The sequence below is a fragment of the Natronococcus jeotgali DSM 18795 genome, assembly GCF_000337695.1.
Lineage (GTDB): Archaea > Halobacteriota > Halobacteria > Halobacteriales > Natrialbaceae > Natronococcus > Natronococcus jeotgali.
Window position 1 is genome coordinate 1 of sequence record NZ_AOIA01000103.1, and the last position, 57,671, is coordinate 57,671.

General features: G+C 53.2%; 47 protein-coding genes and 8 pseudogenes. 26 read left to right on the forward strand and 29 right to left on the reverse strand.

The features are described from left to right. The 3 genes from C492_RS10590 to C492_RS10595 form a co-directional block, all read right to left on the reverse strand. A partial coding sequence (locus C492_RS10590) for a transposase (protein WP_008423315.1) occupies positions 1 to 661 on the reverse strand: 661 nt, incomplete at its 3' end. Positions 662 to 864: 203 nt separating this feature from the next. After that, on the reverse strand, positions 865 to 2,241 hold the full coding sequence (locus C492_RS22910; RefSeq protein ID WP_008423316.1) for an ATP-binding protein: 1,377 nt from the start codon (positions 2,239 to 2,241) through the stop codon (positions 865 to 867). 231 nt (positions 2,242 to 2,472) lie between these two features. Next, a complete protein-coding gene (locus C492_RS10595) occupies positions 2,473 to 4,437 on the reverse strand; it encodes an archaea-specific SMC-related protein (RefSeq protein WP_049892985.1) in 1,965 nt (654 codons plus the stop codon). 201 nt (positions 4,438 to 4,638) lie between these two features. On the opposite strand from C492_RS10595, the gene C492_RS10600 reads away from it, so the two are divergent. Continuing rightward, positions 4,639 to 4,935 (forward strand): hypothetical protein, encoded by a 297-nt coding sequence (locus tag C492_RS10600; protein ID WP_008423320.1) that lies wholly within the window; start codon positions 4,639 to 4,641, stop codon positions 4,933 to 4,935. Between the two features lie 242 nt (positions 4,936 to 5,177). Continuing rightward, positions 5,178 to 5,738: a TATA-box-binding protein gene (locus C492_RS10605; protein ID WP_008423322.1), complete on the forward strand. Its 561-nt coding sequence runs from the start codon at positions 5,178 to 5,180 to the stop codon at positions 5,736 to 5,738. An 862-nt stretch (positions 5,739 to 6,600) separates the two neighbouring features. Here the strand turns inward: C492_RS10605 and C492_RS10610 are convergent. Further along, complete coding sequence (locus tag C492_RS10610; protein ID WP_049892986.1) at positions 6,601 to 7,389, reverse strand: TrmB family transcriptional regulator; 789 nt, start codon at positions 7,387 to 7,389, stop codon at positions 6,601 to 6,603. 83 nt (positions 7,390 to 7,472) lie between these two features. Here C492_RS10610 and C492_RS10615 point away from each other — a divergent pair, with 83 nt between their 5' ends. Both C492_RS10615 and C492_RS10620 read left to right on the forward strand, forming a co-directional pair. Next, the gene (locus C492_RS10615) at positions 7,473 to 7,805 is read left to right on the forward strand and encodes an SMR family transporter (protein ID WP_008423326.1); all 333 of its coding nucleotides are present in this window, start codon (positions 7,473 to 7,475) and stop codon (positions 7,803 to 7,805) included. Between the two features lie 94 nt (positions 7,806 to 7,899). After that, a complete protein-coding gene (locus tag C492_RS10620; RefSeq protein WP_049892987.1) occupies positions 7,900 to 9,120 on the forward strand; it encodes a digeranylgeranylglycerophospholipid reductase in 1,221 nt (406 codons plus the stop codon). A gap of 141 nt (positions 9,121 to 9,261) precedes the next feature. Here C492_RS10620 and C492_RS10625 read toward each other — a convergent pair whose 3' ends face one another. From C492_RS10625 to C492_RS10635, 3 genes are all read right to left on the reverse strand, one after another. After that, positions 9,262 to 10,167 carry a hypothetical protein gene (locus C492_RS10625; protein WP_204365615.1) on the reverse strand — a complete coding sequence of 302 codons (906 nt, stop codon included), beginning with the start codon at positions 10,165 to 10,167 and terminating at the stop codon, positions 9,262 to 9,264. Then, on the reverse strand, positions 10,164 to 10,616 hold the full coding sequence (locus C492_RS10630; RefSeq protein WP_008423333.1) for an ArsR/SmtB family transcription factor: 453 nt from the start codon (positions 10,614 to 10,616) through the stop codon (positions 10,164 to 10,166). Before C492_RS10630 ends, C492_RS10625 begins: the two co-directional genes overlap by 4 nt. 91 nt (positions 10,617 to 10,707) lie before the next feature. Continuing rightward, positions 10,708 to 11,517 carry a DUF7847 domain-containing protein gene (locus C492_RS10635; protein ID WP_008423334.1) on the reverse strand — a complete coding sequence of 270 codons (810 nt, stop codon included), beginning with the start codon at positions 11,515 to 11,517 and terminating at the stop codon, positions 10,708 to 10,710. Between the two features lie 333 nt (positions 11,518 to 11,850). On the opposite strand from C492_RS10635, the gene C492_RS24590 reads away from it, so the two are divergent. The 3 genes and pseudogenes from C492_RS24590 to C492_RS10650 all read left to right on the forward strand — a co-directional run bounded on the left by C492_RS24590 (position 11,851) and on the right by C492_RS10650 (position 16,045). Then, the gene (locus C492_RS24590; protein WP_169333451.1) at positions 11,851 to 12,009 is read left to right on the forward strand and encodes a hypothetical protein; all 159 of its coding nucleotides are present in this window, start codon (positions 11,851 to 11,853) and stop codon (positions 12,007 to 12,009) included. 572 nt (positions 12,010 to 12,581) lie between these two features. Beyond that, positions 12,582 to 13,853: pseudogene (locus C492_RS22915) on the forward strand (IS4 family transposase). Positions 13,854 to 14,313: 460 nt separating this feature from the next. Next, positions 14,314 to 16,045 (forward strand): annotated as a pseudogene (locus tag C492_RS10650) (IS66 family transposase). Here C492_RS10650 and C492_RS10655 read toward each other — a convergent pair. Further along, positions 15,984 to 16,952 (reverse strand): annotated as a pseudogene (locus C492_RS10655) (hypothetical protein). The pseudogenes C492_RS10650 and C492_RS10655 sit on opposite strands and share 62 nt — an antisense overlap. A 519-nt stretch (positions 16,953 to 17,471) precedes the next feature. After that, a pseudogene (locus C492_RS25910) lies at positions 17,472 to 17,735 on the reverse strand (DUF7386 family protein). 1,023 nt (positions 17,736 to 18,758) lie between these two features. Between C492_RS25910 and C492_RS10665 the strand changes: the two are divergent. The 4 genes and pseudogenes from C492_RS10665 to C492_RS22925 form a co-directional block, all read left to right on the forward strand. Continuing rightward, positions 18,759 to 19,511: pseudogene (locus C492_RS10665) on the forward strand (ParA family protein); the annotation flags it as partial. Then, positions 19,508 to 19,918, forward strand: coding sequence for a hypothetical protein (locus C492_RS10670; protein ID WP_008423353.1), 411 nt, complete (start codon positions 19,508 to 19,510; stop codon positions 19,916 to 19,918). The pseudogene C492_RS10665 and the gene C492_RS10670, both read left to right, overlap by 4 nt. 814 nt (positions 19,919 to 20,732) lie before the next feature. Further along, a complete protein-coding gene (locus C492_RS10675) occupies positions 20,733 to 21,233 on the forward strand; it encodes a hypothetical protein (protein ID WP_152424884.1) in 501 nt (166 codons plus the stop codon). Positions 21,234 to 22,112: 879 nt separating this feature from the next. Then, positions 22,113 to 22,769, forward strand: a complete 657-nt coding sequence (locus tag C492_RS22925) for a HalOD1 output domain-containing protein (protein ID WP_152424885.1) — start codon at positions 22,113 to 22,115, stop codon at positions 22,767 to 22,769. Between the two features lie 147 nt (positions 22,770 to 22,916). On the opposite strand, the pseudogene C492_RS10680 reads toward C492_RS22925, so the two are convergent. Beyond that, positions 22,917 to 23,777 (reverse strand): annotated as a pseudogene (locus C492_RS10680) (IS5 family transposase). Positions 23,778 to 24,069: 292 nt separating this feature from the next. On the opposite strand from C492_RS10680, the gene C492_RS23700 reads away from it, so the two are divergent. Then, complete coding sequence (locus C492_RS23700; protein ID WP_152424886.1) at positions 24,070 to 25,134, forward strand: hypothetical protein; 1,065 nt, start codon at positions 24,070 to 24,072, stop codon at positions 25,132 to 25,134. Further along, on the forward strand, positions 25,135 to 25,665 hold the full coding sequence (locus tag C492_RS10685) for a hypothetical protein (RefSeq protein WP_008423358.1): 531 nt from the start codon (positions 25,135 to 25,137) through the stop codon (positions 25,663 to 25,665). It begins immediately after the preceding gene. 349 nt (positions 25,666 to 26,014) lie between these two features. On the opposite strand, the gene C492_RS10690 is transcribed toward C492_RS10685, so the two are convergent. After that, positions 26,015 to 26,218 carry a helix-turn-helix transcriptional regulator gene (locus tag C492_RS10690; RefSeq protein ID WP_008423360.1) on the reverse strand — a complete coding sequence of 68 codons (204 nt, stop codon included), beginning with the start codon at positions 26,216 to 26,218 and terminating at the stop codon, positions 26,015 to 26,017. Positions 26,219 to 26,224: 6 nt separating this feature from the next. Continuing rightward, entirely contained in the window at positions 26,225 to 26,644 is a 420-nt protein-coding gene (locus C492_RS10695) for a hypothetical protein (RefSeq protein ID WP_008423362.1), read from the reverse strand. A 643-nt stretch (positions 26,645 to 27,287) separates the two neighbouring features. Here C492_RS10695 and C492_RS10700 point away from each other — a divergent pair. The 6 genes from C492_RS10700 (at position 27,288) to C492_RS10710 (ending at position 32,290) form a co-directional block, all read left to right on the forward strand. Then, complete coding sequence (locus tag C492_RS10700; protein WP_008423364.1) at positions 27,288 to 29,231, forward strand: DUF2254 family protein; 1,944 nt, start codon at positions 27,288 to 27,290, stop codon at positions 29,229 to 29,231. 491 nt (positions 29,232 to 29,722) lie between these two features. Next, the gene (locus C492_RS25330) at positions 29,723 to 30,010 is read left to right on the forward strand and encodes a tyrosine-type recombinase/integrase (RefSeq protein WP_160166990.1); all 288 of its coding nucleotides are present in this window, start codon (positions 29,723 to 29,725) and stop codon (positions 30,008 to 30,010) included. Between the two features lie 302 nt (positions 30,011 to 30,312). Then, positions 30,313 to 30,504 carry a hypothetical protein gene (locus C492_RS23715; RefSeq protein WP_152424888.1) on the forward strand — a complete coding sequence of 64 codons (192 nt, stop codon included), beginning with the start codon at positions 30,313 to 30,315 and terminating at the stop codon, positions 30,502 to 30,504. Positions 30,505 to 30,554: 50 nt separating this feature from the next. After that, on the forward strand, positions 30,555 to 31,031 hold the full coding sequence (locus tag C492_RS23720) for a hypothetical protein (RefSeq protein ID WP_152424889.1): 477 nt from the start codon (positions 30,555 to 30,557) through the stop codon (positions 31,029 to 31,031). Between the two features lie 705 nt (positions 31,032 to 31,736). Further along, on the forward strand, positions 31,737 to 32,030 hold the full coding sequence (locus C492_RS10705) for a ribbon-helix-helix domain-containing protein (protein ID WP_049892988.1): 294 nt from the start codon (positions 31,737 to 31,739) through the stop codon (positions 32,028 to 32,030). Next, a complete protein-coding gene (locus C492_RS10710) occupies positions 32,027 to 32,290 on the forward strand; it encodes a type II toxin-antitoxin system RelE family toxin (RefSeq protein ID WP_008423368.1) in 264 nt (87 codons plus the stop codon). The genes C492_RS10705 and C492_RS10710 overlap by 4 nt, the downstream gene beginning before the upstream one ends. A 321-nt stretch (positions 32,291 to 32,611) precedes the next feature. On the opposite strand, the gene C492_RS25335 is transcribed toward C492_RS10710, so the two are convergent. From C492_RS25335 to C492_RS10740, 6 genes are all read right to left on the reverse strand, one after another. After that, on the reverse strand, positions 32,612 to 33,646 hold the full coding sequence (locus C492_RS25335) for an ABC transporter ATP-binding protein (RefSeq protein ID WP_008423369.1): 1,035 nt from the start codon (positions 33,644 to 33,646) through the stop codon (positions 32,612 to 32,614). Next, the gene (locus tag C492_RS25340; protein ID WP_008423371.1) at positions 33,633 to 34,724 is read right to left on the reverse strand and encodes an ABC transporter ATP-binding protein; all 1,092 of its coding nucleotides are present in this window, start codon (positions 34,722 to 34,724) and stop codon (positions 33,633 to 33,635) included. The genes C492_RS25335 and C492_RS25340 overlap by 14 nt, the downstream gene beginning before the upstream one ends. Then, entirely contained in the window at positions 34,721 to 35,593 is an 873-nt protein-coding gene (gene nikC, locus C492_RS10725) for a nickel transporter permease (RefSeq protein WP_394295473.1), read from the reverse strand. The genes C492_RS25340 and nikC overlap by 4 nt, the downstream gene beginning before the upstream one ends. A 17-nt stretch (positions 35,594 to 35,610) precedes the next feature. Then, a complete protein-coding gene (gene nikB, locus C492_RS10730; protein WP_008423374.1) occupies positions 35,611 to 36,561 on the reverse strand; it encodes a nickel ABC transporter permease in 951 nt (316 codons plus the stop codon). A gap of 130 nt (positions 36,562 to 36,691) precedes the next feature. After that, positions 36,692 to 38,002: an ABC transporter substrate-binding protein gene (locus tag C492_RS10735; protein ID WP_008423376.1), complete on the reverse strand. Its 1,311-nt coding sequence runs from the start codon at positions 38,000 to 38,002 to the stop codon at positions 36,692 to 36,694. A gap of 475 nt (positions 38,003 to 38,477) precedes the next feature. After that, positions 38,478 to 38,822 (reverse strand): DUF7471 family protein, encoded by a 345-nt coding sequence (locus tag C492_RS10740; protein WP_049893000.1) that lies wholly within the window; start codon positions 38,820 to 38,822, stop codon positions 38,478 to 38,480. Between the two features lie 195 nt (positions 38,823 to 39,017). Here C492_RS10740 and C492_RS25915 point away from each other — a divergent pair. After that, positions 39,018 to 39,451, forward strand: a pseudogene (locus C492_RS25915) (winged helix-turn-helix transcriptional regulator). A gap of 99 nt (positions 39,452 to 39,550) precedes the next feature. Further along, positions 39,551 to 40,237, forward strand: a complete 687-nt coding sequence (locus C492_RS10750) for an SCO family protein (RefSeq protein WP_049892991.1) — start codon at positions 39,551 to 39,553, stop codon at positions 40,235 to 40,237. Positions 40,238 to 40,335: 98 nt separating this feature from the next. Here C492_RS10750 and C492_RS10755 read toward each other — a convergent pair whose 3' ends face one another. Both C492_RS10755 and C492_RS22945 read right to left on the reverse strand, forming a co-directional pair. Beyond that, positions 40,336 to 41,136, reverse strand: a complete 801-nt coding sequence (locus C492_RS10755) for a sulfite exporter TauE/SafE family protein (RefSeq protein WP_049892992.1) — start codon at positions 41,134 to 41,136, stop codon at positions 40,336 to 40,338. A 287-nt stretch (positions 41,137 to 41,423) separates the two neighbouring features. Next, on the reverse strand, positions 41,424 to 42,710 hold the full coding sequence (locus C492_RS22945; RefSeq protein WP_083898834.1) for a twin-arginine translocation signal domain-containing protein: 1,287 nt from the start codon (positions 42,708 to 42,710) through the stop codon (positions 41,424 to 41,426). Positions 42,711 to 42,876: 166 nt separating this feature from the next. Between C492_RS22945 and C492_RS10770 the strand changes: the two genes are divergently transcribed. Continuing rightward, positions 42,877 to 43,932, forward strand: a complete 1,056-nt coding sequence (locus C492_RS10770; protein ID WP_008423392.1) for a DUF7350 domain-containing protein — start codon at positions 42,877 to 42,879, stop codon at positions 43,930 to 43,932. A 71-nt stretch (positions 43,933 to 44,003) separates the two neighbouring features. Here C492_RS10770 and C492_RS10775 read toward each other — a convergent pair whose 3' ends face one another. Then, positions 44,004 to 45,185, reverse strand: coding sequence for an IS4 family transposase (locus C492_RS10775; protein ID WP_008423393.1), 1,182 nt, complete (start codon positions 45,183 to 45,185; stop codon positions 44,004 to 44,006). A 454-nt stretch (positions 45,186 to 45,639) separates the two neighbouring features. Here C492_RS10775 and tsaA point away from each other — a divergent pair, with 454 nt between their 5' ends. The 3 genes from tsaA to C492_RS10790 all read left to right on the forward strand — a co-directional run bounded on the left by tsaA (position 45,640) and on the right by C492_RS10790 (position 47,261). Beyond that, positions 45,640 to 46,131: a tRNA (N6-threonylcarbamoyladenosine(37)-N6)-methyltransferase TrmO gene (gene tsaA / locus C492_RS10780; protein WP_008423395.1), complete on the forward strand. Its 492-nt coding sequence runs from the start codon at positions 45,640 to 45,642 to the stop codon at positions 46,129 to 46,131. 12 nt (positions 46,132 to 46,143) lie between these two features. Beyond that, positions 46,144 to 46,404: an ABC transporter permease gene (locus tag C492_RS10785; RefSeq protein ID WP_008423397.1), complete on the forward strand. Its 261-nt coding sequence runs from the start codon at positions 46,144 to 46,146 to the stop codon at positions 46,402 to 46,404. Between the two features lie 347 nt (positions 46,405 to 46,751). Next, positions 46,752 to 47,261 carry a nitrous oxide reductase accessory protein NosL gene (locus C492_RS10790; RefSeq protein ID WP_008423398.1) on the forward strand — a complete coding sequence of 170 codons (510 nt, stop codon included), beginning with the start codon at positions 46,752 to 46,754 and terminating at the stop codon, positions 47,259 to 47,261. A gap of 140 nt (positions 47,262 to 47,401) precedes the next feature. Here C492_RS10790 and C492_RS10795 read toward each other — a convergent pair whose 3' ends face one another. From C492_RS10795 to C492_RS10810, 4 genes are all read right to left on the reverse strand, one after another. Next, the gene (locus C492_RS10795) at positions 47,402 to 48,307 is read right to left on the reverse strand and encodes an ABC transporter permease (protein WP_008423400.1); all 906 of its coding nucleotides are present in this window, start codon (positions 48,305 to 48,307) and stop codon (positions 47,402 to 47,404) included. Next, entirely contained in the window at positions 48,304 to 49,233 is a 930-nt protein-coding gene (locus C492_RS10800; protein ID WP_008423402.1) for an ABC transporter ATP-binding protein, read from the reverse strand. The genes C492_RS10795 and C492_RS10800 overlap by 4 nt, the downstream gene beginning before the upstream one ends. Next, entirely contained in the window at positions 49,230 to 51,026 is a 1,797-nt protein-coding gene (locus C492_RS10805; protein ID WP_008423404.1) for a NosD domain-containing protein, read from the reverse strand. Before C492_RS10805 ends, C492_RS10800 begins: the two co-directional genes overlap by 4 nt. A gap of 306 nt (positions 51,027 to 51,332) precedes the next feature. Next, on the reverse strand, positions 51,333 to 51,863 hold the full coding sequence (locus tag C492_RS10810) for a winged helix-turn-helix transcriptional regulator (protein ID WP_049893002.1): 531 nt from the start codon (positions 51,861 to 51,863) through the stop codon (positions 51,333 to 51,335). 269 nt (positions 51,864 to 52,132) lie between these two features. On the opposite strand from C492_RS10810, the gene C492_RS26065 reads away from it, so the two are divergent. Continuing rightward, the gene (locus C492_RS26065) at positions 52,133 to 52,417 is read left to right on the forward strand and encodes a DUF7471 family protein (RefSeq protein ID WP_049892995.1); all 285 of its coding nucleotides are present in this window, start codon (positions 52,133 to 52,135) and stop codon (positions 52,415 to 52,417) included. Positions 52,418 to 52,910: 493 nt separating this feature from the next. Here C492_RS26065 and C492_RS10820 read toward each other — a convergent pair. The 4 genes and pseudogenes from C492_RS10820 to C492_RS10835 all read right to left on the reverse strand — a co-directional run bounded on the left by C492_RS10820 (position 52,911) and on the right by C492_RS10835 (position 57,565). Beyond that, positions 52,911 to 53,732, reverse strand: a pseudogene (locus tag C492_RS10820) (IS5 family transposase). Between the two features lie 138 nt (positions 53,733 to 53,870). Further along, a complete protein-coding gene (locus C492_RS10825) occupies positions 53,871 to 54,890 on the reverse strand; it encodes a cytochrome d ubiquinol oxidase subunit II (RefSeq protein WP_008423409.1) in 1,020 nt (339 codons plus the stop codon). After that, positions 54,883 to 56,313: a cytochrome ubiquinol oxidase subunit I gene (locus C492_RS10830; protein ID WP_008423411.1), complete on the reverse strand. Its 1,431-nt coding sequence runs from the start codon at positions 56,311 to 56,313 to the stop codon at positions 54,883 to 54,885. The genes C492_RS10825 and C492_RS10830 overlap by 8 nt, the downstream gene beginning before the upstream one ends. A gap of 676 nt (positions 56,314 to 56,989) precedes the next feature. Continuing rightward, positions 56,990 to 57,565, reverse strand: coding sequence for a twin-arginine translocation signal domain-containing protein (locus C492_RS10835; RefSeq protein ID WP_049892996.1), 576 nt, complete (start codon positions 57,563 to 57,565; stop codon positions 56,990 to 56,992). Positions 57,566 to 57,671: the final 106 nt, after the last annotated feature.

Genomic DNA, 57,671 nt, shown 5'->3' on the forward strand with positions numbered 1-57,671 from the left:
CGTGCCAATCGAGGATGTCGTAGGCGCTGTCTCCGAGCATCCAGACCGGTGTATCGACGGCGAGCGCGTCACGCGTGACGCGCATCGTCGTCTCCTGATCCGCTTGCTTGGTTTGTGTGAACTCCGCTGCTATCGGGATCTTTGCCCCAGTTGAGACGATCGTACAGCCGAATCCGTAGTAGTATTCCTCAGCTGTTGGATCGTAATTCCACGAGGCAGCGTCGTTGTGTTGGATCGCTTCAACGTGAGTCGAATCGATGGAGTACGTGGAGTCGAGCAGGCCGCGGGCGGCGGCCTGCTTGAAAAGCCTGTCGAAGATATCGTCGATAACGTGTTCGAGATCGGTGAGAAAACGATCAATCGTGTCTCTGGATGGCGGTTTATCGAGTCCACAGTAGTNCCAGACGAGGCCGTGCTGGAGTTCTCGTGTAACGGGACGTGTACCGTAGACATCCTCGTAGTAGCAGTGGAGGAAGCCGCGAAAGAGATCTGGTGGCTCGTGAACTCGTGTTCGCCCCCGGCGAGCGGGGGCGAACACGTCGTAATCCAGCAGAAACTCGAACTCAAGGTGATCGAACAGCGGTACTGTCTCGGTAGCCGCGACATTCAAGAAGTCGTCTACCGAATCCACATCTTGCAGGGTTGCGGTTGTGCTGGACACACTTTCCGCACTCTGCTGCTTCGTACGTGACGCTTTCTATGACAGGCTCNCGAATCCACATCTTGCAGGGTTGCGGTTGTGCTGGACACACTTTCCGCACTCTGCTGCTTCGTACGTGACGCTTTCTATGACAGGCTCTATGGAAAGCATCACGCTGATGGTTTCGACCAACGCTGATAGTCAGCAACCGAGCCGTCACCTGTTTATTTAGAAGCACCCACGATGTCAGCAAGGTCATAGAGTATAACATCATCCCGAGTCGTGGCCTGCTGACGAAGATCATCAGTGTATCCTGATCGGCTGAACAAGACATACTGTGTCGTCGCATCTGCAGGCTCGTCTGACCAACGGACATGTCCGGCAGTTCGCTCGAGGTCTGCAAGAACTCCCTCACTGATAGGCGATGAGGTAAACTTGCACTCACCAGCGACGAGTCCATCGTCAGTCAATCCGAGGACGTCCAATTCGTGCTCTTTGAACCACCATTGACCAATAGTATGGAAGCGGCGGTCAATGAGATGAGGGAGAGCTCGCTGGCAAAGGCGTTCGAAAAGTGGGCTAACATAATCCGATAGCTCAGGAGCAACGAGTTCATCGTATGCATCGTCGCCTAACAAGCGAAGCCGATCCTGATTCCCATAGACGAATCGAAACCAGAACCTGAATAGTGGTGCAGAGAGCCGATATCGACCTCGTTTTGACGATGTCGGTGATTCAGTTACCGGGATGTGACGTTCAACAAGCCGAAGTCGACGTAGTTTCTGAAGATACGTACTCAGTGACTGGGACTCGACGCCAGCCATTCCAGCGATTTCGTTAGGGGTCCGGCGACCATGCGCCAAGGCTCGGAGAATACTGAAGTAGGTATTCGGTTGTCGAAGCTCTGTTCGAAGAAGAAATTCCGGCTCAGAGTACAGGAGACCACGTTCTGAGAGAATAGACTGCTGAACATTTACTGCAAGTGCCTCAGTGGGATCAATGGTCTGAAGGTAGTATGGCGTACCTCCGTAGATCGCCCACGCTATAACAACTGCTTCATCGTCGTACTGTGGATAGAACTCCTTCGTGTTCCCGACAGAGAGTGGTTTGAGGTCAATGGTTGCTGTTCGACGGCCATACAATGGACTGTTGCCAGCAAGCACTTCATCCTCCATTACGCTAATCGAGGAACCGACAAGTACGAGCGTTATTCCCGTGTCCTGAAGTTGCGTGTCCCAGACTCGCTGAACCCGTGAAGGAAGTGAATCATCTTCCTCGAGGAGAAACGGAAATTCATCGATAACGACGACTGCATTCTGATCACCTAATGCACTGAGTAGTGCTTCCCAGTCTCGGCGGATATTTTTGAGGGAAGGAAATTGGTCTGTAACTACGTCAACGAACTGTTCGAGTTGGTTTTGTTCAGTCGACTCGATCGCCTGGTAGTAGACTGCATCATCACGGTCAGCAATCGACTGACGGACGAGTTCGCTTTTACCAAGTCGACGTCGCCCGTATAGGACAACGAATTCAGCGCGGTCCGAATTGTACCGGTTTGTTAACTCCTCAAGTTCCTGTTCTCGATCAACGAACGAGTCCATAGTATAGATTCATTCGTGTAGAGTATATAGTTCCCTAGTTTCGGAAAGGTAGGTTTCGGCAATCAGAGTTCCGGAAATCTAGATTTCGGAAATCTAGATTTCTATAATCGGCATACCGACTGACTCGATAATAAAAAAGATTGATAACTCTTCTCGTGAAGACAGAGACATCTCTATCGATTTGTTCTACGCTGAAAGTGGGTCTGAAGATGCCAACTTATCTACTTGACTTCAAATCGTCGTTATTGTCTCATGCTCTTCCTCGAGTGCTTGTGCGTCCTCCTCAAGTAGCGCAACAGTAAGATACGGTGCATACGATTCGAAGTACTCCACAACGGTTGCGATACGCTCGGAATCAATCGCCTCGAGCGAATCGAGCAGCATGAACGGAACCGTCTCGTAGACGTCGTGAACCAGATATCCAGCAAGCGCAAAGACAAGCCCAGTAACTTCACGCTCGCTCTCACTGAGGTGGTTGATCGAGTCTTCGTAGGCTGCTCCCTCCTCAGTACTACGAACGATCTTGAGATCGAACGATGATTTCGTCACCTTTCGTCGGCCTTCGCGAACGTCCCGTGTTGTCTGATCGATCCAGATTCGCTCGAGATTACTGTACTCGAGAATCTCCAACAGACTCTCCATGTGCTCGTTAAACTCCTCGACCGCGCTGTCTTCGATTTGATCGATACGGGTCCGAAGATCGGCTAACTCTTCGGTTGTCTTTTCACGGCGATCCTGAAGCCCTTCGCGGTCATCGAGCCGTTCCTCGATTGACGCAATTTTGTCTTCGACGTCATCGTGCTTGCTTTCCTTTCGTTCGATCTCGAACTCGCGCTGGTTGACTTCACGGTGTTGCTCGAGAATATCTTCAGAATCGTCGGTCTCGAGATCGTCAATCTCGCTTTCGAGCTCAGTAATCTCTTTTGTGAAGGCTTCCCGATCGTCCGTGAGATCCGCGATGCGGTCACGTCGGCGCTCGATTTCGTCGCCGATTGACTCGAGACGGCGATTGGCTCGCTGATACTCGGAGCGATTCTCTTCGATTTCGTTGCGCGTCGCTCGTTTCTCCTCGAGTTCGTCGTTGATCTCAGAACGCTCGTTGAGTCGATCCTCGTATACAGACTGGAGCTGTTCGATCGTGGATTCGATCTGGTCGGTGGCGACTGACGAGCCACAGGTCCAACACGTAACAGTCTCCGAATCGGCATCGGAGAGGAGCTGGTCGGTGACGGGACCATCATTGTTGTCCGCCTCGCCACCAAAGAACTCTCCAGGATCCTCTAGCAGCTGTTCGTTGAATTGGATCGTCCGCTGAAGCTGCGAAATTTCCTCGTTGAGTTCGTCCTTTTCGGCTTGGAGCGTATCGATTTCAGCTTCGAGACGACCGAGATTCGCTTCACCACCTGCCTGCAGCTCCTCGAGGTTGGCTTCGACGTCGTCGCGCTCGTCTTCGAGTGCTTCGATACTCTCGCGTTCGGTCTCGATCCGGTTGCGAACTCGTTCGAGTTCCGAACGCGTATCCCGAAGTTCATCGAATTTCTCCTCGAGTTCGGACTGTTCCTCACGCCGGGTTTCGACGTCAGTGTTCGCGGCCTCGAGTTCTTCCTCGGCAGTTTCGAGTTCGTCACGGAGTTCGTCGATCTCGTCGATTAGTCGCGTTCGCTTGGCCTCGAGATCGGGGAGCTGATTCTCGAGGTTATCAAGCTCGTCGAGTTCATTGTCGATCTGAGTTTTCCGCTGCTCGAGTTGTTGGATTTCAGCTTTGATCGCATCGGTATCGACCGGTCGCATGATCAGATCGCGTAGGTCGTCACCGCGAGCAACGGCCTGGCGAGCTTCGTTTGACTCGAGCAGGAACGCAAAGAGATCCGCGACCTCCGGATTATCGAGATACGGATCGCCCTCAGTAACGATCGTGCCGTTTCGTCGGTGAAGCGTCTGCTGGTAGGTTTCTTCACCGAACTCGAGAACAGCTTGTCCTTCTTTGCTATCCGCTTTGAGGCTCGCTTGATCGCTGCCGAGTGCTGCCATGATTCCCTGGAGCAGCGATGTTCGATTTGTTGCGTTGCGTCCAGAGAGAACAGTAACTCCCTGTTCGAACGACACCTCTGTTTCATCGATGCCACCGATATTCCTCACAGAGAGGGTTGCTTGCTCAGGCGGAGATTGTTCCTTAGCGTGTTGGCTCGTTCCCATAGGAGTAGACAGTTGATCTGGAGGTAGGTATTTATTGGTTAGCCAGCAATATGATACATACCGGCGTTCTCTGCGATTTAGAGGGCGTATTTTGGAGTATGCTTGAATCTGTTTTAGATGGTAATCCGCCGAACTTTCTCAAGAGTGTAGTGAATTAACCAACAGGGCTAAGGGAAGTCCCTCCGTTGGTTAATCAACACGATGTCCGATCCGCCGAAATACATCCTCGAGGGTCTCGAAAAGCAGTCACCAGAGACACTTCGAAAAATTGCGCAGATCGCTACCGAGATGGCGGACAACAAAGAGCGCCAGCTTGAGACAGAACTTGAGGAGCAGGAGATTGCCGATCGGCCAACGGATCTCGATCGTGACGACGCACCATCCAGTGCGACGTTGACTACGAAGGAGATCAACGGGAACCGGTACTACTACTGGCAGTGGCGAGAGGGCGAGCAAATCAAATCAGAATATATCCGGCCAGTTGATCCAAAGCGATGACCCAAGAATACGGTGCTGTAAGCTTCGTATTCGAAGCTACGTCTGCCTCTTCCGATCTATTTCCAGAAATTGACCGCCCTTGTATTGATGGGACCGACTGTCTCTCAACGATCGCCTCTGCGAACTATGAGGATAATCACTCAAGTGAGGATATCCTTGAACAGCCGCAAATTCGAGAACGCTCAACTCCCTCTCGTAGAACCATTGATCTTTATAATATCTTCACACGACTTTGGTGACAGATGGCAGACCCACAGGACACTATCACGACCGAAAACGTAGTTGCCTCCTCCGGGATTGGACAAGAACTTGCACTCGAGAGTCTCGCAATGGATCTTCCAGGGGCTGACTACGATCCGGAGCAGTTCCCGGGTCTCGTCTACCGTACGACGGATCCTAAAGCTGCTGCCCTGATCTTCCGTTCGGGAAAGATCGTCTGTACTGGTGCCAAAAGTATCGAGGGCGTCCAAGAGAGTCTAGAGATCGTTTTCGAAAAGCTTCGTGATCTCCAGATCGAGATCGAGGAGGATCCGGAAATCGTCATCCAGAATATTGTTAGTAGTGCGGATCTCGGCCGAAGTCTCAATCTCAATGCGATCGCCATTGGTCTTGGTCTCGAGAGTATCGAGTATGAACCAGAGCAGTTTCCAGGCTTGGTCTATCGACTCGATGAACCCGATGTTGTGACTCTCCTCTTTGGTTCCGGGAAACTGGTTGTCACTGGTGGAAAGGACGTCGATGATGCGAGACAGGCTATCGATGTAATCGTTGAACGCCTTGAAGATCTGGGTCTGCTCGAATAAGAGTACTTGTCATAGCTATACTTCCGTGTTAGCATACATAGACACCCTCTCGGAGCTTATGCCGCTCGTCCCTCCAACGAAGGGTATGTATCCTGCAACTGGAATCGACAAACCTGTTTGAACACTGGCTCAGTTGCCATTTTCTCCAAGAAAATATTAGATAACCATCATTAAGAGTCCCCAGTGCACTGGAATACGCAGGTCTCCTGTATTGAACACCAGCGTCCGTGGTGCCTCGCGTTGCGGATGTTTGTTTCACTACTATGCTGAGGGTGTCATACAATAGTTCTCAAGCAACATTATTCTCGGTCAGGTAGGATGGATAAAACACGAGAGCAGCTCAAACGCTGGTGGAAGCGTAGAATGAGACTGCTATAATCATCAAATAGCGGGTGTGAGACGTATTCTATGACACCCTGTACTATGCTTCTTATTCCCGTAGGTGTCTTGAGTACCGGTTTAGTTCTCTCATAGACTGTCCAAGTCGATAGAAGAGACCGCCCCATATTGATCAAGACGGCAAAGAGAACAATCGAAAACATCGTGAAGAGGTCACCAAGCGTTGTAGTCCCTCCTCGTGCGCTCACACTGGCAAGTGCCACACCAGCGTACGGAACCAGCAATCCAATAGCGATACCTCCTGCTACATGCCTTGCCGAACAATCGGAAGCGGTCCCTAGCGGAAGGCACACCAGCACTGGATCAATCGCGAACGCAATCACAACTGGCCTACATATACAGAAGCTGAGACTGATCTCCTCAATACACAGAGTAAGTACTCGGTTTTGAACCAATTACATCACGTCATGTCTGCCCCTATCTATGACCTTGAGCAGATACGTGCCTTCCTATCACCACCGTCTTACTCAAGGAGGGGAACGGCATCATCCCATAGTTGTCGAAACTGCTGCTCAAACTCAGAGACGACTTCCGAATCTTTGATTCCTACCACGCCAATACGATCTTTATCTGATACTGGATGAGGGATATCGATCGTCGTCTCCACGTTATCGACTATATCAAACGAAAGCACAACCTTGGGGATCATTCTGACAGTTATATCTGCTGACTGGTTTTCAATCAAATCCGGAAATTGGTCCGGGAGTACAGTAACTACCTTTTCACTGACTAGGAGGTCGACAGATAGACCGACATTAGCACCCTCGAAAAAGCCTTCCACTTCAGATTGGAGTGTCTCCCACGTCGCATCCTCGTAGGGAGGTCCAACGGCTGCTTGGACAACGTTCTCCGCGGTTCGCATATGTTGCTGTAGCGCTGTACTCATTTCGTTGCTCCCGAGCGATCCAAGCCAGAAACTACTCTCTGTTGGTGGTGTCGGCAAAAGATTCGAACGAACTGTTTCTGCTTTCTCGTGATAACGATCCCATTCTTGCTTCAGCTCATACGCTCGCTCAGCCAGAAGTCTGTCGACGACGATTTCTGGCTGTACGGCAACGTACCGATTTGGGTCGCTTGACTGTCTCCAAATCAGCTTGCGAGCTTCAAGGCCGTTTAGCACGTCGTAAATACGACCTTTTGGGACCCCACTAGTATCAGAGAGTTCGGCCGCCGTCACTGCTCCTGTCACGAGAAGCGTTCGATAGACCTTCTCCTCGTAACTTGAGAGTCCAAGCTCTCCCAATTCCGTCATCGATTGTCATTGTGCATCCAAACAAATTGTAAGTGCTGTTTTGTTTCAATAGTCGTATTTCGGTGACCTCGAGACCTACCGATATGCATCCGTACGTACTGCTCGCTGGTGCAATACTTTCCGAATTAATCGGGACAACTGCCCTCAAACTCTCGGAGGGATTTTCACAACTGATTCCCAGTATTGGTGTTATCCTCGGATACGGAGCGGCGTTCTATCTACTTTCTCTGACATTAGAGGAATTACCGATCGGTGTCGTCTATGGAACGTGGGCAGCATTGGGGATTGTCGGTGTGGCAGTTATCGGAGCCGTTGTTTTTGATGAACCAGTCGATCTAGCGGGTCTTCTCGGAATCATCCTCATTCTCGGGGGTGTCTACTGCGTTAACGTGGTTTCACAGATGTCTGCCCACTAAGATATTGGGCTCTGGTTTGTATAGAAAACAGCTGAAAAGTGGCACTGTATTCCAACATCTTGTTCGCCCCTGTTTGAGTAGTTATTCACCAACGATGTCCAACAGTTATGACGTGATCATCGCTGGCGCAGGTCCAGCGGGGGCGCAGTGTGCACGAGATCTGGCTGACCGTGGTTACGATGTTGTCGTCCTAGAAACCGAAGCAGAAGATGAGTTCCCAGCTCAAAGTAACAAATCTACCGGCGGAACGTTTGCATCGATGATGGCCTCCTTCGGCATCCCAGACGACGTCGTCATGCACGTGACTGAATCAGTAGTTCTTGAGTCACCAAATGAACACTTGATCCAAGACCAGCCGGGCTTTGTCTTGGACTTCGAGGCGTTCAAGAAGTTCCTTGTCGAGCATGGTTGTCACAAGAGTGCTGAGTATCGGTTTGATGCTCGTGTTCGTGACCCAATCGTCGAAGATGGCGATCTCGTCGGTGTCCGTTATAATAGTGATCAGGAGGTCTTTGGTGAAATCATCATCGATGCTACAGGTCCGGCTGCGCCACTAGCCAAAGATCTGGGGATAGCCAATCTTGAGCGGGAGAACCACGCGATTGGTATTGAATGCTTATTTGAGGGCGTCGATCTCAATCATCCCGATTTTGCTGATCTCACTGACGCGATGATGTTGCGGCTGGATCACAAGTACGCCCCTGGGGGTTACTCGTGGATCTTTCATACAGGTGACGACACAGCGAAAGTCGGTATCTGTTACATCCAGAATGAACGCTATCAAGAAAACGCCATTCATGGTCGGACCGTCGACGGTTATCTCGAACATTGGCTTGATAATGATCCGCGGTTCGAGAACGCCAGACAAATCGCAGAGAGTCCGGTTCGGGGATCAGCACATATACAGCCCCCCGGATCAATGAGTACTGATTCGTTTATGGCGATCGGTGATACTGTCCTATCGGTTGATCCTGTCTGGGGAGAGGGAATTTACAAGTGTATGAAATCAGCTCGAGCAGCTGCGATGACAGCCGATCGTTGTCTGACGAGGGCGAAAGACACCTCTGCTGAGGAGATGGAAGTCTATGACGATCTCTGGAAGGAGCAAGTTGCTCCCAGACAAGACCGTCGCTTGATGATAGCGAAGTTGCTATACCTTGCACCGAACGAACGGTACGACCGGCTCATGCGAGATCTAAACAAGCTCTCTCGAGATACTCTTTCGGCTATTAACGATGGGAGCAAGCGGGAGATTGCAAAACTGTTGTATCCCTGTGATCTATCCTACTTCTGGAAATATTGGCGAGGAACGTAATCTGGGACTGCCACTTATTTCAACCCTCAACCAATTGATCTTGGTCGTTTTAAGTCCTGTTAAAACCCTCAGAAGAGGACATATCTAGATGTGATTACGGTCGGTACTGGGAATTTAGTTACTGGATGAGATAGTCTTCGTTCACGACACGATCCCTTGAATGTAGATATGCGCGTAAGCGCTCGCCCACACGATGGAAAGCAGTTCACCGACACTTGATGAGATCACCTTCAAAACGGGATTCAACGAAGTCAAACTTGCCCCTATCTCGGGGAAAGATGTCGGGAAATAGAGGCTGAGTGCGCTTCCGGTACTAATCACTGCGATGAGCACGAACTTTCCTCGGTAGTTCGTCGTGATATGCCAGCTAACCCGTAGCGATTCAATGGGGCCGTACTGCCCGATAACACAGGCTTCTAGTGCGAACCAGAACTTGAACAACAAGAGGAGAAACGGTACGGCAAAGACGATCCCGCCGACTGCTGCTGCGACGGGAAAGCCAACCATCTCCATGGGATTACCTGGGATAGCGCCGACCAGAACGAGGAGTGGAAGCAAGACGAGAAATGGGACCGTCATTGCGAAAAAAACGACAAAAACGATCAAACCAACTAACGCTGGCGTTCGAGCAAGACTCCGATGCAGACCCTCGCGTATCGTGACGGGATCGTCAGTCAACTCTCCGGCGACGATCATTCCCACATAGGCTCGAATCAAGATGATAAATGCGAACGCTGTCGCTGTCTCAAGCACGCTGATTACGGGCAGCGGAAGCATATTGATGCTGCCCAGTTCGAGCAGCCGGTTGGCGAGGATTATAATGCCCGCGAAGGCGATAATTGACGGATAGGATCGAAACAGGCGAGCGGACCAGACTAGTGTATCGAGGACAGTTCGACGAGTTGCGGTCGTTTCGATATTGCGGCAGTCAAGACAGCCACAGCCATCGATATCATCTCGGTCCTTAATTACCGGCACCTTGTCATATGTGTTTGTGTTGTTGCTAGTAGGAGTGCTTCGGGTCGATGAGTCGGTGTGTTCGTTCATTCGGTAGTGACGAACTGAGCAATAGATTCGCCAGCGGCAAGCAGGATCGATGGTGGGCCCAGAAGCGATGCGAAGGATTTGAACGCGCGCTTGAGACCTGGCCGATCGTCCTCAGTGCCAAGAAAGAGGAGTGTCGGGTCTTCGGAAACGACAAAGACGCTCATCTCACGACCTTTCTCCGAATAGCAGGTATCTGTAACTTCGATCACACCAGCTGCTTCGAGATTTTCCAAGTGGTAGTGGACGTTCTGAACGCTCTGGTCGAGTTGCTCAGCGATCCGCGACGGGGTCGCCGGCGTCTCGTTGAGCAGCCGGAAAATCTCGTAGGCGGTATTGGACGCCAACGCTTCGATCACCTCTCGTGTCGCGTCGTCGTCAAGGCTCAGTACGGCCGGAGTACCACTTCGTTCGACGGCAGCGTCGGTTTGTGTCGGGAAGAGTCGTGCCATAGGTGCGATTAGCTTTTGTGGATGGTGGTCGCGAGGATCCGATCTGGTCAGTGACTGTTCGAAACCATCGTACGTAATTGTTGGTGGGTGGTCATACTGATTCCGGGGTACTAGCTGAGGCAGCGATTAATCGCATATAGTAGGCCGTATACACCGTATAGAAGTACGCGAAGCCGACTGCGGAAAGGACAATCCCAATTGTGATCAGGATAACAATCGGAATTCCAAGGTCAATCGGTAATACGTCAGCTGGCCCAGCGACTGTCATCATCAACTGGAGCAGGTATTCAGGGATGAAGAAGACGTTCAGTAGGACGAGCCACGCCAGCGAAAACCCTGTGACGCTTTTCAGGTTTGATCGGACGAGTTCAATACTTCTACGGAATGCGCCAGTAACACTCTCGTTCTCGATGACGATCGCGGTGTCGTAAAACTGCACGAACATAATGATAACGAGGATCGACACCAACCAGATAAGCAGGGAGAAGACGCCTGCTGCGAACGCAGCCATCTCGTTAATCGCGGCGAGCGCCATCGTTCCAATACCTAGGACGAACCCGATGAGTCCGAATCCGATAGCCGCTCCAAGAACGAGTAGCATGAACAACACAGTTGCAATGAGAAGCCGGGGGTAATTCTCCCGGGCTGCAGTGAAAAATTGGGTGAGAGACGCGTCTATTCCTTCGATCGCAGCTCGTGCAGTGCCGATAAACCCGCCGAGAACGAACGGGAAAACGATCAGCCAGGCGAGCGACAAGCCTGCCGAGAGGAGTGGTGATTCAATCAGGTGAGCAACGTATTGGAGCTGGCTGCCGGCCCCAAAGAGGAGCCCGGCGACGAGCAGGATTGGATTCGCTCGGAGGGCGGTCAATCCATCTTTGAATGCGGAGACTGTGACCATCGTATCTACGAAGTACTACTGTCGCGTATTAGGTCAAACGTTGTATCAAAACCATATTTAAGCATCTTGAACGGCTGAGGCTGCCGTTTCGATGGGAACAACGCAAGCGCACTTTCGATTTGGGATATCGAGGTATTGGGAATGGAATCAGGGAAATGAGAATGTGTAAATATTATAACTGCTACGGTAAATATCCTACCCCGATTCTGTTGAAACCCTCCTCTTTAGTGAGTCATTCGCGTGAATCTACTGTACACTACACATGCGAGCTGAACGATTGACTCTAGTCCAATGACCCGCCAAACTTTTCACATCTCTGAATGATATTCGATCATGGGATTTGGTGACTTGCTATCACAATTTAGTAAACTCCTCGAAGGAGAGGACCTGACTGGAAAACAGGCAGTACTAATAGTCGCTGTCTGGCTGGGAGCCACCGCTCTCTTTGGGATAATTGCGTATATTGTAGTATTCATGATTATAGGGTTTTGATGGCACTGTCTAGTTAAGCACTTCTGGTGTAGAACGGCGTTTCAGAGGTTGTCGAGGCATCCTTATTGAAAGATATGAGACTCACTCACCTTGGGAAGTATGCTGAAGTAGTCGACTCTTCGCTGCTCGTCGACCGAGTCTTACTTGTGTCAGAGACTAGATGGTGGTATCACGGGGTTTGTCACACGTTCACCGTTTCGATGTCTTGCGGTTTTCCTTATATAGACAGTGCCGTTTTGATTATTATTGATTGCTCTGTCTCTTACCTGTACGTGTCATTGGAAAGTCGTTCTACGACACCCATTCATCTGATTGACAGATTTTCGAGACGACGAGCTTTTTCTTCATTTGGAGTTCTGAGAGCGAGGGCGACACGAGAATCAGCAAAGGAAACAGCGGAGAATAGCGAGTACACAGTCGGACAGGACGAAGATGAACAGAAGAAAGACCTGAGCTCCATCCGTCTTTAGCTGAGCCGGAAACCGCGTGACAGCAGCGGCTTATCGAGGCGACTTTTTGAGAGGAGTGAAGAGGCATCCGCTGTGCACACAGAAGCCTCCTAATCTCGGATTATGCGTCGGCTCACTACACTGTTTCCCTCTGAGTATCTCGAAGAGCACGCCGAGGAACTCGGCGTGGTCGAGCGTGAGGGCAAGCTTCAGGTACCAGTCCTCGTGTGGGCGCTCGTGTTCGGCTTCGCCACAGGCGAGAGCCGAACACTCGCTGGGTTCAGACGCAGCTACAACTCGACGGCTGATGAGACGATCTCGCCCGGTGGCTTCTATCAGCGGCTGACGCCCTCTCTTGCAGAGTACCTCCGCGACCTCGTCAAGCGTGGCCTCGACGAGGTCGCTGTTCCAGAGGCGATTGATGCTGATATCGACCGGTTCAGAGATGTGATGATCGCTGATGGAACGGTGCTGCGGTTGCAGGAGTTCCTTTCCGACGAGTTCCAAGCCCGCCACGAGGAGCAGGCTGGAGCGAAGCTCCACCTGCTCCACAATGCTACCGACAAGACGATTGAACGGATAGACGTAACCGACGAGAAAACGCACGACAGCACGTTGTTCAAGACAGGCTCGTGGCTACAAGGGCGGCTCATTCTGTTCGATCTCGCGTACTTCAAGTACCGCCGCTTCGCGTTGATCGACGAGAACGGCGGCTACTACGTGAGTCGGCTGAAGACAAACGCGAATCCGGTGATAACGGCGGAGCTACGGAATGGCGCGGCCGCGCCATTCCCTTGGAAGGGGAGCAGATCCACGATGTGGTCGATAACCTCTCGTGGAAGTACATCGACGTAGAGGTCGAAGCAGAGTTCAAGCGAGGTCAGTACGAGGGGACTCGTTCACTGTATACGAAGCGGTTCCGTGTCGTCGGCATCCACAACAGGGACGCCGACGACTATCATCTGTACATCACGAATTTACCGAGAGAGGAATTCCTGCCGGCAGATCTAGCAACGCTGTATCGGTGACGGTGGGAGGTAGAGACGTTGTTTCGTGAGCTGAATACGCAGTACGAACTGGACGAATTCGACACAAGTAACCCTGTTGTCGTGGAAATTTTGCTGTACGGCGTTGCTGTCGCTGCTGGTGAGTTGTGATCTGTTGGATCTGGTCACCGAGCAGGCTGATGATGAGCTCGTGTTTCCGCCGGAACGCTGGTCGGCGACCTTCCGGTCGCACGCCCAGCTCATCCTCCACGAACTCGGTGAGTACCTTGGCTACTCGCCACCGCCACTGTTGGAACGGCTGATCGAAGAGGCACAGAAGATCCACAAGCAACGGCTGATCTTACAAGAGACGCTCGCTACTGCTGCGCAACCGAGGTGTGAGGTTTAGCTAAAGACAAATGGACCTGAGCTCCAGCACCTCTTTTGCTGTTTTGCTCTTCAGCAACAGCACTTACAGCTATTCTATTGGCTATTTGTCTCGAGTAGTCTTTCAGTGGCACTCGTTCGGGAAGACTCTCGAAGAAAAAAACGTCTTTCAGAAAACCTCAGAAAGGCAGCTATGACACGGTCACCAGTAGCACGGTTCAGCGGAGCCATCAACTCTCAGTCACTCAGCGTGGAAATCCTGGGCTGGGCTGAACTCAGTAAGTTCCTCGATTCTGGCCTCGAGATCGTCAATCTCCTCACGGTATGTGTTTAGCCCGAGCTGATTTCGGTACTGTCTCGTAGGAAGCGTTCAACGGACGCGATATGAACAGGCAGCAGAAGTCGGATACGATTCTCAGGGATGGGCTCCGCTACGGAGCCCATCCCGTTGCCTCTGCTGTCATAACTGGTTGGTGGAGTCTATGAACGCAGACGATTTCATCAAAGAAGAGCTCCTTTCTCGGTTGCTTCAGCTTGAGCAGCGGGTCGAAGGATTTGAGCAAGAAAGCAAGCGGAAAGACAAGAAGATCGATCAGTTGCAAGAGCAACTTGACCAGAAGGACGAGCGGATAGAAGAACTCGAAACACGTCTTCGCATATACGAAAATCCGCATACACCGCCCAGTAAGCGACGGTCGGGGACTCGTCAGTCCCCGACCTCGCAAGACGACGAAGACGAGAATGTTCGAACCGCCGGCGGCACTCTCGGACGAAAGGACGGTCATGATCCAGAGTGGCGTGTAACAGCTGATCCCGACAAAGCGATCGAAGTCACCTGTGACTGTTGTCCCGAGTGTGGCAAACACTTCGACGAGTCGGTGGGCGTCAGCCCCCGACTCGTCGAAGAAGTTCCTGATCCGCAGCCTCCTGAAGTCACCCAGTACATCCGCCACTGCTATCAGTGCGACTCTTGTGGAACAGAAACCGTTGCTACACACCCCGACTGCCCCGATGAGGGGCAGTTCGGGGTGAACGTCATCTCCCAAGCNCAGTGCGACTCTTGTGGAACAGAAACCGTTGCTACACACCCCGACTGCCCCGATGAGGGGCAGTTCGGGGTGAACGTCATCTCCCAAGCAGCACTTTCTCGGTACGATCACCGCTTTCCCTACCGGAAAATCGCTGATCGCTTCGAGCAACTGCACGGGTTAGAACTCTCAGGCGCGTCCGCGTGGCACGCGACCGAGCGCGCTGCGCGCGCCGGTCGCTGCGAATACGAACAGATTCGAAGACAGATTCAGCAAGCAGAGATCGTTCACGTCGANCACGCGACCGAGCGCGCTGCGCGCGCCGGTCGCTGCGAATACGAACAGATTCGAAGACAGATTCAGCAAGCAGAGATCGTTCACGTCGACGAAACTGGTATCAAACGCGAGGGTGAGCAAGCGTGGATCTGGACGTTTCGGACGAGCGAGCACACGCTGTACGCCGTAAGGGAGAGTCGTGAGAGTGATGTTCCCGCAGAAGTCCTCGACGAGGACTTCGCGGGAACGGTCATCTGCAATGGGTGGACGGCGTATCCAGCGTTCAGCAGTAATCTTCAGCGGTGCTGGGCACATCTTCTTCGGGAAGCTGAGGACGTTGCTAGTGACCACGAGGAGGCAGAGCCGGTTTACCGGTATCTCAAGCAGATGTTCGTCGGTCTCCAGTCGTAGCTGGAGACCGACCCGAGTCCTCGTGAGAGAGCACAGATGCACCGATCATGCCAGAACGGGCTTAGATCCCTCATTGAGCGGTCAGTAACCGACGAGACAGTGGCAACACTACTCGGGAAGATCGAAGGAGGGTTCGACCACTGGCTCACCTTCGTCGGTGAGCCAGCGGTCTCGCCGACGAACAATGCAGCTGAGAACGCACTTCGTGAACCNGATCGAAGGAGGGTTCGACCACTGGCTCACCTTCGTCGGTGAGCCAGCGGTCTCGCCGACGAACAATGCAGCTGAGAACGCACTTCGTGAACCCGTTGTTCTTCGGAAAATCACCGGGACGCTCCGGAACGATCGAGGCATGTTCGTTCACGAGACGATCTTGTCACTGCTGGCGACGTGGCGCCAGCAGGGACGCAATCCTTACGAGGAACTTCGCCGAGTCGTCAGCAACAATAAGATGATCTCACGGGCTCACGCTGTGCCAGTTGTCGAGACTTCGGGGTAAACTCATACTCCTCACGTAATTCGGCGGCCTCTGGCTCATCACTGGCCGCCAGTTGGTCTTTGAGACCTTGGAGTCGCGTTTCTTTGTGCTCTTCATCAACGTCGGCTTTTCGGACGTATTCTCGATCTTCAATTTCGTAGACATCACTTCGACTCAGTTCAGTGACCTCGAGGGCTTCATCGACCTTGCTGGAATCAACGCTGATGACACGTTCGCGTGAGATTCCTGCGTCCTCGAGGGTTGCTAGTACTTCCTCTTCGTTGCGCAATTATTTGTACGTGCGACTGGTTCGCTGGACAGACCCGAATTGGGCGTGAATGGGCTGATCATAGTGAACTCGCTCAAGCAAGACATCAGCAACATCTTGGCGGAGGTCATCGGCATTCCGCTGGACGTCAGATAACAGCGTATAGAGATTCACCAGTGTGGATGTCTCCTGGTCACTGAGATCGGTCACGTCGTGGCGCTCGAGCGCATCAATAAGGAGGAGTGCGTCAGCATAGATGGCAAGGTCGGGTTCTGTTCGTTCAGTCTCTGTCTCGGTTTCTGGAGCTTGGACGAGCTGGGATGGACCTGGGTTCTCACTCTCTCGGATCAGCCCTTCGCGCTCAGCGATCTCGAATCGGGGATGGAGACTCAAGACTGCCGCATAGGGTTCGGCGTCGGGGGGTAATCGCTCGAGGTCGAATGTATCGACTGTATCACCAATTCGGCATGCAAGTATCTCGAACTGGTTACGCTGGAGTGGCCGCTTCTCCTCAGAGTCTGGGAATTCGATGACGATCCGATGCTCTTGAACATTTACGATTTGAAACGGTTTCTTCGATAAGGGTGTCACCAGTGTAGCCTTCTCTCCTAACGCTTCACACTCCTCGAGCAGATTACTCCAGGTCGACTGAAACGTCACTCCTCGTAGATCGGGACCCAACACCGAAAACTCTGTCTTGAATGCTGTTTTTCACGGAATTCCGTCCCTTTATCTGAAGATGTCATAGAACTCAGGATTTTCATAGGTCTTCTCAAGAATTAGCTTCAGGCCATATGTCGGTGAATCAGCTAGTATGTAGGTTTGTGAACGTAACGATGAGAGTGAAAGGCCACCATCACAGTTAGGACTTCTAATCAGTACTATTATAACTACGACGTATCTACACTAAGGAAATGTCCATTAGATGTTATTTGTTGGGTCATGCAGAATCGAAATATTTTGAGAGCAAAAAAGGAAAAGGAAAAGTCCGAATTAGGGCCTGTTCTCGATGCGTGAAGACGTTCTCCAAAACAGTCATCGACGATTCTGGATCAATACATACTATTGAAATTTATAAAGATGTATTAGTAAATCCAGTGTGGTCTCCACAGGACACTTAATTTATTTATCTATATTTATTTTACAGGTATATGACAAGGGCTTTCTATAAGAGCCGATTCAGCGCCAACGACTCTCAACTTGAGTACGATAACGGAGTCCGATGACGCTGGTATTCGCGGTCGACTGGATCACATGTGGTGGGTGCTCCCCACGAGCGTCCTAGGTGTTCTGCTCCGATTCGATCAGATGCGTTAGCGCCGCATCGATTACGTCCGACCGCGGTGGATCATCTTCGGGACCGTCCACGACGATCCCCGCCGCATCTTCGAGGAGCTGCTTTCGTTCGTCACTCAGTCGCAGCGTTGTCCGGTCGGTTCCCATATCAATCGATGTGCATACAGGGGTCTCAAAACCGTTGGTCTCGGGTTAGAAAGGGTACCTCTGGGATAAGATGACGTTGTCGACAGCACTGTGGCCGCGTTTGTAACGGCTGTCATAGCCGGGATCTATGCACATCAGAGTTCCGTTGAATACGTGAGCCGCACATACATTGGAGCAGCTGTATACATTGACGTTAAACCCCTGGGATATACATCGCAGATCTACTTTGGAGGTCACATCATACTACAGATTTTCCTCTGAGAATAGAGTCTTGGGAGAATGTCATAGAACTATTCTCGTGGAGTTATTTTCATAATTTATTTTATCTAACCAAACACTACGTAGATGTGCGAACTGAGCGGTACTACTATATCACCCCTGGAGAAGTATTATGTAGATGTACTGTTAAAGTATAACAATATGACATCAACCCTCGTGAAAAGCCGCTACTCGCTGGCGATATCCAGTGCGGTATATTTCGGATCCGTCTTCTTAATCGGTCTACCTGTTATGTATGTCCTTTACNCTCACCCGTCTTCAGCTTGATTGGTTTGTTACCTCCGCTGCAGGACTCATAGTCGTTGCTGCAGCATTTGTAGTCAGTATGCTGATTGCTGGAAAAGTAGCAACCCTCCTTATGAATCGACTTTCTTGAGTGTGAAACGTATGTGGTTTCTCTGTATGTAACGCTCGCCGGGGTCAACACAATCGGTACGCACCATTCTATGACAGCCTCTCTTGCTCGCTTTGGGGAGTCCACTGTGCGGAGGGAGACATGTTGGCGTGGAGTAGGTCGCAGTGGCGATGTGTAGTGGTGGAGAGGTATCTATAGGGAGAGTAACGAGAGGCGGGCTCCACTCTCTGTTTTGCCGGGATTTAATCTTATTCCACTGCTTCCGCTATACTATTTTGACCTCCCATTACAGGTTTGATATTTATTCTATCACTTTTACATTTGGTAGATACAATACGATTTGTATAGACGAGACAGCCAAAATTGGTATGGCTTAGCAGAAAAGTGGCGACGGGAAGACGACGGCAGCGATCAACGTTGCTGACGCACTTAACCAGTGTGACCGGGATGTTCTCTTGGCCGATATCGACCCACAGGGGAATACAACGGAAAACCTGGGGATGCCAGAGGTCTACGATGACGAGCCCCAACGCTATTCGACTGCCTGACTGATGCGGAGATGCGCTCGCACGTGACGGAGGTCATCCGTGAACACGAGGAGATGGAACATCGATATGACCGCGGTTGAACCGGAGCTTACGCTTTCGCGTCGCAGCGGAGAGCAACTCAATGCCGTCCTCGAGTACGTCGCGGATGACTATGACTACGTCATCATTGACTGTCCGCCCAACCTCGGGAACCTCACGGACAACGCATTGTATGCAGCCCAGAATATCCTCGTACCAGCGCTGGCAGAGTCGACCAGTAAGCGTGCGTTCAAACTTCTGTACGATCATGTCGACCTCCTCGAGGCGGATTACGAGATCGAGATCACCGAGGTCGGTGTCGTTGTCAATCGAATTGACGTCCGGAAGAATCAGGCCCAGCAGATGGTCGAGTGGATCAACGAGTCCTATGACGACGTCCCGGTCTGGGAGGTTCGTGAACGGGCGGACATCCAGTGTGCCCTCGAGAGAGGTATTTCAATTTTCAAATACAATGATGAAGCCGACGTTTGTGAGGCCTTCTTGAACATCGCAGAGAGTCTCGATTCGCAGTTTGGATTTGCGTCACCGCCGGACTCCGAGGTGGTCCAAGCATGAGTGATCGTGCCAGTCGGCTCCGTGAACGACGGAACCGGTCCAAGGAGAAGGTCCAATCGCAGGCTGAGTCTGAATCGGGTTCAGAAGACCGAGAGTCTGAAGAATCCAAACCGTCCAAGACGTCCAAAACGGAAAAGACATCCAAGACGGGAGAGACGGATAGCTCGCACAAATCGACGTCGCTCAAAGATGAGCAGGTCGGCACCTATCTCTACCTCCCAGAGGAGCAGCGAGACGAGATGAACTTTCGCTACAAGATAATCTCTGCAGAGTATGAGCGAGAGTTCGGTGAGAGTCTCGAGAAGAACCGTCACCACTACCCGCTCGTGATTGAGTACGGCTTGGATCGCCTCGAAAGTGCCACTCCCGAGGAGGTCCAGGAGCTGCTCGAGAAACTCGAGTACTGAGATAGTACTGCCATCCCCGCCAGAGTACTAGAGAATGATTGCTGTCGAACCTTTCACACGTCTTAATAATACACAGTGGAAATCTCTATTTCGTTACTGTGCTGTGATTCTGTTCCCTCTTTAGTGCCTTTCTGAAGAACGATAGCTTGGCTAACAGTGAGGGTGTCATACAATAGTTCTCAAGCAACATTATTCTCGGTCAGGTAGGATGGATAAAACACGAGAGCAGCTCAAACGCTGGTGGAAGCGTAGAATGAGACTGCTATAATCATCAAATAGCGGGTGTGAGACGTATTCTATGACACCCTGTAACAGTAGCAATCCTCAAGTATGCCTGTAATATATTATCTAATAATGTCCGATATTGTAAAAATCAAATGTCCACATTGCCAGTATAAGAATAGCGTCCACAAAGGCAGATCTGTTGTTGTATGCCATAACTGTACTGAGTCTTTTGATCCAGACAAACTTCTTTGAATATAGTCTCCGTATTCAGCTGCGAGTTTTGACAGCTATTAGGAAATCACAGGAAACCACTCCATGGTACCTCTGCTACGTTCTCGAGAATCACAGAGTAAAGCCAGATATAAACAACCTCCTGGATGCAGTCTCTTCGCTGTCGTTCTCCTCAAGCCATATCCCTCGAGACGATATCGACTTCGGCGTCGCCACACCATTATCGAGTGACTGATAAGTCCTGGATTCTTGTTCCGCCCGGCCTATCCGCCCGGTGGTTGGCTCAATCCACCCTATGTATTCGGTAAGGCAGATAACCGACGCAATATTTATTGGCCTTGCGCCGGTTATTATTGCTATGAGCCAGCATAAGCAAAGCGAGAGGTCGGACGGATCCGAGGATATGATTGAGCGGCTCGGAGACATCCGCCGGTCGGCACTCAAGGGGCTCCGAGCAGTCGGCGGCGAAGGCAACACGACTGAGATCAGACAGGCAGTCGAGACCGAGACCGGGACCAAGATCCCGGTGGGGAGCACCCAGTACCATTTTCGGTGGCTCGAGAGCGAGGGGCTGATTGTTGAGGTTGACCGCGAGGAAGTGAACCACGGCGGTCAGAACGCAATCGTTTGGGGGCTCACTGAGGACGGGCAGCAGTTGCTCGAGGAGATCGACGCCTTGGAGGATCGAGGAGATCGGCCACAGACACTCGAGGGGCTGAACGATCGGATCGACGAGCTGGAGCAAGAAGTTGAGGACCTTCGGGAGAATATCCGTCTCACGTTCGAAAACGATCTCCCGGCCGTCGTTGAGGAGTTAGTTGAGAACGAGCTCCAGGATCGAGAAGAGGGGATGTCATAGAACTACGTTCGTAGAATTATTTTCACCTCGATTTCGGTAAACCAACCGTACATCCACACTTCAGGTCTCTATTTGTGGCATCGCCGTTCCGGATGCTGAATTGATGGTTGCTGTTCCGGTAGACGTGTTTGATAACGTTACAGAATTCTTCCCGGGAACGGAGATCGTATTCGTGCTGACCACCGAAATGGCCGTGAAGGCGAGATTATAGTAGTACCCAGAACAGCTATCGCTACGTACGGTACTGACTGGTGTCGGAACAATATGAAGTAGATGATTACATCGATCGCCTGAATATAATCAATTGGCTCTGGTGAATCGCTATAGAACGTCGGGTTGCGGTTGTTGAGCGTGCGTTGCAACTGCCTTTGATGAGGACCAATCGAGATTGCTGAGGAGATAGCTACTGCTGAGAACGATCACAAAAATTTTTCACACATAGTAGTCTGTAGTTTAACATCAAATCAGGATGCCGTCTAGTGATTCACAAGAGCCCAACAAATTTATAGAGTGGCTTGGCAACTAATAGCGCAGCCCAATGTACTTCGACAGCGAGTCGCAAAAGACTATCGAGTGCTGGAATCAGTTAGCAAATACGCTCGCCGCAGGACCGAGGCGGCAAATCATTCTTGCCCTCCTAAACTCCCCGGAAGGGCGAAGGTTACCATTGCCTGATGCTGCAACTGTACCGGCCATGTCCATAGACTCCAAGCAGTATGCACTCGTCCTCAAACATTCGCATCTCCCGAAATTAGCCGAGGGAGGATACGTTCAATGGTCGAACGACCCATTTTGTGTTCAACGGGGTCCGCGGTTTGAGGAACCAGAAGCCGTGTTTCGAATTCTGTTAGCTTCCCGTGATCAGTTGCCTTCGACGCTGTGGAACGAATCCATGGAACAGAGAATGGGGAAAAAATGACACAGTATATTGTTGCCAAACTGGTTTCGAGGTTAGCGACTCATGAGGGCGTGAAACTAGACGAGTTGGAGTATAATCTGTCAGACCATATCGATCCCCACGCTCTAGAGGCTGTAGTCTCGAATGGATCTGAGAGCTGTAAACTTACGTTCCAGGTCCCAGGGTGCGAGGTAACTGTTAATGGATTAGGCCAAATAACAATTGATGACCAACAGCTAAGCAATCAGAATAATCCCTCTGGTTCGCTCTTCTCTGACTTTGCAGACATGGTATTCCTTATTGATGAGAATAGAATTTATAAAGATATTCTAATGAAACCAGGAAATTCAGTGTTATTATACGAAAAACCTGATAAAATCATTGGCAGTTCTATCTCTAAAATACTTCCGCCCGAGGTAGCCACACAGGTCGAACCAATCATAACTAGCTGTCTGGAAAATGGCAAAGAGCAATCAGTCAGATTTGAACTCAAGGTCCCAGCAGGAACTCGCTACTTTGATGCGCGAATTCTTCCGGTTGAGTCAATTCATGGCCAACGCACAGTCCTAGTAGCCGTTACCGATATCACTGATGGACAACTGGCGCAGAATCTGCACACCCAAGTCAATGGTAGGTGAGTAAAGATAACAACTTGGGCATTCAGCTCGATTAATATGTGAAAGTTAGAATAATGTTATCAGGATGCCAACTACATCTAACTGAAGATAGTAATTTGTCGTTTTCATAGTGAATAGATCACCTCGACCTTGTTTGAACGCGTGATTTCATAGGTGTGAGTCCTCTATGGCGCGTTCGATGTTGCGGACGGCGGATTTCATGACAAGTTCACGGAATTGTCCGAACCAAGTTCTCGACCAGAGCGTATCGCCGTATCTGCGCCGGAGACCGAAAAACACCGATTCGGCGTTCGAACGCTGGTGATACGCTCGATCCCTGATGAGTAAGTTTCTCGCCTACCCTCGCATCCCAGGATCTCGTTGCGGAATCAGCGGTGTGATACTTTCTGCACGTAATCTCGTGCGAAGCTCCTCCCAGTCGTAGCCCTTATCGGCAGTGACAGTCCCCAACTCGCCGAGATTCCGCACTAACACCTGCCAGCCGACCTGTGTATCGTGCGGTTGTTTCATCGAACAGTATATATCAAGAATTGCACTGGCTTCACAATCAATGAGCAGCGTCGTCTTCACCGCCTCGAACGTGTAGTCCGTCCGTTTAGCGTAGTGCTGACTGGCCTGAACGCGATCGACACCGGTTGCGTCGATCGCCTGCACATCACCGAGATCATACAGTTCGATGGATTGATCGAGGACCGCTCGCCACCGCTTCATCGAGATCTCCTGCTTTCGTGTACACACTGTCGAGAAGTGAGGAACCGTTTCAGGCGTCAAACCGAGTGATTTCGTCACTCTCGGCATCTCGCGGAGGACGTCCATCAGCTTCCGGTACGGATGGCCGAGATACTCTTTCAACCCCTGAACGGCGAGAATCACCCAGTCAGCGTAGCCTTCTTCTCCCGGACAGTAGGCGGGAGCTGGCGGTCCAACGACGGCTTTTTGGGCGAGCGACACAACCTTCTCTGTGAAGCGGGAGGTCTTCGTGTACACAACGAACCCGTCCCGCTTCACTTCCTAGTAGGTTTGGTATTTCCTCCGAGCTACTAGCACAGCGATACGAGTTCGATTGACTCTACACTGCTAACGTTTGAGCGTCTAAACAAGGCCCAGAAAGAGTAGTCAACAAGCTAAGTGTAGTCAAAGTTAGTACACCAGTCAATTAGACAAATCATCTCGAGAAATCGAATAGCACTGAGCTGAGCACAAAGGTTGAAAACAAGATAACGCAGGCGAACAGATCGTTTTAGGGTATCGGAAAGTATGTATTCATTCATCGACCAACAACGATAATTCGCCTTCAACCATGGAAGCCGAAAAAGTCCTAGCAAAAGAAGATAGCGACTACAGCCTAATTACCGGAACCTCTGAGTCCGGCTCGCTGTATGCAATTAGCAAAGACCGTGGAGGAATCAACCTAATCACAGAGTCGGGGGAGACAGGAAGTGTGGACACACAGACACGCATGTCCGCATCACATATTCACATCACAGAGAATGGACCTGCAGGCGTTATTGGATTCATGGATGATGGAAAGATCTATAAGTTTCAGGGAACTGAATCTTGGGGAAAGTCATACGCAGGATTATGGGACATTGACTTATCAGATGATATGAGTCGAGTATGTGCGGTTTCTCAGCCTGTCGAGGGGCCTGGTAGTGCTGTGTGTTTTGAAGATGGAGAAAAAGTCTGGGATGAGCCTCTAAATGATTCAGTTGGTCTGAGTATTTCATGTGGGCCTAAAGGTGGTAAAATAGCTGTAGGCGCAGGACACTATCGTCGCAACGATCAACCGCTATCTCAGTTTGGATATTCAGGTGTTTATTTCTACGAATGGGGAGAAAAAGAATGGTTTGAACAAACCGAGGTAGATGTGATCGGAATCGCTCTCGATTCAAAGAACGATTGTGTTACCGCGGGGCTAGACGATGGGTCGATTATATCATATAGCACAAACGGTAGCAAACTTTTCAGAAAAGACGGCGTACTTACAGCATCAAACGTACAGTGGGAGGCCGAAGATGAAGGTGGATTCATCTCTGTCTCTGAGGATCGTACATCAATCGTCTCACACATCTTCGGAGCATTGAGATGCATCAACACGCAAGGAGACGTACGCTGGGAAGCAGAAATTGAAGGCATGGTATTAGACGAGAGGTCAATACAAGTCGACGAAACTGGCGACAGAGTCCTCATCACAACGATGAGTGGGAAGGCATATCTCGTCGAAAAAGGGGATATACTCTGGGAAGAATCGTATTCTGTTGGTCCAGTTCGTGGCTCTCTCTCAAATGATGGGACTGCGTGGTGTTTGTCTATTCAGAATAATAACACGGGTACTAATATATTCGAAGCATATCAAGAGGCATAAATGGAAGATCAGAACAGTAATAACGAAAATTATGACGGCTACGGAGAATTGTATCGCGGACAGCTAAAGTCTAATCCAGAACAGGAGGTTAAGGCTCTTCAAGAAAAGGCAATAGGGTGTATAGAGGACTTAGACGGAAAGCAGAGAACGGAAGAGGGAGACTATCTCCTTAACGCAGACGAAAGCATACAGCTTTTTACGTTCTTTACGATGACTGCAGCAGTCATAGAGGAACTATCGATCATTCTGCTATCAGAGGAATTAACAGATACTGAGGTGAGTTCAACGTCTTCGTCCGCCGAGTATTACGAGAGTAAGGTTAGTCAGAGCCAGCGGCAGAAGATTCTGATGCACAGTGGAATTGTGGGCCCTGGAACGCATGGTCAAATGAACCAAATTCGAAAACACCGAAATGAGATCGTTCATAGCTCTCTGCAAAGAAAATTGGTTAAGGATCCGGATGAGATCAAGGGTAAAATCAACGGCGGAGTGTCAGCAGTTGAGGATCTTTGGGAGAGAGTGACAGAATAGAAACTATACTACAGACAGAGAACAACACAGAGAGTCGAGCCTTCTCAATCATGCGGCAGAGAATTGTTGAGTCACCAATCTACCTGTGCTCGTCCGATTAGTTGTTGAATACATGCTCTGATGGAACTAATCGTGTTAGGTTCGCACACCTACGTAACGGATCAGTTGAGTACACGACTTATACTGGCAACAGTGAATCCTCCCCTCGGTTTTCGTGACCAGCGAAAGTCCTTGGAATCCGTAGGCGGCTCGAGCGGAACGACTCGATACGAGAGCCGACCTGTGGCCGTCGATTTCGAGGCAATCTACCTAACTCCGGAGTACTCGAGAATCGTGTCCAAGGTCGCCGTTACTCGTCGTTGAGCTTCGGATCGAACAGATCGTCGACGCGGCAGTCGAAGTACGTCGCCAGTTTGAAGGCCAACTCCAGCGACGGATCGTACCGTTCGCGCTCGATCGAGTTGATTGTCTGACGAGTTACGCCGACAGCCTCGGCGAGTTCACCCTGACTCAGCCCCCGTTCGCTCCGACGTTCCGTGACTTGATTTTCCATAGATCGTTAGTTGCGCCAGAGTACGACTCCGTAGCAAAATCCGTAGAGGAGTGCGAGAGCCGACATGGCGTAGATCCCGCCCCACATCGTCGACGTAATGGTGAAGTAGCCGCCGGCATCGAGAACGTAGAGCGCCGGAACGACGCTGATCGTTACGATCGCCGCGATCGAGAACATGAGGCCGCTAGCGCGGTTATGGTGTGCTTCGTCGCGTTCGTCGGATAGTTTGGTCTCGGTGACGCGCGGCAAGCCGAACGCGATTCCCATCGCGGCCCAGGCTGCCACGAGGTAGGTGATCGTGCCGGCAAGTTGTGCATCGAGGTAGATCCCCGACCAGAGGCCGAGACAGCCGAGACCCACCAGTATCCAGACGATCCGTTCGTACGCCCGTTTGTCGATACCGACCGAGTTGAGGGTAGCGTTCATCGTGTAAAGCACCTTTTACAGTAAAGTGTACTTTACACCCGATATTAAATCTATTGGCTGTTCGGAGATCGACCGTTTCGGAGAACCTGGGATGACAAATCGGTGGAGAACGGGCGAATCAGCCGTCCCTACACATCAGGACCAGCGAAAGCCCTCGGGATCGGCAGGCGACTCGAGCGGGCTTGCCGGCAACTCGTCGGTCACCTCGGGATCGTTGTACGCGCATCTCCATGTAACGGAATCCAGAGAAGCCCTGTTCCTTTCGTAAAACGGCGGCACCAACCGCCATTCTCTTGCAGTCTCTCTATGTTGCATGTCATACTGTCAGACGAACGTCTGAGTTTAACACAAACTCCGCCGTTCTCTATCTCCCAGCCGTGGTTTTGATGAAACGCCTGTTACATATAAGTACAGGGTGTCATAGAATACGTCTCACACCCGCTATTTGATGATTATAGCAGTCTCATTCTACGCTTCCACCAGCGTTTGAGCTGCTCTCGTGTTTTATCCATCCTACCTGACCGAGAATAATGTTGCTTGAGAACTATTGTATGACACCCTCTATAAGTATTCTATTGAACGTGCATCAGTCGTAGACAGCTAAGTTTTACCGTCCCGAGTTTGAATCGGTTCGCTAACAGGTATGTTTCCGCGGGTTTCATTGCATGGAAAATTAGCGATCTCTGCTGCGTCTTCAGTCCTGATTGGGTTTCTGCTCATAATCGAAGACCTCAGTCAATACGTGGAATTCACTGAGTTTCCGTGGGCCGCCGAAATCGGCGGCCTATTGATGCTTTCCGGATATTTCCTCGCGTTTCTCGCGAACAGCGTCGAGAACCAGGGATGGCTTGCTGACCAGGTGCTGGGGCGGTACTATTTTGTTCGATGGTATGTCCATCAATTCCGCATTGAATACCGTATTCTGGCATACGGCGGTATTGCTTTACTCCTAATATTGGGGGCAAGTATCTTCGTTCCCGGTGTTTTTGTCAGCGAACCAGAATCGCCGGAGAACGTGCTGCGGATGAACGCTCAGATCTTGGCCACAATCTTCGCAATCACCATCTCCCTCACACTGCTGGGTCTCGAATACTACTCGCGGCGGCTCACACCGCGAATCGCAAAATCGGTGCTCCAATCAACCTTCATCAAACTCCTCCTCACTTCATACGTTCTATCTATTGCCGCAAACGTCGCTGTACTCTCGTTCTTTGCTGACTGGGCCGGGTTTTTTCTCCTGTATTCGTTCCTCGCGCTGGTTTGGTGTCTGCTCTATCTCATTGCCTACCTATACAACCTGATTCGTTGGCTGCAGCCACGAAGCCAGCTGGAGATCATCGAACGGAGTATCCTAGACAGCTTTCCCAGGGAAATCGTGCAGAAGTATCGACAGGGACGGATTCGCGGGACAGATCAACGAGACCGGTTTGTGGACATTCAGAAAATCATCATTCGAACTGTCCGAGAAAACGATATCTACCTGTTCGGCGAATGGATGGATCTCCTGTTCGGCAAGGAAATTGAGTACTTAGAAGATGTCCAAGAGCGGAAGGAACAAGGAGATCCAACTCTCTCAAATGATGAAGCAGAAGCCATCAGCAACTATTTTCTCCATCTACAGCGGCAGATCTACCAAGAGATATTGAACACGGACAGCGTCGAGTTCCTGAACGCCTATATCGTCAACATCTCGCACGTCATTATACAATTGATTGAAATCCGAGAAGCAGGATGGATGAACGAAGTTATAGAGCATTTTAACAAAACCGGAATAGATATTGTCGAGAACGAGTATGAGTCTGTGTTCCAATCCTACGGCGATGCGCTACAAGAGGTTGCTGAGGCTGAAATCGCCAGTATGCCCCGGAAGAAGAAGCACATTGTGCTTAATGATGCGTACAAAGGGATGGATGAACTCTCCGATGAAGAACACGATGAGCGGATGTGGTTTATATCAAGCCGGGATATGTTCACAGACCGGCTTTCGTTCCTAGAGGACTACGCCGAGGCAGCGACGGAGCGTAATTTCAAACGACCAGTTCGGACAGCACTACAGATCTGTACAGAATACGTGCAAGAGGCACTGGATGAGGAGGTTGACCCTTTCAGTAACTTATTTATCAATAACACGCTCCGTAGGCAAAAACGAATTCACGACAATGCCGTAGAACATGGTGTAGAGGTGTCATTCTTCTGGCCGATCGGCCTTGGTGATATTATTGAAACCCTGGACCCCGATGAAGTGGACGACATCGGTGTTGGATTGGTGGAACTCTTTTGTGACAGTGCTGTACTCGCGGTGGAAAACGATGTGTGGAATGGCTATCACGATCTCGGAGTTCTAGGCCGAACTGTGATGGACCGGCATCCGGAGGTAGTACTCGTAGTCGTCGACGCTCTTGAGGAATGTCTGGAACGTGTGCCAGAAGACGAGGAACGGGATCATGTCACCTGTGACATGATTATCGAACAGCTTCACTCGCTTTACGAGTGGCAGGAACACAGTCATAAGGAAGTAAATGAACGTATCGAGGAAATCTACAAGGAACATGACATCGATATCGAAGAGATAATCGACGACCAGTAGTCAACCGTTGCTTTCCGTCCGGTGATTCGCCAGTGGACTGTTCGGCTTGAGGCAGCATCAGAACTGACGTTCATCATTCGCAAAAACCCACCAGTTCTCGGCGAAGTGACAGCCGGTCTGTTTCCACTCCAATTAGTCAACATTTTTCGAACTATTCAGGGTTTTCGACCGTTTCAGCAGGTACCGTATTGGCTTCAAAATCCATTTCTACAGGATGATTTTCTGCTACACATGCGCTGTGTATTCAGCACAGTTCTCTCAACATCTCTGTTAGCTGATGGAAGAGACAGCGTTAGGTTCGCATGCTCCATGTAACGGAATCCAGAGAAGCCCCTGTCTCCGGTAAAGCGGTGACACCAACCGTCATTCTCTTGCAACCCTCTATGTGGTGTGTTATACTTTCAGGCGAGCGTCTGAGTTCGTCACAAACTGCGACGTTGACCGACTGATTCACCCTTCCCGGATTAAAAGCCATGTCGTCTACAGAACCCATGGCAAGCAATCCCGACGTTGAGAACTCTGATGAGTACAGCCGCGCCCAAACACGGCTCAAGCCGACTCAGGTTGAACGGCTTCGGGACGTCTGTCTATTTGACGTCGTCGCACCCTACCTTCAGGATTGGAATGAGGTGATCGTCGCACTGCTCTATGATGCTGGCCTTCGCGCCGGCGAGCTGTGCGCTCTCGACGTGGATCACTTAGATCTCGAAAACGGAACCGTCTATCTCCCGAGTGCTATTCAGAAAGGCTCACCACCGCCAGCGACTCTCGAACACTAGTCTGAGACGGTTCGACTGCTACGTCGGTATCTTTGGAACGGATGGAAGGGCACTATAGTCCCCTTTCCAACCTGCTCAAGCGTCTGAATTACAATCTGGGCTTAAAGTAGCTCATAGAAAAATTCGCTGTAGGTATGAACATGCAGCTGCTTTTTGCAAACAGTGGCATAGGAGAACCAACGCAAGTTACTCCGCACACACTTCAGCTCTCTATGCCCTATCAATGCCACTCTTTAGCATGACTTACTAATTAGCATTCAAAAATGGCATGGTTTATATATTATAGAGTATATGGTATTTATATGTCTGATAGAAAGACATTCAAAAGACGGACGGTCTTGAAATCAATCGGTGTGAGTGGCGCGGCTACTGCTGGTTTATCACAAACAGGAGCGGCAAGTGAGAATTCAAATATCTCTATTACCGATCTGACTGGAGGGCATAAAAAAGAGTCCTCGGTCACGCAAATAAGAACAGCGAATTTAGAAAAATAAGTTCTGAATTCAAGAAAGATGGATGGAAATTGAACCGAAAACAGAGTGAGGTGTCAAAAATATACAATAAGGACAGCTCTCTCAGTTATAATCTTGTAGTCGCTAACTTTGAGAAACATGAAAACGAACAGCGATACATCACGTGGACTGATTTAGATTTGGATCGTCTTGATTCACAGGAAGATCTCTATCAAGTCTCTGGACATCGATTTAAACAAATTGAAGCAGACAATTGGGAAGTTAGCAAAAGTACAGTTAAAGGAAACTCAGTTAGTACAGAAACTAAGGAAATTAACGTAGCGGATGAGCTTAGTACAGGTTCTGGTGTTAGTATAAATTCCAGCTGTGATGGTTGGGACGAGTGTTATAAAGCAAAGACCACCTGTGACTCATACAACTGGAGTTGCATTCTAAAGACAGCTGGTGGTGCTGCTACAAGCATAGCTGCGTGCGGAAGTTGTTTTTTGGGTCAGCTAGTTGCCTGTTTTGCTTGGGTGGAATACTCACAACTAGTGGAATATCAGTAGGCTGTGACTTCGGTAATAATTGTACAACCGAGTACGTATGCACGACATCTTGTAACGACTGAACTATCAGTCGAATATTTCTGCAGACTATAAGAATAATACGTCTAGTAGGGCTAGGAGGGAGATAATAAGGACAAATAATCCTATCCAGATTTCTCTACCCCCTCTCCCTCTATACGCCGAATACGAGGGTGTCATACAATAGTTCTCAAGCAACATTATTCTCGGTCAGGTAGGATGGATAAAACACGAGAGCAGCTCAAACGCTGGTGGAAGCGTAGAATGAGACTGCTATAATCATCAAATAGCGGGTGTGAGACGTATTCTATGACACCCTGGCCGAATACATTAATCCTACTACACATAATAATGCACCTACGCTAATCAGCAGTATTGCTACTGTTCTCTGCATAGAATTATATTTGAAAATATGTCACATATATCTTTGCCATCTAGCCAGAGAAGTACGCCATTCAGGGATGCTAAACGACCCAGACGACACTACAGTTTTCTACACAGTACATCTTGTTTTCACCACGTCTCACTCCGGTTGACTACTTAAAGTGCGAGACTTGTTTACAACCTGTAAGCAGACAAGTACCCGCTTACAGGGGCAACGCGATGACAACTGTTGGATAATTGTATCGATGGCAAGTCTGAAGAACGGCGCAAATCTTTTCTGTGAGACGCTTGTCTCACAGAGTAATGAGTACTGATACTGGTGGTCCCGGCGGAGAAGATGGTAATGGGACAACTAAAATTGACGTTCGCGTCCCGACAGAATTGCTCGAGGAAATCGACAACAAGTACCAACGTCGTGGCTACACTTCACGATCTGAGGCAATCCGCGATGCCCTCCGTGATTGGGTTGATCCGACGGTACAGCTCTCCGAGGAAACGCTCGAGGACCTCGCTGCCAGTCGCGAGCAGCGGGAACAGGGCGAAACCTATAGCGCCAATGATGTCCGGACACGACTTGGACTCGACGGCGAGGAATGACGAACGTCGAGTATACCGAGCAGGCGATCAGCCATCTCGAGAATCTTGATCCTCAGATCGCCGATCGTGTCATGAATAAAGTTGATGAGGCAACCGAGTGGACCGAACACCGGATTGAGCACCTCTCTGGATATCCATACTACAAACTCCGTGCCGGCGACTATCGCGCAATTATTATGTGGGACAAGCCAGAGGATACTCTCATTGTTGAGGCTGTTGGCCACCGCCGGAACGTATATGACCGTCACCTCCCTCCATAGCCGACGGGCCAGGAAACTCGAGATAGGAAACCCGAGCACGAACAGTTTTTACATTCCCTTTAGCGCGATGGTCTGCAACAATCTCTCAATCATGGTCTTGTGAAGATTGAATACCGCGACCGGTTTTTGGAATTAGTTGGCTCTGGTGAATCACTAGACGGCATCAGGAGTGGGGTCTTAGACTACAGGAGATTATGGCGAAAAAATTTCTTGTGGTCGTTCTCAGTNCCCCAACAACCTCGATTGGTCCTCGTTAAAGGCAGTTGCAATGCACGCTCAACAGCCGAAACCCGGCGCTCTATGGCGATTCACCAGAGCCAATTAGTTGTCACTGCTCCCTTTGATCGCATGAGGGGCGTGAAAACACTGAACGCGTATGTTACCTATCGTCTCGAAGTTGGGTTGGTGCTCGGCACATTCCGCTGTTGCGGCGGGACAGCGCGGATGAAACGGACATCCCGTCGGTCGGTCCGTCAGATCGGGTGGATCACCCTGGAGTGAATTTGGTGGGGCATCCCCAGGATCGATGCTTGGAATCGCACGGAGTAACGAGTCGGTGTACGGATGATTCGGGTGCTCGAACAGTTTCCTCGCTGGCCCCTCCTCGACAATCTCACCGGCGTACATGACTGCGACCCTGTCAGCGAGATACCGGACAACATCGAGGTCATGAGAGATGAAAACGTATCCGACACCGAACCTACGCTGGACGTCCGCAAGCAGGTTGAGGATCGTCGCCTGCGTCGCCATGTCGAGCCCGGACACGGGTTCGTCAAGAACGATTACGTCGGGATCGTGCGCAAGGGCTCGGGCTAGCGCGACGCGCTGGAGTTGTCCGCCCGACAGTTCTCGAGGATATCGGTCGGCGATCTCTGGGGAAAGTTCGACGCTCCGCAACAACCCATCGACTTCGTTGAAATTGGTGCCTCCCTCGGAGACTGTTTCGGCGTCGTTGAGGGCTTCGGTAAGCGACCGGTTGACCGGCCACCGGGGATCGAAACTCTCCCGCACGTGCTGAAATACGACACCGATTTGCCGGCACTGGGATGGTGACCGATCTTTGATTCCCCCGACACGAGTCCCGTCAAGGCGAACGTGCCCTTCATTCGGTGTGAGTTGGCCGGTGAGAAGTTTTGCAAGGGTGGATTTCCCGCATCCGCTTTCACCAACGAGACCCACGGTTTCACCGCTATTAACGGCCATCGACACGTTACAGATTGCTTCCGCGGCTGAATCGCCACTCCATAGCCGATCGAAGACGGACTGCTCTTCTGAGAACGTCTTCGAGACGTTCTGTAGCTCGATAACGGGAGTTCTCGACTGCAGTTCGTTCGACTTTCGTTCACGTTGAGTCATCCTGTTTACCTCCATCGGGCGTCAGTGCATCTTGACGGTGCGCAGATGCGTCGTCTGCAGGAAGTGGAGCTTCAAGGCAGGCCAGCCGGTGCTCGGAATCGAGTTCAGTAGTTGGAATGTATCTCTCGCGGCACGCCGTAGTGGCGTGCCGGCATCGGTCGGCAAACGGACATGCTTCGTAGCTGCCGATGGGATCTGATGGAGTCCCGCTCACTGACTGAACTCGTTCGCCCGGGGTGCTGTTTCGGACTGAGCACTCGAGGAGCATTCGAGTATAGGGGTGCTCCGGGGCCGTCAGTACCTCGTTGACTGGTCCAGCCTCCATGACCTGTCCACCATACAGCACGACGACGCGATCACAGGTCTGTGCCACGACGCCGAGATCGTGGGAAATGAGGAGAATTCCGACGTCCCGCTCGTCTCGCAGAGAGCGAAGTCGCTGAAGGATATCTGCCTGCGTCGTCGTGTCCAGTGCCGTCGTTGGTTCGTCGGCGATCAGCAACTTGGGATCACTCGCGAGTGCGATTGCGAGGACCGCACGCTGACGGAGACCGCCCGAAAACTCGTGTGGAAACGCCGATAATCGAGATTCCGGGTTCGGAATGTCCATTTGATCCATCAACTCGACAGCGCGGTCACGTGCATCCGCCCACGCCGACTGGTCCCGGAACAGTGGCACGCCGAGGAAATCCAGGAGCCGTTGACGGCTATTCGCCTCGTGTATTCGAACGGCCTCGGCGATCTGTTCGCCGACGGGGAATACCGGATTCAGCGTTTCAGTCGGGTCTTGGAATACCATCGATATCTCATTCCCTCGAATTTGACGGAGCGTCGACTTGCTGGCGGTCGTCAGGTCAGTCCCATCGAACATGATTGTCCCGTTGCCGATCTTCCCTGGCTCTTCCAATCGGCAAATTGATCGGGCGGTGACGGACTTGCCGCTGCCACTCTCTCCGAGAACTCCGACGATTTCTCCGCGATCAACAGTGAACGACGCTCCGTCGACTGCGTGAACGGTTCCTCGATCGGTGTCGAAGCGCGTGTACAACTCTTCGACGCGAAGCAGTTTATCAGTCATAGTTTCTCGATCTGGTTCGACTGGGCTGGAGAAAGTCTGTCTCTGAGGCAATCTCCAAGAATGTTGAATCCGAGGACGGTGATCATGATACAGACACCTGGAGCGTTGACGAGCCACCACGCCTGTCGGATGTAAGTACGCCCCGACGCCAGCATCGTTCCCCACTCGGGCGTCGGTGGCTGTGCACCCAATCCGAGGAACGATAGTCCCGAAATTCCGAGGATGACGCCACCGATATCGAGCGTCGCGAGCACGACGACCGGTGCGGCAATGTTCGGAATCAGGTGCCGGACAGTAACGTGGGTTCGAGATCGACCGAGTAACCGAGCGGCAGTCACGAACTCCCGCTCTCGAAGCGAGAGGACACTGCTCCGAACGAGCCTGGCGTACGATGCCCAGCCGACGACCGCCAGCGCAAGCATCACATTCACGAGACTCGGTCCGAGAATTCCGGCGATAACAAGGGCGAGAACAATCCCGGGAAATGCGAGCAGCGTATCGACAAGTCGCATCAGAGCTTCGTCTATCCATCCGCCGGCGTAGCCTGCAACGAGACCAACCGCCGTGCCGATGACGAGTCGAACGGTCGTCACGATAACGGCGATTCCAAGTGACAATCTCGAACCGTGAAGGAGTCGCGTGAGGACGTCGCGGCCAAGCTGATCGGTCCCGAGTGGATGAACCAGCGATGGTGCCTCGAGTTGATGGATCATATTCTGTTCAGCCGGACTGTATGGTGACACGAGTGGTCCGAACACTGCGACCACAAACAATACAAACACAACGGACACGCCAAACTGCGCAAGACGATCTGACAGGAGTGCGTCGATCCACTCACTCCGGTTCTCGTTCGCTTTTCGCTTTTGCACATCAGTTGGCGTGTCACTCACATCAGTTCACCTCCGAGATCGATTCGCGGATCGAGTTGATTATAGGTCAGGTCGACAGCGAAGTTCGTTAATACGAAGATGACGCCAATGAGTAGCGTCACCCCTTGAACGATCGGGTAGTCGCGTGCAAAGATCGCGTCGACCAGCAGTGTGCCAAGCCCCGGTCGTTGAAACACGACCTCAACGACGACAGCGCCGTTGAGGACGTAACTCAGCTGCAGCCCGATGATCGTCACGACGGGAACGAGCGCGTTTTGGAGGGCATGTTTGTAGATCACGATCTGCTCGCGCAATCCCTTCGAGCGGGCTGTTCTGATGTAGGCGGCATCGAGTACGTCGAGCATCGCCGTTCGAACTAATCGGGAAATGATCGCGGCCATGCCCGAGCCCAAGGTCACTGCTGGAAGAACCAGATGCTCGAGCCCGCCTACACCGGCGACAGGGAAGACATCGAGCCAGAGCGAACAGACAATAATGAGCAGGTAGCCGAGCCAAAAGTTCGGCATCGAGACGCCGACAAGCGCGCCGAACTGCGCAGTGTAGTCGATTCGACTGCCCGGATTGACCGCGCTGGCGATACCGGCTGGAACTGAAATTGCGATTGCGACTATTCCCGACGCGACGGCCAGCGTAATCGTGTTGGGCAACCGTTGTGCGATCGCGTCGGTTACCGGTTGATCACTGTAGTACGAGTAGCCAAGGTCACCTTGCAGCACGTCGCTCATCCAGCGCACGTACTGGACAGTAAACGGATCGTCGAGACCTTCGGATACTCGAAATTGCTCGACTGCCTCCTGAGATGGGGTCTGTCCACCCATCTGCTGGGTCAGTATCGTTCGAGCAGGGTCGCCGGGCGTGACGAAGATCATCACATAGGTGAGAAGCGAGACACCAAACAGGACGATACCCATCGTTACTAGCCGTTTGAGTAGGTATTGGTTGTTCATACTGGTCTGTGCGTCACCACCAGTCTGGTTGCCAGTTTATTACCGTCTAACGGACTCTCATCGGAGATAGCTCTCACCCCGTCGCCGAAATAGGAGTATAGTATTTGACCACCTTTTGTTGGCGAATCGATCATTGTTTCCGAGAGAGCCCAGACCAGTCGACCATGTTATCAACCGGGTGACCGTCGATTCCAGAAACGTTCGACTGTCGGCCGAAGACATACTCGTTGTAGTATAGAGGAATGACGGCCCCCGTATCGACGACTTGTTGCTGTACCTCTCCGTAGTGCTCACGCTTTTCGGCCATCGTCTCTGCCCGGTATCCCTGCTCGATGAGACGATCGACTTCAGCGCCGGGGTTGTAAACCCCGGTTCCATTTTGCTCGTGGAGCTTTCGGTTGTCGCTACCTTCTGAGTGAAACATCGCTCGGATAAGGTAATCACAGGCGGCGCTGTTTGATCCAAAACTGACGAGCGTCAGGTTCGCCTCGCCGGACGAGAACGTGTCGTAGAACGATGCGGGGTCGATCTGTCGAATTTCGCTTGCTACGTTGATCTCCTCGAACCAACCCGAAAGGATCTCTGCGATCGTACGGTCGTCGGTGTTTTCACTGTTGGTTAGAATTGATAGGGTTTCACCACTGTATTCAGACTCCTCAACAAGTTCCCTTGCCTGGTCTCTGTCCGGACCGTACGTCGGAAGCTCGTCATGAAGGGCCCACGGGATAATTGGCGAGATCGGGCCCCGAGCCGGCTTTCCGATTCCGTTTAAGACGGTCTCGACTATCTGACTTTGGTCGACAGCCCAGTTGAGGGCTTGGCGAAGCTGTTCGTCATCGGTCGGTGATTTGTAAAGATTAACCGCGGTAAGTCCCGCCTGAGGAGTCAACTGGGTTTCGATAGCCGTCCCAGACGAGTTGTCCAAAGTTGTGGCTCTGCTCTTCGGGAGTTTCTGTGCGATATCAACCGATCCCTTCTGGAGGGTCTGTACGCGCGTATTGGAATCTTTGACCCACTCGAACGTGAGCTCAGTCGGGGTCGCTGTCCCTTCTCGATAGTCTTCGTACGGCGTGAGCGTGATCGACTGTTCTTCTTTAATGCTCTCTACCTGGAAGGGACCTGTTCCGATCGGCGTCTCACCTGTATCGAGGGGTTGGATCCCGAAGTAATTGTGCGATATCGTGCCGGGGAACGCCGGAAATGGTTCCGTCGTCTGGAAGCGGACCGTGGAACCGTCCACAGCCGATACGCCATCGGATGCGACACCGATCCAGCCTGGCACATACGACCACTGCTCGAAAACGCGATCAAACGATTGAACGACAGCGTCCGCCGTCAACGGGTCTCCATTGTGGAACGTGACATCCTTTCGAAGAGAAAAATCCCAAGTCGTCTCGTCGACGGCCTCCCACTCGGTTGCCAGTAACGGTTCGGTCCCCATATCGTCGGTAGTTTTTACAAGAGGCTCAAAGACGTGCGTGTAGTATGGCGTGATACCGCCGTAGATATCCCACTGCTCCCGTGTTGGATCTTTGGCGAGAGCAACGGTAAACGTCTCATCTGAGTTTGACTGTGAACTGGTACATCCTGCGATCAGCCCAGCAATACCAGTCGAGATACTGCCAAGAAGTCGCCGTCTCGAGCAGCGCCTATGCATCAAAAACTCACCTGTGAACTGACTGGAGAAGAGGTACAAACGAGAAGGTGGTTCGATTGTGTTAGCAGGCTATTGCTTGCTCGGTACGCTTGAAGGTGTTCTTTAGCCATACCAGAGGACACAACAGCCTATCGTGAAAACAATTTCTATTTCACTAGAAAAAGTACACTTGTTTATGGTGCTCTGATATTCGATATCTTCGGCTATGTTAAATCGCTATAAGGCAGTGGAACCGTTTCCGCAAACGAGCTCGCATCAATCAGTCCTCGGTGACGCTATTGGTGAAAGTGCCTGGAGCGTGCGCGTACACGGCGTAGAGGACCATCGCAGCGATCAAGAAATCTAGGCTATGTTCGACGAAGTGATGGACCGGCATCGAGACGATCCCGAGCACGGTCCCGGCGCCGACCAGCGACCGCACGACGAGCATGCCGACGGCGGTGCTGATCAGCTGGTACTGGCTGGTCCGCCGGCGACAATACGCGATGAGACTCACGAGAAAGAGTACACCGGTTCCGATCCCGGCGCATGCTACGACGGTCAACAGCACAGGCGATCCCTGGACGGTGGGTGGAACGATCCACGAAAAAGCAGCCCGTAGAATGAGCGATACGATCACGACACTGGCTAGTAAGCAGACAGAACGATAAGAAGATACGGCCCGAAACCTTCCTGGCTGAAGGGAACACCCCACATGTATTACCTCTCAGTCGGCTACGCTCGAATATCTACGATGGCGACGACCAGAATCCGGGTGTGGTGATATATTTGTGAGACGCCTAGTGATCACTTCAATCAGATGGAACGCGACCTAGATATCGCCACCGGGCAGGTACAGTATCACCTCCGACGGTTGGTCAACGACGAAGTGCTCGTCGTCGACCGGATCAACAGTCGAGTCGAACAAACACATTGCTTCGATCTGTGGGAACGACACCCCCTTGTGTTCCTCCGGCGCTAAACCGCCCGCGGGATCGTAGTGCGCCTTCAGCGGACGAGCCTCTTCAGCCGGATACGCTGGGATCCGATCTGGATCTCGCGAGAAGCACGGTCTCGTGGCACGTTTCCAACCTTGTCGAGACGAAAACCGTCGAAAAGCCGGATAAACGACCAATGATGCTCACGCTGACCCGCCCGAACCGCACGGCCGACCTCTTCGAAACGGTATCACCGTCGCTACCGGACCGGCTCATCGATCGGTTCATTCGGGCCGTCGACAGTCTCTTCGAGTGACCACCGGCTGGCTGAATTACGCGTCTGGATCGAATAGGGGTGCCCGTGTTCGAGGGACACACCAGATACCTCATGTCCTCGGGATCGGTACGGTGGGGTATGGACAGACGGACATTTTGTAAATCAGCGGGAGCACTGGGAGCGACTATCGGTACCGCGGGCTGTCTCAGCGTACTCGAGACTGAAGGTGCCGAGGGAACTGTCCTCGGACCACCTGAACGAGATTTGAGTGAGGCGTCGCACCCGAGCTATGGCGACGAGATGCCACATTCCACCGTTCCTGACCCGGTTTCGGGCAAGGAGGTGTCGATTAGTGATTATGAAGGCGAGCGCGCCGTCCTCTGGACGTCTTTCTACACGAACTGCCCGGACGGAGTATGTCCGGCGCTTATCCTCCGACTTCGTCGTGCACAAGCGGCCGCCACGGAAGATGGGTACGCCGAGGAGGCAGAATTTCTCGCGCTCACGTTTGATCCTGAGCGCGACACCGCCAAAGTGCTCCGCGAGTACGCCGGCAACCAGGGGGTCGATCTCGACGCGAGCAACTGGCACTTCCTCCGCCCAGAGAGTTATGAACGTGGCCAGAAGCTGTTAGATGAGCAGTTCGGGCTCGCGATTAAGAAGGCCCCCGCAGATGAATACGAGAACTTGGAGTACCAGTTCCCCCACTACGGCCTGATACTGCTCGCAAACAAACAGGGAATCGTTGAGCGAGCGTATCCGAAAGGACCACAGACCGATATCGAACGCGTCGTAAATGATGTTGAACGGGTGGCCACCGCGTGATAAGCCGAGATCTCCTTTCAGACTGGCCAGCAGGGTCGCTCTCAATGGACACGTCTGATACGAAATCCTCTGGCCCGGGGATAGTCTTCTCCTCCCTATTAGTGTCCCATCATTCCACCGAGAGGCTGATAATGTGGAAACATCGGATGGGGAAGGTGGACACCGACCGCCATCAAGCCGTGTGCTAATAGGACGTATCCGAGGACGACGAACGCGAGCCCGAGGAGCCGGTGGAGTCGCTGACGGTGAACGGCGTCGACGGATTCGATGAGTGTTCCGTAAGCGAAGACAGCCGGTATCGTTCCGATTCCGAGCGTTCCAAGCGCAATGAATCCTGTAACGGCAGATCCGGTAGTGAACGCGAACAGGTACGCCGGGTACAGTATCGGGCAGGGTAATAATCCGTGTAGCGCACCAAGACTAACGATTCCCAGACTGTTCACGTATCGGTCGACGCGAACAGCAATCCAGCTCGTTACTCGCTGAACGCCCGGAATTCCGATACCGGCGGCGCCTCCGAGAAGGTACTTTATTCCAGATGCGAGGATGAACACGCCGATCAAAATGCCAACACTACCGCGGATGAGATCCGCGATTGTCGTCAACTGATTCGCCGTCACGAACACGATTCCACCGAGTGCTCCGAACGCCGCGCCGATGAGCGCATAACTGAGCGCTCGCCCGATATTGAACAGGACATGTTGACGCACCTCGTAGGTCGTCAGATGGTTACGTCGGTTGGTAGGGGCATTCGTCATCGTTCCACCGTCGGGACGTGGGGTCATCCGTTCGGCATACATCGTCACTAACGGTCCACACATGCCGATACAATGTGCTCCGCCGAGTACTCCGATAGTGAGAAACAGAAGAACATCCACACGAAGGATTGGTTCTAACATAGTCGCCTGTTCGACTGTTTAGAGCGCCTCCTATTGCTCATTCTGGTGCAATCGCCGAACATGAATATATCACTATTACTAAATATAAACTATAATATGCACGTTCACTGGGTAAATATGTTAACTATTTATGAATGAAGCTTATGCGTATAATACCTGGCTTCCTATTATTTGGGATTTAGACCACATATAGAGATGTGAATCCAAATCCAGATATTGCTGCCAGAATTGGTCCGGTTAAATAGTTGAGACTCATGCACCTCCTGTTCGAATGTCAATCTCATTGATTAGGGATCTGGGGTCGCTTCCGGCAGTGCTCGATGAGGTCGTGGCGGGATGAGGAACGATCCTCGTCGTTCGACGAATACATACTGGAGGATGCCGTTGTTGAGCCGTTGTCCGACCGCTGTATCTGTCGCCAGCTGTTCCCCGTTCATCAGTTCCCGGGTGCGGATGAAGTCTGAAATCCGACGCTGAAGGGATAGGAAATGAAGGCCAGCGCGATCACCATCGGTAGTATTGAAATCCCGGCGAAGGAGGAGAGGTTGGCCGTCTTCTCGGCCACGTGCGACTTTTTGGGCGTGTCCAACCATGCCGTATTTGTGGGCGTCCTGTTCGATGTGATCGATGATCTCATCAGTGATTCGTGCGGAGTTCTCCAGCTTTTCGCCGACCTCGCCGACGAGTTCGTCTTTGGCGTGTTCCGGGCTGAACATCTTTGCAACCCGCTGGTAGTGACTGTCCTGTTCGTACCACGGCTGGAGTTGGAGCCTATCGGTCTCGACATGCTGGGTCGTTCCGTCTGCAAACGGCCCCTCCTTGATAGTCACCCTATCCTCGGTCGCCTGATTGCGTTCGAATATCGAGCGAAACCCCATGAACAATGCCGCCTCTTCGGGAACCGGTTCGGAGTCAGGAATTCCTTGCACGTCCTGGTTTTCGGCAGGGAGTCCCTCGCCGACGAATCCAGGCCGACGACCGGTGCGCTTGAAGACGCCACTCAGATCGGTGTCCACGTCGACGTCATTGACAGTATCAGCCTCTCCAAACAGTGCCTCTTCGGCAGCCAGCGGCACGCTCGGAACGTCGCTTGCGAGGTGGAGAATGGCATCGGCATCATCCAACATGGGTTCCTCCAGTGAAGACAGTGGCTCGGGATAGGGAAGGTCGACCGACTCTGGCAGATCAGCGTCGAACCGATCGAAGTACGCCGGGGAGTAACCGATTGTGAAAAGTAATCCTTCGTGGCTCCACTCATAGGCCCGTTCAAGGGTCCGGAGCGCAGTTTCGACGGTATCTCGCCCCGCGTCGTCCGGAGGGCCGTCACGAACGTACTCAAGCGGACTGAGGACATGATGGCGTGGTGGTTCGCGATTGCTGTCGTCATCCGTGTCGAGGACGGCGTTCCAAGCATGCTGTCGGGTCGGAAGCGTAGAAGGATCTTCAGCACCAGACGGAACCGTCTGTTCGTCGAGGATGTCGAGGCAGGCGGATAATCCGGTCGCGCCGCCGACCGCAACGGCCGCCTTGAGATACTCGCGTCGTGATACCTCTGAAGGATCCGGCAGCAGCATGTCAGCAGTGCTTAGAACCCCATGACCGTAACCGCTACGACACGCTGGTGACATGGGAAGTCTTCTACGTATACCAGAGTCATTTGTTCTGAAAATTGATTATTCGGCAGTCGTTTCGATAATCGTACCAAAGTTCTTATTCGCAGTACGTTCTGAGCCACCTATAATGAAGCGGCGTACGCTCTTGGCTGCCAGCGCCGGTGGTGCTGCTGGTGTGGGTACCGCTGGCATCGGATTCTATCTTCTTCAAGAGGACGATGAGCGGCTCCCCGAGTGCCCGCCGATGGTCAATGATCCTCCGGAGACCGTTTATCGTCCCTCGCACCGTGATGATATGGTGACACTGGGTACAGCAACTGCAGGCGGATATGGTATCGGGCTGACGTATATGTTTCCGCACCCATTCTGGCTCGTTACCGGCGAAGAACGGGAGTATGTCGAACCAAGCGAAGACAACGCGATCCACCTAATGGCCGTCGTATGGGACATCGAAACGGAAATAGTGCTTCCGATCGACACCGGGCCAACAATTGAGGTGACTGACGCCGACGGGAATCATATCGACGAGCGTGCGTTCTGGCCGATGCTCTCGCAACCGATGGGGTATCACTTCGGGGAGAACTTGATCATCCCCGAGGCCGGCAAGTACACTGCCCGTGTTTCCCTGCCCGCGATGAGTGCAGCGCGAACAGGAACATTCGAAGAGCGGTTCGAGGAGAGAGTATCGACCGAAATCGACTTCTCATTTGATCCTGACGACATATCAGACTTGGCCTGCGAGGCCGTCGATGACGCCGGCGAGTCAGGCGCACTTGAGCCGATGGAGATGGATATGCTGCCCCTTTCGATGTTACCCCCGATTGGGGAGTTACCTGGACGAATATTGGGGACAGTAACCACCAGCGACGCCACCCTGACGTTGACGGTCCTTAATGAAAAGTATCTTGCCGTTTTAGCGAGGACACCATATAACGAGTATCCGCTCGTCGCAGCAACGCTGTCCACCCGGATCGAACGAGACGACGAGACGATTTTCGAACAGACGCTTCGAGAAACGCTTGATCCCGAGCTAGGTGTCCATTATGGTACTGAAATCGACGTTGCGGTCGAATCCGATGACGAAATCAGACTCTCAATTGATACGCCGCCACAAATTGCCCGTCATGCGGGCTACCAGAACGCATTTATTGATCGGCCAGATGTTTCCCTGAGTATCGAATGATTGCCATTCGTCTTTAGCTAAGACTCACACCTCGGTTGCGTAGCGGTAGCAAGCGTCTCTTGTAGTATCGGTCATTGCTGGTGAATCTTCTGTGCATCTTCGATCAACCGTTCCAGCAACGGCGGTGGCGAGTAGCCGAGATACTTACCGAGTTCGTGGAGAATGATCTGGGCGTGCGACCGGAAGGTCGCCGCCCAGCGTTCCGGCGGAAACACGATCTCATCAGCAGCCTGCTCGGTGACCAAGTCCAACAGATCACGGCTCACCAGCAGTGACAGCAATGCTGCATACAGCAGAATTTTCACCACAGCCGGGTTGGCTGTGTTGAACTCATCCAGTTCGTACTGCGTTTTGAGTTCACGGAACAACGTCTCTACCTCCCAGCGACACCGATACAGCGTCGCTAGATCCGAGGGGAGGAACTCCTCCCGTGGGTGGTTCGTGATGTAGAGATGGTAGTCGTCGGCGTCCTCGTCGCGGACGCCGACGACACGGAACCGCTTGGTGTCCAGCGACCGCGTCCCTTCGTACTGCCCGCGCTTGAACTCCGCTTCGACCTCTACGTCAATGTACTGCCGGTGGAGATTTTCGATGACATCGTGGATCTGTTCACCCTCCAAGGGAATGGCGCGACCGCGCCATTCCCATAATTTCTCCGTTATTACCGGATTCGAGCTCTCTTTCAACCGACTCACGAAGTAGCCGTCGTTCTCGTCAATCAACGCGAAACGGCGGTACTTGAAATACGCTAGATCGAGCAGAACAAGGCGCCCTTGCAGCCACGATCCTGTCTTGAATAACGTGCTGTCGTGCGTTTTCTCATCAGTCACGTCGATCCGTTCTATCGTCTGATCGGTGGCGTTATGGAGCAGGTGGAGCTTCGCTCCAGCCTGCTCCTCATGGCGGGCTTCGTACTCCTCAGAAAGAAACTCGTGCAACCGAAGTACGGTTCCATCTGCAATCATCACGTCTCTGAATCGATTGAGATCAGCACCACCAGCCTCGCGGAGGTACTCTGCGAGTGACGGCGTCAACCGATGATAGAAGCCGCCGGGTGAGATTGTCTCGTCAGCAGTCGAGTTATAGCTTCGTCGGAACCCAGCGAGTGTTCGGCTCTCGCCTGTGGCGAAGCCGAACACGAGCACCCACACGAGGACGGGTATCTCAAGCTTGCCCTCTCGCTCGACCACGCCGAGTTCCTCGGCGTGCTCTTCAAGGAACTCAGAGGGAAACAATGTAGTGAGCCGACGCATGATTCTCGATGAGGAGGCGCTGTTGGACACAGCTCTTGCCTCCTCATTCCTCTCGAAAAGGAGCCTCGATAAGCCGTCGCTTTCACGTGATTCTACTCTTAGCTAAAGACGGATGACGTAATAGCTGTCGTCTCTTTCCTCTCATTCATGATAGTTCCTTTCCGATCTTTTATGATATTATCAGAAAAATTACTTTGAGTTCGGTCAACAATCACTGAATCCGGTGGACTGTTGTTCACATCATCTACCATATACCTCTGACAGGTAGTCACAACGGGCTCTGTTGAAATACTATTTTCTTGATATCTTTCTTGCCAGAGTAGTCGTTATGGAGGTGTTGGACTGCTCGTTAGAGAAATCACCAGTTTCGGATGGATACTTATGCGAGCGTGCTGAATACACCGCGCGTATCGGTCACGACACTAATTTCCTAATTGAAAACCGAAGTATAGACATGCCTGATGACCAGTTTCAGTACGAATCGATTGGTGTGATCCAGACACCCTTCAAATCGCCGGGCGGAATGCCGATCCAACCGACTGGAGCGGATGACATAGTGGGGACCCTCAAGGTTGACAAGTCATATGCGGATGGTTTGCAGGATCTGGACGGGTTCACTCACTGCATCTTGCTGTATCATTTTCACGCATCTGCAGACACTACTTCCTTGCAGGTTGAACCGTTTCTTGATGACCAAAAAAGGGGAGTCTTTGCCACGCGGGCACCACAGCGTCCGAATCAGATTGGACTCTCTGTTGTCGAAATCGGCTCTGTCACAGATCACGAAGTGACTGTAAGAGGAATTGATGTCGTTGATCAGACGCCGTTACTGGATATCAAACCGTTCGTTCCTGACTTCGATGTTCCGAATGATGCAGACACAGGCTGGCTCAACGCATCGAAATCAACAATCCAATCAAAGCAGGCCGATGAACGGTTTCTTTGATAGGTTCGTCCTATGGGGACTGGTCTGATACTTGCAGAGTTCGGGCTTTCGGTTCTGGGAGTTCTGAAGGCAGCCATACCCACTGACCAGACATCGGAGGTCACGATGCTGGCCACGTTGGCCAATTTCCCTGTGATTTTCGTCAGCGGCATCTTCATTCCGGTCGAGAATCCTCCCGAGTGGGGCCGATTAGTGGCCTACGCGTCTCCATTGACCTACCTCGTCAAAGCGACGAAATACGGACTGGGAACCGGTGAGCGCAGTGGAATTTGAATTCTGGGCCTTTCCCTGTTTCCCATCGGGACCTTCGGCTTCGCAGTGTTGTTACACTGGAACCCCCATCCAAAACGCCTGTAACGCAGATTTGTCGCGTCTCAGACTTCGTTCACTGATCACTCCGTTCGGCGAAGCGTGCGCCGTAGTGAACGTCTAGTTTCGTGTCTGTCGTTTCAGATCCGCGATTTCGCCGAATGTACCAGACTGGTCATCACGGAGAGGTTCCAACGTCAGATATGGATCCAGCGGAGAGGTTTGAGCAAACCCGTGCTGAGCAGACGATCGATCGACGCACAGTCCTCGCGGGCGCCGCGACTGTGGGTGTCGCCGCCGTTGCCGGGTGCATGAACGGCGGAGACGGGTCGGAAGCGTCGGTCCCAGACCCGATCACCGTCGACAGCGACCGCGCGTGTGACAACTGTACGATGATCATCGGGGACTATCCGGGACCGACCGGCCAGTCGTTCTACGAGGACCCCGAATCGGTGCTCGGCGACGGTGAGAATCGGGCAGCCCAGTTCTGCAGTTCGCGATGCACCTACGCGTTCACGTTCGAGAACGAGTCGAAAGCGGAGCCAGAAGTCAGCTACCTCACCGACTACTCGTCGGTCGACTACGAACTCGACGAGAATGGCGATCAGCCGGAGATGGAGAAGTTCCTGGATGCGGAGACGTTCGCAGTCGCCAAGGACCTCACGCTGGTCGTCGACAGCGACGTGCGGGGCGCGATGGACAAGTCGATGATCGGCTTCTCCGACACCGACGGCGCGGAATCGTTCCAAGCCGAGTGGGGCGGTGACGTCTACGAACACGACGAGGTCAACCGCGAACTGATTCAGTCGCTGAAAGAATAATTGCCCCGAACGCGATCATCGATTTTCCACACGGTTTCGACAGCGTCGGGGTGCGACGACACGAAGCTACGCGCGGTGGCGGCAACCATATTGGGCCGAGTCCTGGACGCTAACTGAAACCGAAGGATCGACTGGTGACGTCAGCGCTCGATGGCCACGATCGTGACGGCGAGCGATCCCAGCGTCCAGACGGCGAGGCCGAGGAGGCTGGCTATCGGTGAGGCAGTCCGAGGGCCGGTTCCCGTGGCCGTGGTGACGACTGTCTCGAAGACTAGCCCACGGAACGCGCTGAGTGGACTGACGGCGATAGCGTGGACGAGTGCCGTGTCCGGGATGATTCTGTTGGCGAACCCGAAGACGAGCGCGAGATCAAGGCCGACCAGGAGGACAATGAGACCGACGATAGCCAGTGCGAGGGCGCTCCGGGTAGCGCTCGCCATCGCCGAGATAGCCAGTGCGACCGCTAAGACGGTCACGGCGAACGCGAGCGCGAGTACGACGAACCGAGCGTAAAGGATCGGCGAGTCGGTCCCGGCGTGGGTCGCATAGAGCCTGAGCGGTTCCTCGCGGAGGAACGCGACCGACGCACCGACGAGTATCAGGGGCACGCCGACGGCGACGATCAGTCCCAGGGCGCGGCCCACGTAGACACCGAGGACGTGCTCGTGGGGGGTGACCGGGTAGGTTTCGAGGACGTCGAGTTCGCCACGTTGCTCGTCGGCGACGATGGCCCGGTAGCCGAAGGCGACGGCAACGATTGGGACAAGCAGTTCCAGCGGCGTGATGAGGTCGACGACTGTGGGGACGTATCCCCCGGTGGCGCTACCGAGTACCGAGATGGTCAGCAAGACCCCGGTGAGGGCAAGTGAGAGCACCGCAAACGTGCGTGTCCGGACGAGCGTCCGGATCTCTCGGCCGACGACACGGCCGATCCGACCGAACGAGTCGGGTGCCTCGGTCACTGCCGCTGGGGCCGTCCCAGCCGCGTCCGACGTGTCGATCCCACCCGCACCGGACGTGGTCGTTCTGCGGTCCGGGTCGCTCATGCTGACTCACCTCGGACGCGAACCTGCTGCAGGTCACCGGTCACCGACGCCTCGTAGGCCTCTTGGAGCGTGTCGACGCCTATCCGGTCGAGTATTTCTTCCGGGTGACCTCGCTCTGTGACGACGCCGTCGTCGAGCAACAGCACCTGGTCGGCCGTCCGTTCGACGAAAGCCAGGTCGTGGGAAGTCAGCAACACGGCGGTGCCCCTATCGGCCAGATCCCTGGCGATGTCGAAGACACGGGTGCTCATCCCTGGGTCGAGGCCTGACGCCGGTTCATCGAGGACGACGACCGTCGGGTCGCCGATTATTGCCTGAGCGATGCCGACTAACCGCGTCATACCGCCGGAGAGGGCACCGACCCGCCGTTCGGCCGCGGCCCGAAGTCCGACCCGATCGAGGCGATTTAGAACGTCCTCGCGGTCTTCTCCGACCAGTGAGGCATAGAATTCGAGGGTCTCGACGACTGTGAATCCCGGTCTGAACGAGGGTCTCTGGGGCAGGTAACCGATCGGTCGTGGCACGTCGGGACCGAGGTACTCGACGGTGCCGCCAGTGGCCTCGTGGAGTCCGGCCAGTGCCCGGAGCAAGGTTGTCTTGCCGGCGCCGTTCGGCCCGATCAGGGCGGTCACGTCCCCGGCGGGTACCGTGACCGACACGTCGTCAAGCACCTGTACGTCGCCGTAGGCGAACGCGACCGAACTGGCGTTGAGCAGGACGTCGCTCGACGCGGCGTCGCGGTCGGCAGCGAGAGTCACGTCCGCCGCTTCGGGGCCGCCGTCGGTGGCTAAGTCGGCGTCCGGCGCGCGGTCGCTCGTCACCCTGACGCCGCTCCCGTCAGTCACTGCCGGGTCACTATCGGCCGCTGGGCCGTCATCGGTCGGCGGTTGGTTCGTCCGTCCTGAGTCGTATCGTTCAGTTGTCATCTGTCGGTCACCGTGGTGCCGTCGCAGGCATAGGCTTCGTTCGCATAGTCGGTCGCTTCAATCAGTTCGGGGTTGTTCGGCTCGCAGGTCGGTTTGAGGTCGGTGATACTCGACCGCTGCATCCCGGAGACGGACTGTTCGAGCCCCGAGAGGGCGGTGAGCGCCGGTGCGCGGGCGAGTGTCTCCGCCCCGTCGACCTCATGGAGGCGGCCGTCGACGGGATCGGTCGGCGAGTAAGGCCGCCCCGGCGGGTCGCCGTCGGCCACGCTGGAGCCTCCCTCCCAGTAGTTACCCTGACCGTCGTGGGACCAGATCCGCAGCGGGCCGGCACCGGCTTCGGCATGTTCATCGTTGGCGACGAAGTCGTTCCCGAAGACGCGATTTGTCGGGAGGACCGCGGCGTCGCGTGCGCCGACGCCGTTGCCGGCGAAGACGTTGTGCTCGTAGATGGAGGCGTCAGCCTCCATGTGCAAGCCGAGGGTGTTGTCCGCGAAGACGTTGCGCGCGACGTACGACTCCGTGCCGCCGACGTAGGCGGCGGTCTCTGACGACGTGATCTGATTGCCGACGAGCGCGTTTCGCTCCGGCCCCGTCATCACGTAGATACCGGTGTTTTCGGCCTCTGCGACCCGGTTGTTCGTGAGCAACGCACCGTCGTTGTGCATCAGGTGGATCCCGAGGACGCTATCGGTGATCTCGTTGTTCGTGACGATCGCTCCCTCGGAGCGATACAGGTAGATCGAGTCACGCCCATCGGTCACCGAGGAGTTCTCGACGACGCCGGGCGAGCGAAACACCATAATTCCGGCGTACCCGGAGGTGCCGCGGTCGGCGACCGTCACGTTCGCGTCCCTGACGACGGCGTCGGGACTCTCTCGGAGGATGATCCCGTTGGCCGGCGTCTTGACGTCTACGTCGACGATGGAGACGCGGTCGGCGACTTGCGCGGAGATGCCGGCGTCGGCGCCAGCGTAGTTCACCATGAAGCGGTCGTCCCAGCCCTCGGTCTCTTCGCCAGGGAGTTCCTCGGCGCCCCTGTCGAGCGTGCCCACCCCGCGGATGTCGAGGTTCCTGATCCCGACGTCTTCCTCGGTGACCGTCACGACCGACCCGTTTCCGTCGCCGCGGATCAGCGTGGATTCCTCGCCGGCGAGGGTGATCGGCTTGTCGATCTCGACCGTCTCGTTGTAGGTCCCTTCCGGAACCGTTACGGTGGTGTTCGGCGGGGCCCCCTCGATGCCCTCCTGGATCGTGTCGACATCCTCGCCGACGACGACCGAGACCGGCCGCTCGTCGTGTTCGCTCGCGTTCTCGACGAGCGAGTCGGAGCGCTCCTGTTGTTGGTCGATCCGATCTTTGACCGTGCTGGCGTCGTCGCTCTCGACGCGCATCTCGAGGGCCCCCTCCCAGGAGCGGACCTCGCCGCCGTATCGCTCGGCGAACGCATCGGCGTCTTCGCGCTCATCGAAAGAGGGGATGGCCGGACCGGCTGGCGACCGCGCGTCGCTCCCGACGACGAACCAGGCGTCCTCGGCCTTGACCCATCCCGACGACCGCTCGACCGTCGGATAACCTTCTTCATTCAGTTCGACGCCCGTGTCGCCGTAGTCGCTGACGTAGATGGCGAGCGGGTAGCCAAAGCGCTGCTCGTGACCGGACTGGCGCTGGGCGTCGACGTACGTGTCGACGCCATAGTAACCAACCACGTACTCGTACTGGGAGTGAAACGTCTGTACTCGCGGCAGTTCGACCGAAGGGTGGTCGCTGAGGGCGTACTCCTGTTCGAGCGTCATGCCTACGGTGACCGTGTCATCGAAGGCTACGGGCTCGGGCGAGTGAGTCCCTGTCTCAATCCCGAAGACCACGCCGATGCAGAGCACCAGCATCACCACGATAGCCACGAATACCCATACACGAACTCGGCTATTCACACGATGGTCTTGGAATGCCGCGAACAAAGCCGGTCTGGTCCACGTCTCGAACTTTCGAAGAGCTCACGCGAGACGACGATCAATTGGTGCGTCGTCAGTCCCACCCTGACAGGACAAGAGCCGAATTCCCTGGACAAGACAGCTGACCGAACACCGTTCACGGGCCGATCAATACTCCCAGTTTGTCGGTTCTTCGAGCAGACCATCGACGAGTCGCATGAACCGATCGACAAGCCGGTCGGCGATCGACGGTTCGACCAATCGAAGCATCCGAGCCGTCTCTTCCGGATGTGTAAGAACGAGCGTCACGTGGTTTCGAGCATCGCGCTCCTTCTCGAGGAGGTCCTGTTCGACGAGGTGGTCGAGATGCCATTCGAGCGTACTGCGCGCGATGTCGACCCCTTCAGCGACTTCGTTAGGAGCACTCGGTCCGTTGGCCATGAGGCACACAAGGATGTCTCGCGCCGTTTCCCGACGGAGTACGGCCAAAGCTCCCCGCTCCCAGGTTCCGTAGTCCGGCGTGTAGTAATGCGTCCGGCCGTACAGCGACTCCTCGACGATGTCATCGGAGCGTTCGAGTTTCCTGAGATGGTATTGTACCTGTCCCGGCGCGAGATCGAGGGTCCGGGTGAGTTCGTTAAAATGAATTCCGGGGTTCCCGCGAACCTGACGTGCAATTTGATCTCGTGTTTCGCTGATTGTGTAGAGTTCGATCGAGCAGGAGTTCACCGATCACTCGTTTCGTAAACCTTCGTGTGTGGGCCTCTATATCTCTCGATCCACCACTCGTATTCGCCAACTGAACCAGAACAATTGAGTCGACGAACCGTCTGGCATTCTTTACAAAAACAGGGGCTAGGTCAAACCGTCCCAGAGTCAATTACATGCATTCCGAATCGCTACTGGCCGTTGCCGTCGGTTTGCCACTCCATTTCGGAGCATCACTGACTGAAAATGTCCTAATTGTCATGCTTGGTGTCGGTGCAGTGTTCTCGATACTCATCGCGTTACTATCGTTCGCTGCATTCGTGAAGCGTCGGACGGTGTCGTATCTCCTGATCGCTGTCGCGTTTTCTACGTTTCTTGGCAAGACGAGTTTGGGACCTGCGTATCTCCTGGGAAGTACGAATACTGAGATGCACCACTTGTTGGAGCATACACTTGATGTTGTTATGATGGCACTCGTACTCGCTGCAGTCTACTACGCTTATTCGAGTGAAAATCAAGACCTTGGCTCCAGCTACCGGCGTTAGGGTGCTCGACGTCGAGCCGACCTATCTTGTGTCGTCACTTCGATATACCAGGACTTGACGAGTTCATTCACGTTGTGGAATATGATGCCAATCGTGATCAGCGTCGTGATGAGATAGACGATGAATCACGGTGGACCGCCGACGGTGTCTCCGAGCAGGCCGCCTGTGATACCGACGACGATGACTTCGATCCGCGTTACCAGCACCCGGGATACGAGCTTTGGATCCGGAGTGTGAGTTGTTGCTGACCGCTCTCCATTCGGAACATGGCGACTTGACGAGGATCTAGTTGTGTCGACCGAGTCACGTTCCTGAGCGTCTGTGTCTTGTTCCCCGTCCATTGTTACGATTAGTAGCTCTCCCCCACCCCCGAAAGTCGAGAATCAACTCCTCGGTCGTTGCCAAACTCATCTTCTGAGTCGGTCACGACTCTTTTGACGAGAATCAGAAGGGCTCGACCCATTTCGCTGTCTTGTTCATCGATATCCGCTGTTCAGAGTGACTTGTCGATGTTGTGAGTGAGACAGCCAACAACGATTTCACGGAACTGCTTCCACCAGTGTCGTGAGCGGACGAATGCCCCATATTTCCGTTTAAGACTGGAGTTCACCGTCTCGTTCTGACTTCGTTGGCCGTAGAGGTTGGCATCTAGCCGAGCATTCCACGCCTTGTGGAGCGACGAAAATTCTCGGTGCTTGATGACCGGACGAACACCATCTTCACGGGCTAACGCGCGAACCGTCTGGTCGTCGTATCCCTTGTCGCCGAGGAGAATCGTTACTTCATCGGTATTCCGCTTGATGAGCGACGGTGCGATCTGTGAGTCGTGTTTTCTGGTCGTCGTCACATGGAGATCGAGGATGCCATTCGCTTTCGTGTCCACGAGCAGTGTGACTTTCAACTGTTTAATCGTCAACTTCGTTCGCTTCGTGTAGTGTTTTGAGGCGTGGCTGCGGTCGAAGCCGGAGGCGTCGATTCCGACGACGCCGTTGGTCGGGAGAAGCGTAACCGAGAGGTTGAGAAGAACCCGCCAAACAGCCATGTCCAAGCGGTTGAACGCCTTTCACAATGTCGAGGGGGACGGAATTTCCTCAAGTCCGATGGCGCTTCGAATCCGAGGCATCTCGATAAGTTCGTCGAGAGGCGTCCGATACGTCGTATTCTTCCGAATCTTGAGGCAGAGCAAGACGATGTGCTGGTGAAGTGTGTACCGTCGTTTCGAGAACTTCGAGGAGTAGCGAGCGACAGCTCGTCGGGTCAAGTGATACGCCTGCTCAACAAACCGGAGCAATCGTGACTTCGGGAGGGCCTGCATTCGGTCAAACTACTGTTCGATCCTGTAACTCTCTGAGGATTTCAACAGAGCCTCACAACGATATCCAATCAGACGACGGCATAATCTACTAGAACGGATGGTGAGGAGTGTGATTGCGACACAAAAGATAGTAGCCATTTAGTGACCGTAGCCGCCCTCTTCGATTGGTCCCTGAAAGACCCCATATAGAAACTTGAAGTACCATAATACAAATACTAATACTGGCAATCCGAGCACTGTCACAAGATTGAGCGCAAGCGGCGAGACAATGGTTTCCTCAATCGTATATCCACCTGCGGGATAGATCGTCGGGAACAAGAGCACGGCGACGAGCGATCCGAGCAGTCCTGAGAGTGTCAGCGTACTTCCGAACCAGAGACGGGCACGATCGTGGCGAGCCAATAGGACGCCTACTACACTGATCACGACCGTCAGCCCAATGATCTCCGGAGCCGGCGCGGCCAAGAGTTGGTCACGGACGCTAGCACTGTCGTCTGTAAAGACGACGCTGAGCAGGGCGGCGACCGCAAGCAAGTAGGCGACTGTCGCCGCGATACCATAGCGACGCACTTCCACACGCAACCTCCCTTGGGTCTTCATGGCTAGGAATGCCGCACCACTTGTCACGGACAGACAGACCACGACGAGGCTTGTGAGTAGACTGGGGACGCCGAGCATCCCGCTCGCGAACACCCAGCTTCCGACTAGAGCACCAAGAAGGATCGGTGCGAGCGTGCTGCCGGCCACGAAGAGTCGATCACATGTACGTTTCCATTGGTCGTTATCTCGGTGTTCTCGGAGTTCGGGAGCGACTCCGCGGAAAATGAGTGCGATGACAATCGCGAGCGACAGCAGGTAGTGATCGCTCAACAGTCGGGAGTACACTGGTGGGAACGCCGCGAGGAGCGTTGTCCCGAATGCGACGATCCAGACCTCGTTGGCGTCCCATATCGGTCCGAACGCTGAGAGCAATGTTTCACGGTCGTCCTCGTCGGTCCGGGTGGCGTAAAGGATCCCGATCCCAAAATCGAAGCCGTCGAGTGCGACGTACATCGTGAGACAGAAGAGTACGACGCTGAACCAGATCATCGGAAGCAGGGGGTGAAGATACTGGTCGACAGGAAGGAAAGCAACCTCAGCCAAGGCGACTTCAGTCATCGCTGCCCACCACCGGGAGGCTCTCCCAGACTGAATCATGCCCTGACTCGTGGTCGGTAAGTCGCGACTGTTCACTTTCGACCAACGATGCCAAGACGTAGACAAATGCTCCTATTAAGGCGAGATAGAGGACGACGAACCCGACGAGCGTTATGGTTACCTCGCCAGAGGTCAACGATGTCGACACCGCCTCGTCCGTCTGAAGAATGCCCTGGATCACCCAGGGTTGGCGGCCGATCTCCGTGACATACCAGCCGGTGAGCATTGCGACGAACCCGAGCGGGGATGCAAGCATCATCGCTTCCAGGAACCGGTCGCTTTCAGTGAGCGACCCTCGCCAGAGAAGCGTGCCCCCCCAGAGCGCGAGGCCGATGAACAGAAAGCCCAGACCCACCATGAATCGAAACGCCCAGAACACGAGAGCAACTGGTGGACTCTCCTCGTATTCGTTGAGACCAAGTATCTCGGCGTCAGCGTCCCCACCGCTAGCGAGATACGAGCCGACTCCAGGTAGGCTGATTGTCCAGAGATTCTCTGCGCGGGGATCAAGAAGTGCGTCGGGATTCGCCGGGATCGCGATGAGATGGAGATCGGCTTGTCCGGTATCGTAGTGGGCCTCCATCGCGGCGAACTTCTGTGGCTGGGTGTTCTCGACGTGACGGGCGTAGGCGTCGCCGTGGATTGCCTGGAATGGTGCCGAAATCAGCAGAATAACGATTGCGAGCCGGAGGGCCGTCGCCCACTCGACGGCGTCCCGGTTCGTCCAGAGGAAGTACGCTGAGATCCCGGCGACGCCGAGGGCAACTGCAATGACCGCAGCGTTCATCATGTGTGTAAACATCCAAGGGAATCTCGGGGTCAGGAAGGCCGCGACCGGGTCCGTCAGCTGGGCGATTGTTCGTCCGTTCCGTTCGACGAGTTCGAACCCCTGGGGCGTCTGCATCCAAGCGTTGACGACAAGGATCCAAAATCCCGAGAGCCAGGCACCGATCCCGACGAGGACCGACGATAAGACGTATGTTCGGTCAGAGACACGCTCGCGGCCGAACAATAAGACCCCGAGGAAGACGGCCTCGAGGAAGAATGCCATCTTCGCCTCGAACGCCAGTGGACCCCCGATTAACTCGCCGGCGACCTCCGAGAATACCGGGAAGTTCGTCCCGAACTGGAAACTCATCGGGATGCCAGTGACCGTTCCCATGACGAATCCAATCGCGAAGATGCTTACCCAGAACTCTCGTAGTCGAGCATAGCGCTCGTCTCCTTGGTGGACATCTTTCCACGTGAAATATACGATAAACGGTGCCAGACCGATCGAGAGCGAGGCAAAGAGGATGTGAACGCTGATTGTCCAGCCGAACTGTAACCGACTTCCCAGTTCGGGTGGGAGGAAGGCAACCACCGAGCTGAGAGCGACTCCCATGTCGACAACGGTTGTCACGACTGGTGATGAGATTACAGCCATAGGTTACCAGAATGTAAAGACGGAGCCTTTTACTGTGAGAGGCGCAGTACGAGTCGGCTCAGTAGCACTCGAGATCCGTCGATTACAACTCATTGGTGGCCCTTAGGCATCGACCTACTAGAGGGGAGATCCGATTCCTATGGGATGGGAATCAGGGGAGGGTGGAACACTTTCCGGCCGTAACCGGTGGCCCACAATTGTATGGATATTATCACTTCCTGGCACCAAGCACTATCTAGTCAAGGATTCATCACCTCCTCGGCAGGCGTACAGTTGTTGAGCGCCTGGTTTGGTCGCTGGAAATTATATGAGGAGACGAAGGTGGCGAGCCAGCGTGCAGCGTTGGCTCTGCCGCCCATCCACGTCTGGTGAAATCGGCCACTCCGCATCGCAATCATCTAAAACTATTTTTAATCAAGTTCGGTTGACGTAGTCGAGGTGACCGTGTAGATCGCATTGAGCAAGCGCGGTCAAATAGTTCCTCTGTCTACGAGAAACATCGTCTCGTAAAAGTCCCATTTCTCGGCGACTGAGCCCGTTCCTCGCTGTTCTAAGACAATTATTTTCACACCAAGTCCATGAGCAGCTGCTAGAATCTACTTGTTCCAGAAGAGCACTCAACGAAATGGGACCGTCAGCGACCGTCTTTGATTCCTAACAGTTGGCGAAGAAGCTCAAAAAGGTCTTTGGATGAGGACTTCCCGCCGTATACTGTGATAGTATCGACACCAGAGTAGCCATGCTTACCAGATTCTTCGCGTTCCCAATAGAGCCAAGCAGTATCATCCCCATTGGTAAGCCTTGTCTCTTCAACCGGGAAAGACAACGAGAGAACCTTAGTGGTCTTCTGTTGGTCGCCGTCCTCTGTAGTCGTTGTTGTGACTTCACCGTCATTAATCGGTCGGGCACCCTCTCCGTCGTCGAGTACACTTCGAGAGCCGAAGCGATATCTGACATCCTTTTCGGTCGGGTCAAACGTCTCTCGCTCACCGTCTGAGTTCAAGAACTCTGAAGAGTTGACTCTGACTGAAACTTGGTCGTGTTCGTCAAGGTCGACAACGTTGTCTTCGTTTTCGGGCTGGACATCGATATCCAACTCGACCGGGAAATGCGCTGCTGCTACTCCACTGAGCACAGGGACAGCCGCTACACTTGCAGCAGCACCGGCTGTTCCTTTGAGAAACCGACGGCGGTTGAATGGGTTAGACATGATCGATCGTATCTTTGGAAGAAACAGGATTAGTTATTCTGGTATGATTGACGAACACACATACAACAGGATAGCTAATCAGCTCTTCCTGTTGTCTAATACATAT

What these genes read in the sequence shown, in the direction of transcription:
- C492_RS22910 (WP_008423316.1), bottom strand. Translation starts at nt 2,241, where the DNA reads ATGGACTCGTTCGTTGATCGAGAACAGGAACTTGAGGAGTTAACAAAC.
- C492_RS10595 (WP_049892985.1), bottom strand. Translation starts at nt 4,437, where the DNA reads ATGGGAACGAGCCAACACGCTAAGGAACAATCTCCGCCTGAGCAAGCA.
- C492_RS10600 (WP_008423320.1), top strand. Translation starts at nt 4,639, where the DNA reads ATGTCCGATCCGCCGAAATACATCCTCGAGGGTCTCGAAAAGCAGTCA.
- C492_RS10605 (WP_008423322.1), top strand. Translation starts at nt 5,178, where the DNA reads ATGGCAGACCCACAGGACACTATCACGACCGAAAACGTAGTTGCCTCC.
- C492_RS10610 (WP_049892986.1), bottom strand. Translation starts at nt 7,389, where the DNA reads ATGACGGAATTGGGAGAGCTTGGACTCTCAAGTTACGAGGAGAAGGTC.
- C492_RS10615 (WP_008423326.1), top strand. Translation starts at nt 7,473, where the DNA reads ATGCATCCGTACGTACTGCTCGCTGGTGCAATACTTTCCGAATTAATC.
- C492_RS10620 (WP_049892987.1), top strand. Translation starts at nt 7,900, where the DNA reads ATGTCCAACAGTTATGACGTGATCATCGCTGGCGCAGGTCCAGCGGGG.
- C492_RS10625 (WP_204365615.1), bottom strand. Translation starts at nt 10,167, where the DNA reads ATGAACGAACACACCGACTCATCGACCCGAAGCACTCCTACTAGCAAC.
- C492_RS10630 (WP_008423333.1), bottom strand. Translation starts at nt 10,616, where the DNA reads ATGGCACGACTCTTCCCGACACAAACCGACGCTGCCGTCGAACGAAGT.
- C492_RS10635 (WP_008423334.1), bottom strand. Translation starts at nt 11,517, where the DNA reads ATGGTCACAGTCTCCGCATTCAAAGATGGATTGACCGCCCTCCGAGCG.
- C492_RS24590 (WP_169333451.1), top strand. Translation starts at nt 11,851, where the DNA reads ATGGGATTTGGTGACTTGCTATCACAATTTAGTAAACTCCTCGAAGGA.
- C492_RS10670 (WP_008423353.1), top strand. Translation starts at nt 19,508, where the DNA reads ATGAGTGATCGTGCCAGTCGGCTCCGTGAACGACGGAACCGGTCCAAG.
- C492_RS10675 (WP_152424884.1), top strand. Translation starts at nt 20,733, where the DNA reads ATGAGCCAGCATAAGCAAAGCGAGAGGTCGGACGGATCCGAGGATATG.
- C492_RS23700 (WP_152424886.1), top strand. Translation starts at nt 24,070, where the DNA reads ATGGAAGCCGAAAAAGTCCTAGCAAAAGAAGATAGCGACTACAGCCTA.
- C492_RS10685 (WP_008423358.1), top strand. Translation starts at nt 25,135, where the DNA reads ATGGAAGATCAGAACAGTAATAACGAAAATTATGACGGCTACGGAGAA.
- C492_RS10690 (WP_008423360.1), bottom strand. Translation starts at nt 26,218, where the DNA reads ATGGAAAATCAAGTCACGGAACGTCGGAGCGAACGGGGGCTGAGTCAG.
- C492_RS10695 (WP_008423362.1), bottom strand. Translation starts at nt 26,644, where the DNA reads ATGAACGCTACCCTCAACTCGGTCGGTATCGACAAACGGGCGTACGAA.
- C492_RS10700 (WP_008423364.1), top strand. Translation starts at nt 27,288, where the DNA reads ATGTTTCCGCGGGTTTCATTGCATGGAAAATTAGCGATCTCTGCTGCG.
- C492_RS25330 (WP_160166990.1), top strand. Translation starts at nt 29,723, where the DNA reads ATGGCAAGCAATCCCGACGTTGAGAACTCTGATGAGTACAGCCGCGCC.
- C492_RS23715 (WP_152424888.1), top strand. Translation starts at nt 30,313, where the DNA reads ATGTCTGATAGAAAGACATTCAAAAGACGGACGGTCTTGAAATCAATC.
- C492_RS10705 (WP_049892988.1), top strand. Translation starts at nt 31,737, where the DNA reads ATGAGTACTGATACTGGTGGTCCCGGCGGAGAAGATGGTAATGGGACA.
- C492_RS10710 (WP_008423368.1), top strand. Translation starts at nt 32,027, where the DNA reads ATGACGAACGTCGAGTATACCGAGCAGGCGATCAGCCATCTCGAGAAT.
- C492_RS25335 (WP_008423369.1), bottom strand. Translation starts at nt 33,646, where the DNA reads ATGACTCAACGTGAACGAAAGTCGAACGAACTGCAGTCGAGAACTCCC.
- C492_RS25340 (WP_008423371.1), bottom strand. Translation starts at nt 34,724, where the DNA reads ATGACTGATAAACTGCTTCGCGTCGAAGAGTTGTACACGCGCTTCGAC.
- nikB (WP_008423374.1), bottom strand. Translation starts at nt 36,561, where the DNA reads ATGAACAACCAATACCTACTCAAACGGCTAGTAACGATGGGTATCGTC.
- C492_RS10735 (WP_008423376.1), bottom strand. Translation starts at nt 38,002, where the DNA reads ATGGGGACCGAACCGTTACTGGCAACCGAGTGGGAGGCCGTCGACGAG.
- C492_RS10750 (WP_049892991.1), top strand. Translation starts at nt 39,551, where the DNA reads ATGGACAGACGGACATTTTGTAAATCAGCGGGAGCACTGGGAGCGACT.
- C492_RS10755 (WP_049892992.1), bottom strand. Translation starts at nt 41,136, where the DNA reads ATGTTAGAACCAATCCTTCGTGTGGATGTTCTTCTGTTTCTCACTATC.
- C492_RS22945 (WP_083898834.1), bottom strand. Translation starts at nt 42,710, where the DNA reads ATGCTGCTGCCGGATCCTTCAGAGGTATCACGACGCGAGTATCTCAAG.
- C492_RS10770 (WP_008423392.1), top strand. Translation starts at nt 42,877, where the DNA reads ATGAAGCGGCGTACGCTCTTGGCTGCCAGCGCCGGTGGTGCTGCTGGT.
- C492_RS10775 (WP_008423393.1), bottom strand. Translation starts at nt 45,185, where the DNA reads ATGCGTCGGCTCACTACATTGTTTCCCTCTGAGTTCCTTGAAGAGCAC.
- tsaA (WP_008423395.1), top strand. Translation starts at nt 45,640, where the DNA reads ATGCCTGATGACCAGTTTCAGTACGAATCGATTGGTGTGATCCAGACA.
- C492_RS10785 (WP_008423397.1), top strand. Translation starts at nt 46,144, where the DNA reads ATGGGGACTGGTCTGATACTTGCAGAGTTCGGGCTTTCGGTTCTGGGA.
- C492_RS10790 (WP_008423398.1), top strand. Translation starts at nt 46,752, where the DNA reads ATGAACGGCGGAGACGGGTCGGAAGCGTCGGTCCCAGACCCGATCACC.
- C492_RS10795 (WP_008423400.1), bottom strand. Translation starts at nt 48,307, where the DNA reads ATGAGCGACCCGGACCGCAGAACGACCACGTCCGGTGCGGGTGGGATC.
- C492_RS10800 (WP_008423402.1), bottom strand. Translation starts at nt 49,233, where the DNA reads ATGACAACTGAACGATACGACTCAGGACGGACGAACCAACCGCCGACC.
- C492_RS10805 (WP_008423404.1), bottom strand. Translation starts at nt 51,026, where the DNA reads ATGACGCTCGAACAGGAGTACGCCCTCAGCGACCACCCTTCGGTCGAA.
- C492_RS26065 (WP_049892995.1), top strand. Translation starts at nt 52,133, where the DNA reads ATGCTTGGTGTCGGTGCAGTGTTCTCGATACTCATCGCGTTACTATCG.
- C492_RS10825 (WP_008423409.1), bottom strand. Translation starts at nt 54,890, where the DNA reads ATGACTGAAGTCGCCTTGGCTGAGGTTGCTTTCCTTCCTGTCGACCAG.
- C492_RS10830 (WP_008423411.1), bottom strand. Translation starts at nt 56,313, where the DNA reads ATGGGAGTCGCTCTCAGCTCGGTGGTTGCCTTCCTCCCACCCGAACTG.
- C492_RS10835 (WP_049892996.1), bottom strand. Translation starts at nt 57,565, where the DNA reads ATGTCTAACCCATTCAACCGCCGTCGGTTTCTCAAAGGAACAGCCGGT.